The sequence below is a fragment of the Geobacter sp. genome, from assembly GCA_009684525.1.
In the GTDB taxonomy this organism is placed as follows: domain Bacteria; phylum Desulfobacterota; class Desulfuromonadia; order Geobacterales; family DSM-12255; genus Geoanaerobacter.
In genome coordinates this window covers 1,095,755-1,151,935 of the sequence record WKKR01000001.1, presented here as the reverse complement: position 1 = coordinate 1,151,935, position 56,181 = coordinate 1,095,755, and the positions used below count along the sequence as shown (strand labels likewise).

Annotated in this window: 56 protein-coding genes, 2 pseudogenes and 1 riboswitch; of the genes and pseudogenes, 32 read left to right on the top strand and 26 right to left on the bottom strand. The window is 57.6% G+C overall.

Annotated features, from left to right (window positions below; all coding sequences use genetic code 11):
* The first annotated feature begins 35 nt into the window (after positions 1 to 35).
* Positions 36 to 620 carry a methyltransferase domain-containing protein gene (locus GJT30_05085; GenBank protein MSM38982.1) on the top strand — a complete coding sequence of 195 codons (585 nt, stop codon included), beginning with the start codon at positions 36 to 38 and terminating at the stop codon, positions 618 to 620.
* A gap of 31 nt (positions 621 to 651) precedes the next feature.
* On the opposite strand, the gene GJT30_05080 is transcribed toward GJT30_05085, so the two are convergent.
* From GJT30_05080 to GJT30_05055, 6 genes are read right to left on the bottom strand one after another with little or no spacing between them, the layout of a single operon-like run.
* Positions 652 to 1,440 (bottom strand): cytochrome C, encoded by a 789-nt coding sequence (locus GJT30_05080; GenBank protein ID MSM38981.1) that lies wholly within the window; start codon positions 1,438 to 1,440, stop codon positions 652 to 654.
* A complete protein-coding gene (locus GJT30_05075) occupies positions 1,416 to 1,850 on the bottom strand; it encodes a cytochrome B6 (protein MSM38980.1) in 435 nt (144 codons plus the stop codon). Before GJT30_05075 ends, GJT30_05080 begins: the two co-directional genes overlap by 25 nt.
* Positions 1,847 to 2,467 (bottom strand): DUF4405 domain-containing protein, encoded by a 621-nt coding sequence (locus tag GJT30_05070; protein ID MSM38979.1) that lies wholly within the window; start codon positions 2,465 to 2,467, stop codon positions 1,847 to 1,849. Before GJT30_05070 ends, GJT30_05075 begins: the two co-directional genes overlap by 4 nt.
* Before the next feature lie 16 nt (positions 2,468 to 2,483).
* Positions 2,484 to 2,876 (bottom strand): Rieske 2Fe-2S domain-containing protein, encoded by a 393-nt coding sequence (locus GJT30_05065; GenBank protein MSM38978.1) that lies wholly within the window; start codon positions 2,874 to 2,876, stop codon positions 2,484 to 2,486.
* Positions 2,831 to 4,087, bottom strand: coding sequence for a cytochrome C (locus GJT30_05060; GenBank protein MSM38977.1), 1,257 nt, complete (start codon positions 4,085 to 4,087; stop codon positions 2,831 to 2,833). Before GJT30_05060 ends, GJT30_05065 begins: the two co-directional genes overlap by 46 nt.
* Positions 4,041 to 5,858 (bottom strand): cytochrome C, encoded by a 1,818-nt coding sequence (locus GJT30_05055; GenBank protein ID MSM38976.1) that lies wholly within the window; start codon positions 5,856 to 5,858, stop codon positions 4,041 to 4,043. The genes GJT30_05060 and GJT30_05055 overlap by 47 nt, the downstream gene beginning before the upstream one ends.
* Before the next feature lie 239 nt (positions 5,859 to 6,097).
* Between GJT30_05055 and GJT30_05050 the strand changes: the two genes are divergently transcribed.
* On the top strand, positions 6,098 to 7,489 hold the full coding sequence (locus GJT30_05050) for a sulfurtransferase (GenBank protein ID MSM38975.1): 1,392 nt from the start codon (positions 6,098 to 6,100) through the stop codon (positions 7,487 to 7,489).
* Positions 7,490 to 7,590: 101 nt separating this feature from the next.
* On the opposite strand, the gene GJT30_05045 is transcribed toward GJT30_05050, so the two are convergent.
* From GJT30_05045 to GJT30_05030, 4 genes are all read right to left on the bottom strand, one after another.
* Complete coding sequence (locus tag GJT30_05045) at positions 7,591 to 7,791, bottom strand: hypothetical protein (protein MSM38974.1); 201 nt, start codon at positions 7,789 to 7,791, stop codon at positions 7,591 to 7,593.
* A gap of 108 nt (positions 7,792 to 7,899) precedes the next feature.
* Positions 7,900 to 8,625, bottom strand: a complete 726-nt coding sequence (locus GJT30_05040; protein MSM38973.1) for a 4Fe-4S dicluster domain-containing protein — start codon at positions 8,623 to 8,625, stop codon at positions 7,900 to 7,902.
* A 1-nt stretch (position 8,626) separates the two neighbouring features.
* On the bottom strand, positions 8,627 to 9,775 hold the full coding sequence (locus tag GJT30_05035) for a hypothetical protein (GenBank protein ID MSM38972.1): 1,149 nt from the start codon (positions 9,773 to 9,775) through the stop codon (positions 8,627 to 8,629).
* Between the two features lies 1 nt (position 9,776).
* On the bottom strand, positions 9,777 to 12,071 hold the full coding sequence (locus GJT30_05030; protein MSM38971.1) for a molybdopterin-dependent oxidoreductase: 2,295 nt from the start codon (positions 12,069 to 12,071) through the stop codon (positions 9,777 to 9,779).
* Between the two features lie 243 nt (positions 12,072 to 12,314).
* On the opposite strand from GJT30_05030, the gene GJT30_05025 reads away from it, so the two are divergent.
* From GJT30_05025 to coaBC, 14 genes are all read left to right on the top strand, one after another.
* Positions 12,315 to 13,949: a HAMP domain-containing protein gene (locus GJT30_05025; protein MSM38970.1), complete on the top strand. Its 1,635-nt coding sequence runs from the start codon at positions 12,315 to 12,317 to the stop codon at positions 13,947 to 13,949.
* Positions 13,950 to 14,206: 257 nt separating this feature from the next.
* On the top strand, positions 14,207 to 15,070 hold the full coding sequence (mtnP, locus tag GJT30_05020) for an S-methyl-5'-thioadenosine phosphorylase (protein MSM38969.1): 864 nt from the start codon (positions 14,207 to 14,209) through the stop codon (positions 15,068 to 15,070).
* A gap of 25 nt (positions 15,071 to 15,095) precedes the next feature.
* The gene (locus GJT30_05015) at positions 15,096 to 16,016 is read left to right on the top strand and encodes a sugar kinase (GenBank protein ID MSM38968.1); all 921 of its coding nucleotides are present in this window, start codon (positions 15,096 to 15,098) and stop codon (positions 16,014 to 16,016) included.
* A gap of 222 nt (positions 16,017 to 16,238) precedes the next feature.
* Positions 16,239 to 16,883 (top strand): tetratricopeptide repeat protein, encoded by a 645-nt coding sequence (locus tag GJT30_05010; GenBank protein MSM38967.1) that lies wholly within the window; start codon positions 16,239 to 16,241, stop codon positions 16,881 to 16,883.
* An 8-nt stretch (positions 16,884 to 16,891) separates the two neighbouring features.
* A complete protein-coding gene (locus tag GJT30_05005) occupies positions 16,892 to 17,749 on the top strand; it encodes a DUF4115 domain-containing protein (protein ID MSM38966.1) in 858 nt (285 codons plus the stop codon).
* A gap of 67 nt (positions 17,750 to 17,816) precedes the next feature.
* Complete coding sequence (locus GJT30_05000; GenBank protein MSM38965.1) at positions 17,817 to 18,533, top strand: GAF domain-containing protein; 717 nt, start codon at positions 17,817 to 17,819, stop codon at positions 18,531 to 18,533.
* A gap of 72 nt (positions 18,534 to 18,605) precedes the next feature.
* A complete protein-coding gene (locus GJT30_04995; GenBank protein ID MSM38964.1) occupies positions 18,606 to 18,998 on the top strand; it encodes a response regulator in 393 nt (130 codons plus the stop codon).
* A gap of 22 nt (positions 18,999 to 19,020) precedes the next feature.
* Positions 19,021 to 19,464, top strand: coding sequence for a universal stress protein (locus GJT30_04990; protein MSM38963.1), 444 nt, complete (start codon positions 19,021 to 19,023; stop codon positions 19,462 to 19,464).
* 100 nt (positions 19,465 to 19,564) lie between these two features.
* Positions 19,565 to 20,761: a response regulator gene (locus GJT30_04985; GenBank protein MSM38962.1), complete on the top strand. Its 1,197-nt coding sequence runs from the start codon at positions 19,565 to 19,567 to the stop codon at positions 20,759 to 20,761.
* A gap of 28 nt (positions 20,762 to 20,789) precedes the next feature.
* Positions 20,790 to 21,194, top strand: a complete 405-nt coding sequence (locus GJT30_04980) for a response regulator (GenBank protein ID MSM38961.1) — start codon at positions 20,790 to 20,792, stop codon at positions 21,192 to 21,194.
* Between the two features lie 7 nt (positions 21,195 to 21,201).
* A complete protein-coding gene (locus GJT30_04975) occupies positions 21,202 to 22,809 on the top strand; it encodes an FAD-binding protein (protein MSM38960.1) in 1,608 nt (535 codons plus the stop codon).
* A 116-nt stretch (positions 22,810 to 22,925) separates the two neighbouring features.
* Positions 22,926 to 24,029: an HD domain-containing protein gene (locus tag GJT30_04970; GenBank protein MSM38959.1), complete on the top strand. Its 1,104-nt coding sequence runs from the start codon at positions 22,926 to 22,928 to the stop codon at positions 24,027 to 24,029.
* Positions 24,030 to 24,159: 130 nt separating this feature from the next.
* Entirely contained in the window at positions 24,160 to 24,783 is a 624-nt protein-coding gene (locus tag GJT30_04965) for an MBL fold metallo-hydrolase (GenBank protein MSM38958.1), read from the top strand.
* Between the two features lie 71 nt (positions 24,784 to 24,854).
* Complete coding sequence (gene coaBC, locus GJT30_04960) at positions 24,855 to 26,054, top strand: bifunctional phosphopantothenoylcysteine decarboxylase/phosphopantothenate--cysteine ligase CoaBC (GenBank protein ID MSM38957.1); 1,200 nt, start codon at positions 24,855 to 24,857, stop codon at positions 26,052 to 26,054.
* A 4-nt stretch (positions 26,055 to 26,058) separates the two neighbouring features.
* On the opposite strand, the gene GJT30_04955 is transcribed toward coaBC, so the two are convergent.
* Positions 26,059 to 26,967 (bottom strand): hypothetical protein, encoded by a 909-nt coding sequence (locus GJT30_04955; GenBank protein ID MSM38956.1) that lies wholly within the window; start codon positions 26,965 to 26,967, stop codon positions 26,059 to 26,061.
* 46 nt (positions 26,968 to 27,013) lie between these two features.
* On the opposite strand from GJT30_04955, the gene GJT30_04950 reads away from it, so the two are divergent.
* Complete coding sequence (locus tag GJT30_04950) at positions 27,014 to 27,751, top strand: uracil-DNA glycosylase (GenBank protein ID MSM38955.1); 738 nt, start codon at positions 27,014 to 27,016, stop codon at positions 27,749 to 27,751.
* A 22-nt stretch (positions 27,752 to 27,773) separates the two neighbouring features.
* Here GJT30_04950 and GJT30_04945 read toward each other — a convergent pair whose 3' ends face one another.
* Positions 27,774 to 28,283 (bottom strand): hypothetical protein, encoded by a 510-nt coding sequence (locus GJT30_04945; protein ID MSM38954.1) that lies wholly within the window; start codon positions 28,281 to 28,283, stop codon positions 27,774 to 27,776.
* 91 nt (positions 28,284 to 28,374) lie between these two features.
* Positions 28,375 to 28,458, bottom strand: a riboswitch (cyclic di-GMP riboswitch).
* Between the two features lie 109 nt (positions 28,459 to 28,567).
* Between GJT30_04945 and GJT30_04940 the strand changes: the two are divergent.
* The 3 genes and pseudogenes from GJT30_04940 (at position 28,568) to GJT30_04930 (ending at position 32,741) form a co-directional block, all read left to right on the top strand.
* Positions 28,568 to 29,848 (top strand): annotated as a pseudogene (locus GJT30_04940) (DNA helicase II).
* Positions 29,849 to 30,041: 193 nt separating this feature from the next.
* A pseudogene (locus GJT30_04935) lies at positions 30,042 to 32,168 on the top strand (hypothetical protein).
* A 126-nt stretch (positions 32,169 to 32,294) separates the two neighbouring features.
* Positions 32,295 to 32,741 (top strand): hotdog fold thioesterase, encoded by a 447-nt coding sequence (locus GJT30_04930; GenBank protein MSM38953.1) that lies wholly within the window; start codon positions 32,295 to 32,297, stop codon positions 32,739 to 32,741.
* Here the strand turns inward: GJT30_04930 and GJT30_04925 are convergent.
* From GJT30_04925 to GJT30_04875, 11 genes are all read right to left on the bottom strand, one after another.
* Positions 32,725 to 33,147 carry a DoxX family membrane protein gene (locus GJT30_04925; GenBank protein MSM38952.1) on the bottom strand — a complete coding sequence of 141 codons (423 nt, stop codon included), beginning with the start codon at positions 33,145 to 33,147 and terminating at the stop codon, positions 32,725 to 32,727. The two genes, GJT30_04930 and GJT30_04925, sit on opposite strands and share 17 nt — an antisense overlap.
* A gap of 141 nt (positions 33,148 to 33,288) precedes the next feature.
* Complete coding sequence (locus tag GJT30_04920) at positions 33,289 to 33,975, bottom strand: cytochrome c biogenesis protein CcdA (GenBank protein ID MSM38951.1); 687 nt, start codon at positions 33,973 to 33,975, stop codon at positions 33,289 to 33,291.
* Positions 33,972 to 34,349, bottom strand: a complete 378-nt coding sequence (locus tag GJT30_04915; protein ID MSM38950.1) for a thioredoxin fold domain-containing protein — start codon at positions 34,347 to 34,349, stop codon at positions 33,972 to 33,974. Before GJT30_04915 ends, GJT30_04920 begins: the two co-directional genes overlap by 4 nt.
* Positions 34,349 to 34,576, bottom strand: a complete 228-nt coding sequence (locus tag GJT30_04910) for a thioredoxin family protein (protein ID MSM38949.1) — start codon at positions 34,574 to 34,576, stop codon at positions 34,349 to 34,351. The genes GJT30_04915 and GJT30_04910 overlap by 1 nt, the downstream gene beginning before the upstream one ends.
* A gap of 29 nt (positions 34,577 to 34,605) precedes the next feature.
* Positions 34,606 to 35,082, bottom strand: a complete 477-nt coding sequence (locus GJT30_04905) for a rhodanese-like domain-containing protein (GenBank protein MSM38948.1) — start codon at positions 35,080 to 35,082, stop codon at positions 34,606 to 34,608.
* Positions 35,079 to 35,360 (bottom strand): 4Fe-4S dicluster domain-containing protein, encoded by a 282-nt coding sequence (locus GJT30_04900; GenBank protein ID MSM38947.1) that lies wholly within the window; start codon positions 35,358 to 35,360, stop codon positions 35,079 to 35,081. The genes GJT30_04905 and GJT30_04900 overlap by 4 nt, the downstream gene beginning before the upstream one ends.
* A 13-nt stretch (positions 35,361 to 35,373) precedes the next feature.
* Complete coding sequence (locus GJT30_04895; protein ID MSM38946.1) at positions 35,374 to 35,736, bottom strand: heterodisulfide reductase subunit A-like protein; 363 nt, start codon at positions 35,734 to 35,736, stop codon at positions 35,374 to 35,376.
* A gap of 261 nt (positions 35,737 to 35,997) precedes the next feature.
* Positions 35,998 to 37,035, bottom strand: coding sequence for a DUF4405 domain-containing protein (locus GJT30_04890; protein MSM38945.1), 1,038 nt, complete (start codon positions 37,033 to 37,035; stop codon positions 35,998 to 36,000).
* Entirely contained in the window at positions 37,022 to 37,969 is a 948-nt protein-coding gene (locus tag GJT30_04885; GenBank protein ID MSM38944.1) for a permease, read from the bottom strand. The genes GJT30_04890 and GJT30_04885 overlap by 14 nt, the downstream gene beginning before the upstream one ends.
* Before the next feature lie 11 nt (positions 37,970 to 37,980).
* The gene (locus tag GJT30_04880) at positions 37,981 to 38,295 is read right to left on the bottom strand and encodes a metalloregulator ArsR/SmtB family transcription factor (GenBank protein MSM38943.1); all 315 of its coding nucleotides are present in this window, start codon (positions 38,293 to 38,295) and stop codon (positions 37,981 to 37,983) included.
* Positions 38,296 to 38,387: 92 nt separating this feature from the next.
* Positions 38,388 to 39,299: a LysR family transcriptional regulator gene (locus GJT30_04875; protein MSM38942.1), complete on the bottom strand. Its 912-nt coding sequence runs from the start codon at positions 39,297 to 39,299 to the stop codon at positions 38,388 to 38,390.
* A 134-nt stretch (positions 39,300 to 39,433) separates the two neighbouring features.
* On the opposite strand from GJT30_04875, the gene GJT30_04870 reads away from it, so the two are divergent.
* From GJT30_04870 to GJT30_04860, 3 genes are read left to right on the top strand one after another with little or no spacing between them, the layout of a single operon-like run.
* The gene (locus GJT30_04870) at positions 39,434 to 40,837 is read left to right on the top strand and encodes a hypothetical protein (protein MSM38941.1); all 1,404 of its coding nucleotides are present in this window, start codon (positions 39,434 to 39,436) and stop codon (positions 40,835 to 40,837) included.
* A 27-nt stretch (positions 40,838 to 40,864) separates the two neighbouring features.
* Complete coding sequence (locus GJT30_04865; protein ID MSM38940.1) at positions 40,865 to 41,152, top strand: hypothetical protein; 288 nt, start codon at positions 40,865 to 40,867, stop codon at positions 41,150 to 41,152.
* Positions 41,153 to 41,179: 27 nt separating this feature from the next.
* Complete coding sequence (locus GJT30_04860) at positions 41,180 to 41,473, top strand: hypothetical protein (GenBank protein MSM38939.1); 294 nt, start codon at positions 41,180 to 41,182, stop codon at positions 41,471 to 41,473.
* 303 nt (positions 41,474 to 41,776) lie between these two features.
* Here the strand turns inward: GJT30_04860 and arsB are convergent, their stop codons facing one another.
* Both arsB and GJT30_04850 read right to left on the bottom strand, forming a co-directional pair.
* Positions 41,777 to 42,829: an ACR3 family arsenite efflux transporter gene (arsB, locus tag GJT30_04855; protein ID MSM38938.1), complete on the bottom strand. Its 1,053-nt coding sequence runs from the start codon at positions 42,827 to 42,829 to the stop codon at positions 41,777 to 41,779.
* Entirely contained in the window at positions 42,826 to 43,245 is a 420-nt protein-coding gene (locus GJT30_04850) for an arsenate reductase ArsC (protein MSM38937.1), read from the bottom strand. The genes arsB and GJT30_04850 overlap by 4 nt, the downstream gene beginning before the upstream one ends.
* 127 nt (positions 43,246 to 43,372) lie before the next feature.
* On the opposite strand from GJT30_04850, the gene GJT30_04845 reads away from it, so the two are divergent.
* The 9 genes from GJT30_04845 to GJT30_04805 all read left to right on the top strand — a co-directional run bounded on the left by GJT30_04845 (position 43,373) and on the right by GJT30_04805 (position 54,303).
* A complete protein-coding gene (locus tag GJT30_04845; protein MSM38936.1) occupies positions 43,373 to 43,828 on the top strand; it encodes a MarR family transcriptional regulator in 456 nt (151 codons plus the stop codon).
* Positions 43,800 to 43,949, top strand: a complete 150-nt coding sequence (locus tag GJT30_04840) for a hypothetical protein (GenBank protein MSM38935.1) — start codon at positions 43,800 to 43,802, stop codon at positions 43,947 to 43,949. Before GJT30_04845 ends, GJT30_04840 begins: the two co-directional genes overlap by 29 nt.
* Positions 43,950 to 44,033: 84 nt before the next feature.
* A complete protein-coding gene (locus GJT30_04835) occupies positions 44,034 to 45,002 on the top strand; it encodes an acetyl-CoA synthase subunit gamma (protein ID MSM38934.1) in 969 nt (322 codons plus the stop codon).
* A 15-nt stretch (positions 45,003 to 45,017) separates the two neighbouring features.
* On the top strand, positions 45,018 to 45,308 hold the full coding sequence (locus GJT30_04830; GenBank protein MSM38933.1) for a 4Fe-4S dicluster domain-containing protein: 291 nt from the start codon (positions 45,018 to 45,020) through the stop codon (positions 45,306 to 45,308).
* A 172-nt stretch (positions 45,309 to 45,480) separates the two neighbouring features.
* Positions 45,481 to 46,728 carry an AAA family ATPase gene (locus tag GJT30_04825; GenBank protein ID MSM38932.1) on the top strand — a complete coding sequence of 416 codons (1,248 nt, stop codon included), beginning with the start codon at positions 45,481 to 45,483 and terminating at the stop codon, positions 46,726 to 46,728.
* Between the two features lie 481 nt (positions 46,729 to 47,209).
* A complete protein-coding gene (locus GJT30_04820; GenBank protein MSM38931.1) occupies positions 47,210 to 50,200 on the top strand; it encodes an HsdR family type I site-specific deoxyribonuclease in 2,991 nt (996 codons plus the stop codon).
* Positions 50,193 to 51,506: a restriction endonuclease subunit S gene (locus tag GJT30_04815; protein MSM38930.1), complete on the top strand. Its 1,314-nt coding sequence runs from the start codon at positions 50,193 to 50,195 to the stop codon at positions 51,504 to 51,506. The genes GJT30_04820 and GJT30_04815 overlap by 8 nt, the downstream gene beginning before the upstream one ends.
* On the top strand, positions 51,503 to 52,642 hold the full coding sequence (locus tag GJT30_04810; protein MSM38929.1) for an AAA family ATPase: 1,140 nt from the start codon (positions 51,503 to 51,505) through the stop codon (positions 52,640 to 52,642). Before GJT30_04815 ends, GJT30_04810 begins: the two co-directional genes overlap by 4 nt.
* A gap of 23 nt (positions 52,643 to 52,665) precedes the next feature.
* Entirely contained in the window at positions 52,666 to 54,303 is a 1,638-nt protein-coding gene (locus GJT30_04805) for a type I restriction-modification system subunit M (GenBank protein ID MSM38928.1), read from the top strand.
* 206 nt (positions 54,304 to 54,509) lie between these two features.
* Here the strand turns inward: GJT30_04805 and GJT30_04800 are convergent, their stop codons facing one another.
* A complete protein-coding gene (locus GJT30_04800; GenBank protein ID MSM38927.1) occupies positions 54,510 to 55,889 on the bottom strand; it encodes a response regulator in 1,380 nt (459 codons plus the stop codon).
* Positions 55,890 to 56,181: the final 292 nt, after the last annotated feature.

Sequence of the window (56,181 nt, the reverse complement as noted above, 5' to 3'; positions counted from 1 at the left end):
CTGCCTGCATTACTGCTATTTTCCGGAGCATATTCATGTGGAATGAGCGTTACAGCCAGCCGGGCTATATCTACGGCACGAAACCCAACGACTTTCTTGTTTCCATGTCCGGGGCGATACCCCCGGGGAGGGTGCTCTGCCTTGCCGAAGGGGAGGGACGCAATGCAGTCTTCCTTGCATCCTGTGGCTACGAAGTGGTTGCCGTGGATTCTTCCGAGGTGGGGTTGGAGAAGGCGCAGCAGCTTGCCGTCGAGCAGGGAGTTACCATAACCACCGTCCTGGCCGATCTGCGTGACTATCCCATAGAACCTGCTAGCTGGGAGGGGATTGTCTCCATTTTCTGCCATCTGCCGCGGGAGCTGCGCGTGCCGCTTCACAGTGCCGTGGTCAGGGGGCTCAAGCCGGGAGGGGTCTTCATCCTCGAAGGTTTCACACCGCAGCAGCTCGGACGAGGCACCGGCGGCCCGCCAAACGTGGAGCTGCTCATGTCGCTGGCCGATCTGCGTACTGAGCTGGCAGGGCTGAAGATGGTCCATGCCTGCGAGATCGTGCGGGAGGTCGTGGAGGGGACGTACCACACCGGCCTGGCATCGGTGGTGCAGATCGTCGGGGCCAGGTGAGAAAGGCTCTGGCGGTTCTCTCTGGCAGGGCTTACCGTACCGCAAACATCTCCAGCAGGCCCCGAAACTCCTTTTTCTCCAGTTTTACCGGTTGCATCCGCGCCAGGGGCCTGCTCTGCCGCGGATTCGCCAGCCATTTTTCCAGCCGGTCCCGGGTCCAGGGCTCACCCCGTCCATAGTTCGCCGGGTAGAACTTTGTCAGAAGACCCGAGAGATTCGGTCCCACATCCCCTCTGCCCACCCCCCCGAGGCGCGTTGTCAGCATCCGGTGGCAGCCGCCGCACCGTTTGACGAAGATGTTCTCCCGCAGGTCATCCCCTTTACTGAATCGGACCACCAGCGGCGGCTCTGCGGCATTTCCCCTCTGCTTTGCCGCACCTGCCAGGATGGCATTCACCAGATCTGCGGCTGTCGGCTCGTCGAAGCGGAAATCGGGCATGAACGCGACCGGTTCACGGATGGATGCCAGGAGCGTCCGGGGATGGCGGTGCGAGAGGCGGTCCAGGTTGCCGGCCAGGCGATTGCCGGTACCGTTGGTGGTGTGGCAGCGACGGCAGGCCGCTTTTTTCAGCCATTCCGTGCCGCGGGCAACTGCCGGGTCGTTGGGGAGCCGGTGTCGGGCAAGGTTGCCGGGGACCAGGTCCCGGTGGGCTATCTCCATGCGCAGGGAACGGCCGTCGCCGCGGTGGCAGCCGGTGCAGCTGCCCAACTCCACGTGGTGGGGCGGGTGGCAGGTGAGACAGGCCAGGCTCGCGGCAAAGGCGTCTGTGGAGAGGGCCGCCAGTAGAGGAAAAATCAGAATGGCGTGACGAACGACCATTGGGGCCCCCGAAGGTATGCGGCAACGCAGGTGAGGATGATGATCAGGCTAAAGACGGCCAAGGTGATGATGTTGACGGCCAGCTGTCCGCGCGGCAGCCAGGAGGCGCGCCAGGCGTGGCGATGGAGCGGCAGCCAGGGGAGGAGGAGGAAGAGGAGCCCCGTGGCCAGGGCAGGGTAGATGAGAACGGTGCTGTAACTGACCAGTTCCTGGATCCAGAGGAGGAACCAGGCCGACTTGGCCGGGTTGGGCGGGTTGCCCGGATCGGCCGGGCCGAGCAGGGGGGCCGGCAGCAGGACCCCGCCGCAGAGGGCAAGGACGAGGAAAATGAGCAGCGCGCCGTAGATGAGTCGGAAGAAGTGGGGCGAACTCTTGATGAAATCCTGTTTTCCGTAACGATCTGGTGTCATAGGTAGGGGAGAATTCCTTTGTTCTTCCTCACCCGGTAGAAATGGAGGCAGGAGAGGGCAAGGATCGCCACCGGCAGGATGGCGACATGGAGGATGTAGAAGCGGAGCAGCGACAGCGGCGCCCCGACCTGGTCGGGAACGAGGATGCCATGGATGATGCTTCCTAACGGCAGAGCCAGGAGCAGCTCCATGCCGGTCTGGGTGGCCCAGTAGGCAAGCTGGTCCAGCGGCAGGAGGTAGCCGGTATATCCGGTGAAGAGCCCGATGCCGAGGAGGCAGCAGCCGATGACCCAGTTGAGCTGGCGGGGGCGCTGGTAGGCTCCGGTGAGAAGCACTCGCAGGGTGTGCAGGAAGAGGAGGATCAGGAACAGGTGCGAGGCGAGCCGGTGCAGACTCCGGAGGTAGAGCCCTCCCCAGACCTCCCGTTCCAGGACCAGGATGGAGGCATAGGCACGTTCCGGTGCGGGCTGGTAGTGGCAGGCCAGGAGCACCCCCGATGCCATGAGGAGGAGAAAGGCGCTAAAGGCGAGCCCTCCCAGGCAGAAGGTATAGGAGATGGCCAGGTTCCTCTTCAGGACCACTCGGGGAAAGAGATGGCGGATAAAATCTCGGAACACGCGATTACTTCTCCTCTCAGCCGGAAACGACCAGCCGGTCTCCCCTGACCGCTACCGTGAGACGGGGAAGCGGCCTGGTGGCCGGCCCTTTGACGACGCGCCCCTCCCTGTCGAAGACGCTGCCGTGGCAGGGGCAGAAGAGCCCGCTGGCGCCGACCGAGACGGTGCAGCCCAGGTGGGTGCAGACCAGGCTCAGTGCATAGTAGCCGCTTTCGCTGCGGACGACCGCTACCCGCTCCTCGCGGAAGACCAGGGCGCTGTCAGCCGGGATGTCGGCCAGCGGGGCGCTGAGGATCTCCCGTTGCGGGACCTTTCGGGGGCGCAGAAACCGGCCGAGCCCCGCCAGTGCGGCAATGCCGGCGGTCAGCGCGACGAGGAACCGTCGACGCGATTGACGAACGTCTGCCATTTTTCCAGATAGCCTTTCTGAAAAGCGTTTGTCCGGGCGGAAAGCCGGCGATAGCGTGCCTCCGGCAGGAACGCTCCGTTGATCACGGTCTGGCCCCGTTGATCCCAGAACGATCCCAGGGTCATGCCGTCTTCCTCCAGCCGGTAGATACGGTCCTGGCTGCTTTCCAACAGGAAGCGGCGCGGAGAATCGTGGCAGTCGTCGCACATGACGGTGCCGCGCCGGATGGTATGGGGGAAATAGGCCTTCCATTCCGCTGCCAGCAGCTGGTTTTCCCTCCCCTCTGCACGATCCCTCACGATATGGGTGTAATAGACGATGAACTGGGGTCGGATCGGGCTGATCCTGCCGCGTGCGTTCAGGCCGAGCGGCGGCGAGTCCTGCTTGCGCAGATAGGCGCTGCGCAGGTATTCACCTGAGGTTTCATCCCATTTCAGCCAGAAATCCTCCCGCGTCGGGCTGTCGGTAAAGCGGAGGAAGAAGCTGCCGTATTCCTGGGGTGCCCAGGCGCTGTGGCAGGCGTAGCATTCCAGCTTTTCCAGGTGAGCCCTGATCCGGTGCTCCACCGGCCGGCTACTGATGCGGTGGCAGTCCGTGCACTCCTTGGCGCTTTTTTGCCCCTGGGCCAGGCTCTGCATGGAATGGCAGTCGCCGCAGGTCAACCCTTTCTCGGCGTGGATGTCGGGGCGCATGGTGAGGTAGTATTCCCCCTGGAAGCGCTTGCCCCGCTGGTAGCGGAGACTGTCCTCACGGGGGGCGCGACCGAAGTAGTCGTTGCCCACGAAATAACCGCGATGACAGTTGAGGCAGAGGTCGGCGCTCGCCGTGCCGATCCGGTGTCCTCCCCCCTGGTGACAGTCCAGGCATCCCTTGAGATGGCACGAGTTGCAGTTCTTGCGGTAGAAATTCGGATCGACTTTGGTGAAGCTGCGGTCGGCAAAGGCCCGCTCCCGGCTGCGCGTGGCCATGACATGGTCGAAAATGGCAGCAAAGCCGCGGTGGCAGCTGTTGCACGGGGCTGCCTCACCGGTGGCGGCGGCAGGATTGGCAACCGTTGCGGATTCGCTCACATGGCAGGAGAGGCAGGCCAGGGAACGATGCGCGCCGGCCATCTCCACGCGGTGGCAGACGCGGCAGTTTTCCGCTGCATGGCCAAGGCCGATGTTAAGGGCGACCAAGCAGGCGCTTATGTACAGTGTCGTCCAGCGCACGATACTCCAGTTTTTTCGCGTAAATGGCATCCTTGTCCCGCGCCTTGTCGTGACAGGTGATGCAGAGGTTGACCTTGAAGACCCTGCGGACCTCGCCGCTGTTCAGGGGCCGAGAATGCTCCCGGGTGATGGCGGCAAAGGCCCGGACCCGGCCGTCGTCCATGGTGAGAAATCCGTCCAGCGGTTTGTCCGGGCACTTGTCGCACATGAGCGTGCCCATGATATCTGCGCCCTCGATCACATGCTGGCCGAACCCGAGAAATCGGGGGTTGGCGTGGCATTCGCGGCAGCCGACCGCCTTTTTCCCGGTGTTGTGGGAAAAGAATGGCGCGAACCTGAGCTGTCGTTTCCCCTTGAAGTGGGCCACGTCTTCGTTGCGCAGCTTGTTGCCTTCTTCGTCGATCACCGTGATAAAGGTCTGGCAACCGGGTGTGACCGCGGAAATCCGGCCGCGCTGGTTCACTGCCAGTGGGAAAGGGTAGAGCATCCGGTAGTCTTCGGTTTCTGAGAACATCCCGGGGCTCTTTTCCCCGGTGATGAAATCCATGCCGTTTTCCCTCAGGTCATAGGTGGTGTGGCAGCCATAGCACTGGACCACGGTCCGCGAATGGCAGGAGTGGCATTCCAGCCGCTGGTGGCCGACGACGGTATGTTCCGGGGTGCCGGTGACGACCTTGGCGGTGAAGATCTTGCCGCTCCGTTTCCCCAGTACCTGCACCTTGCCATCCTTCACGAACACGTTGGAATAGGTGCGCCCCTTGGCAGTGAGCACCATGGCCATGCCGGGGCGCATCTGCATCTTGTAGCCGCGGGATTCGCGTACCGCTTCGTCGCCATCACCGGTTATCACCCGGTAGGTGGGTGGGGCGGTCCCGCCGTGACAGTCTTCGCAAGCAATCTCCACCTGGTGGTAGAGGTTCTGATAGCTGTAGCCGTCCCCCATGATGTCGCGCGAGGTATGGCAGTCGATGCATTCCATGCCGGCAGCGGCATGGATGTCGGGAGCGATATGCACGGCATTCCGGTTCCCGGAGAGGGGGACGGGACCGGACTGCCCGCTTCTGGTGGGGACATGACCGTTGTTGCCGTCGTAGAGCCCCTGGTAGGAAAGGGCGATTCTGCCGCTCCGGTTGTGGCACCTGCTGCAGACCTGGTTCGGGGGGAGCGGCTCCATCCGGTGAGTTGCAGAGTAGGGTTTCCTGTTCCGCATTTCCCGGTCATTCCCGGTATAGGTCGCGTCGTCGTTGACCGGGAAATGGCAGGCAGCGCATCCTCCCGCATGGCTGGAACCGGTTGAGTCGCCGACTTCCGCTCCGATATGGCAGCGGGAGCAGAATTTACGATAGAGTGCGCCGGAGAGGTTGTCCAGTTCCTCTACCGGCTTGAGTTTCAGCGGTTTTCCCGTGGCGTCGAAGGTGTCCCCGCCGCGTGTGGCGTACAGCTTGCCGTCAGCTCCCTCCCAGGTCAGCTGAATGTTGCGGATCATGCCGGTGTTGGTGTACATGAGGCTTCCCCGCAGACGCCCCAGCTGATAAGGGTGGCAGGGGCCGCACCCCTTTTCCCAGTTCCGATGGTCGGACGGGTTCCTGGGGCCGAGCATGCCCCGGTGTGCCTCTTTGGCGCCAGACTGCTTATCGTTGCCGCCATGGCATCCCGGACACTCGGGATGACTGGGCGAGACCGTCTCAATCCCTTTATGACAGGCGAGGCACGATGTGCGATGCGGTGCGGGGGGCGAACAACCGGCATTTCCCCAGATGACGAGGCCGATGAAAAGTGCGCGGACGAGCCATGCGCTTGTCGAGTGAAGGCGTGCTGACACGGAGGGGATGGTCGCTTTCCGGTGTTCGGTTGTCAAGTGAAATAATTCCGGTATAACTATGACAATTATGCCATTTTTCTGGTAAATATTACAAAAGTAATATAAATTGGTTGATGAATATTGGCATGATCCTCCGACGATAGCAATAGGTAAACAGACAGCCACAACAAATGAAAAGGGGGTAGTACATGGTTCAACGAAACAGGCATTGGCGATTCATCTCCGGTTCGCTGGCATTCAGCGCACTGATGGTATCATGGTCGGTTGCAACTGCAGCCGATCAGACATCGGCACTCCCCTCAGATGCCAAGATATGTCTTAACTGCCACAAGCCGCAGGCCAATAACCTGCGCGGGCATTGGGAAAGCGTTGCCATGAAATCATCGTCGATCCAGTTGAAGGTCGACAACCGTGCAGAGATCCTCAAGTTCGACAAGAGCAAACTGCAGGTGCTGAACACGGGTGAGAAGGGCGACGTGGAGAAGCAGTTGCGGAGTATCAAGAAGGGGCACGAAGTCCGTATCGAGTATACTGAGAAGGATGGCTCCAAGTACGCCCAGGTTGTCTCCTCCAAGCCGCCGGTCAAAATCTCAGACGCCGAGAAAATCTCTAGCGGCGACGTGGAAAAGCTCGTGGCACAGGGGCCGCAGAAGGGAAAATATACCCTGATCGATTCCCGCCCCGGTCCCAAGTTCAAGGAGGGAGCCATCCCCACGGCAATCAGCCTGCCGTTTCCCCAGTTTGACAAGATGGTTGACCGTCTGCCAGCGGACAAGAACAGCTTGGTCATTTTCTACTGCAGCGGCGTCACCTGCAACATGAGCCCCGGTTCGTTGCAGAAGGCAAAAAAACTTGGGTACACCAATGCCAAGGTTTTCGTCGAAGGGATGCCCGAATGGTTCAACAAGCACTACGGGGTAACCCTGGCAAAGGATTTCAAGGATGCCTACAAGGATATGCCGTTCGTCCTGCTTGACACCCGTAAGCCAGCGGCGGCAGAAAAGGGTTTCATCCCCGGAGCGGTGACCTTTACGGAAGTGGACGAGAAGTCGCTCAAATCGCTGCCCGACAAGAAGATGAAGGCACCGATCATCGTATACGATGCGGATGGGACGGAGAATGCTGCGTCTGTGGCTGCAAAGATCGCCGAAGCCGGCTATGCGAACGTGGTTGTGCTGCGTGACGGCATTGCCGGATGGGAGCAGGCGAAACTGCCGGTGGCAACCGGCGCGCTCGCAACGAAGATCGTTTTTGTGCCCAAGCCGAAGCCGGGCGAGATCGACGTCGAGGAGTTCAGGAAATACCTGACTGCCATCCCGGCGGACACCATTCTTGTGGATGTCAGGCTGCCCGAAGAGGTCAAGGAAGGGTCGATCAAGGGGGCAGTGAACATCCCGGCAGCCGATATCGACCAGAACCTGGCAAAGCTCCCCAAGGACAAGAAGATCGTCGCTTACTGCAACACCGGCACCCAGGCAGAGATGGCCTATCATACCCTCAAGGCAAAGGGCTATACCAACATCCATTTCCTGAATGCCAAACTTTTCTTCGATGACGGCAGCGTGGAGATCAGCAAATAGTTCCCTTTGCGGAAACCTGCTGAGGAGAGTTGCACCTGCATGAAAAAACCCCGGATGGCAAGGCCATCCGGGGTTTTATTGTAGCAACGGCCTGGGGCGGCCTAGCAGCCGGCAGCCTCTTTCTTCTTCATCGGTTTTTTTTCGTCTTTTTTTTCTTTTTTGGCGTCTTTCTTGTCCTTCTTGGCGTCTTTCTTTACCTCTTTTGCGGCAGCTTCGTCCTTTTTCGGCTCTTCGGCAAAGGCAAGACCGGAGAGGCTCAGGGTGAGCAGTGCGGCAGCAAGCAGTGCGATGATTCTCTTCATGTGATTCCTCCTTAATGCTGGTTTTATTGCCCGGATTTTACCGGATACGTATCTGACAATCAAGCACCTTCTGTGCCGGAAATGTTAGCGACAACATTTCCGTGGCGATCAGACGATGTAGAAGACAGATGGCTTTGTTCCCAGTTCTTCCTTGTATCTGAAGACATTCAATTTGGAGACCAGTTTGACGATAAGGCTCTGCGGATCGTTGAGGTCGCCGAAATAGGTCGCATGCCCCAGGCAGGTGGTGGTGCAGCGCGTCAGTTCGCCCTTTTCGATGCGGTGGATACAGAAGTGGCACTTTCTGGCATTGCCGATGGGGGAGTGCCAGTGGCTTTTCCGTTTGAAGGTCTTACCGTATTCCCCCGAATTCTCCACTTCATAGGTCTGCCCCTTCATGTCACCGGTGTAAAAGTGTCCGACATCGGTGGAGCGGGCGCCATAAGGGCAAGCCACCAGGCAATAGCGGCAGCCGATGCATTTCTTGTAGTCGATGACAACGATGCCGTCGTCCCTTTTGTACGTGGCCGTGACCGGGCAGACCGAGGTGCAGGTGGGGGCGTCGCACTGCATGCAGGGGCGGGGCAAAAAGCGCATGGAGACGTTGGGAAATTCGCCGATCTCCTCTTCCTTGACCGGCCGGTAATGAATGTCCGGCGGCGTCAGATTTTCCGACATGCAGCCGGTGGTGCAGGCGTGACAACCGATGCACTTCTTCAGGTCGATGGCCATGCCCCATCGACGCTGGTTGCGTGGCTTCTTGAGCGCACGTTGCAGGTCTTCATGCATGATCTCCAGAATGTCCTTATGGTCCTTATGTGCAAAGGTATCCATATCAATGGATCTCCTTTCTCGCGATTTCAAACAACCCGGTCTTCTCACCGATTACATATACCAATACGACAATTGAAACCGAAGCAACAACAACCAGCATCTCGAAAATGGACGGCATGTAATTGATGCGCTCTGGCATGTCATAGACACGGAACACCGGGACGCGGAACCCTTCAACGACCAGGTCGAGCCGTGACATGAACTGTGTCCCCAGTACCAGCAGGCTGGAAAGGATCAGTCCTCCCAGAGTGCGTCTGTACATGAGGATGATGAAGGGAACGACAAGAGCGACTCCGATGCCGAGGACGACATTCTGCAGGAATGTCTCGCGGAACACCTCATACCCGCTCAGGTTGTTCGCGAGTCCGATGATGATACGGCAGAAGGTAAGGACAAATACCGTGGAGATTGCAATTTTCTGCATCCTGAAAAAAGGCCGCACCATGCGATAGCCGCCTGAATTACGGAAATAGAACGCTGCGATTATGGCACAGAGCGCATTGCCGGTCAGAAAACCGGAAAAAAGGAAGTAGATCGGCAACAGGGAGCTGTAATAGTACGGCATGGTTCCGACTGCCCCGAACAGGCTTCCCAGGGAGCAGTAGGTGATGACGGGAATGATGAACGAAGCATACAGCATCGCCTTGGAATGTCTGTGCCGCTGGATGTTGATGTATTCTACCAGCAGGATGGTTATATCGGCGGTATACCAGACAGACATCCAGAACATGGGAGATGTGGGATTCGGTGAAAGTAAGAACATGTACATCCGCTCTACATGCCCGAGTTCGGATGCCAGTGATGCAAATCCGGCAATCGCGGTTATCAGGCCCATGAAGATAACCCGCGAAGCCAGTGGCGCATATTTTTCATGAAAAAACATATTACCGAAAAAGTTGGTAAATATGCAGCCGCCGCTCACAAGGGCAAAATAGACGTAGGTGGATATCTGGAGCCCCCACGGTACGATGCTCGATGTATTGGTCGTATGCCCGTGCCCCAGGACGAAGATGCAACCGATGCCGAAACCGCCCAGCAATAATCCCATGAGCGACAGGTAGACGATTATCCCCCCTTTGCCTTGCATGAACTGTCTGAAATAGTCTGACAATAACTGTTTTTCCGGTAGAAGGACTCCGAATATCTGCATGTCATATCCCCTTTACGATCTTGACAAAGTTGGATCTCATGCTAGTTCCACCCATGAGGGGGTCGATGGTGTACTTGTCGAGCATTTCCTCGTCACCGATCCCCTTGTTGTCTGCACGGGTCATCCCTTTGGAGTGGACGCCGAACCCATGGGCCATGTAGACGCAGTCTTCACGCAGGCGCTGTGAAAAATGGACTTTGACCTTTCCCGGCGATTTGAAGCCGGCCTGGTTTTCCAGGCGAACCTCTTGCCCATTGGCCAGACCGAGCATGAGAGCGGTCTTCTTGTTGATTAGGAGCGAGTTTGCCGGCACCAAGTCAGTGAGCATGAAGTTGTTGGTGGTACGGGAAAATGTATGGAGCGGTGATCTGCCGTAGAGCAGGCGGAGAAAACCGGTCGGCGGTTGCGGATGTTTTGTGTATTTGGGCACGGGATCGAACCCTTTTTCAGCCAACTGCGCCGAGTAGAGTTCAATCTTGCCCGATGGCGTGGGAAACTCGGGCTGGTTTGTCTCGGTGATGTACGGGTTGGATTTATCGCTAAAGGAGAGAATTCCCTTTTTTTTCAGTTCATCGTAATTCAAATTCCCGGTCTGACAGCGGGTCCGCAGGTAATCTTCGCCATCCTTCCAGGGGAAATATGCTTCCAGCCCCATGATCTTTGCCAGTTCCTTGGTGATCCACCAGGAGGGTTTGCTTTCCCACATCGGTTCCATAGCCGGCTGGCGGATCGAAACTTCGAAAGTGTCCCGGAATTTGCCGGTTGAGAGCATGTCGAAGCGCTCAAGGTAGGTGCATTCGGGAAGGACCACATCGGCCCAATTGATGATGTCGTTTGGCAGGATGTCGATGGCAACCATCAGATCGAGGTTTTGGATCGCTTTGATGGTCTCGTTCCGGTCGGGCATGGTTTTCAGCAGGTTGCAGCCGTATACCAGCCATCCGTGCATCTGGTGGGGGGCACCCGCTGCGGTGGCTTCCCGAATGGAGGTCGTTGTCTGTTTCGAAGCATTGGGTCCCGTGGCGCATCCCTCGGAGATGGTCACTTCGCGGATGGTGGTTGTGGTTTGGGAGAACGCGAAGGGATAGGGCGCATCCAGAGTGGGGAGGCCTTCCCGATGTTCCGGATAGGCGGGAATGCCCGGATATTCGGGTACTGAGCCTTTTGATGGGAAGTAAATGCCGCCGGGTCGGCCCCAGGTGCCGAGCAGGGCATTGATGATGGCGATGGCCCGGCTCCGTTGGGCATCATCGCCGTACCAGGCGCTGAAGCGGCCGCCGGAAACGATCACGTTCGGCTTGTTGGCTGCCAGTTCACGGGCTACCGTGTAGATGGTGGCGGCCGGGATGTCGGTCTCTTTTTCCGCCCATTCAGGAGTATATTCCTGAACTGCGGTCTTCAGTTCCGGCAGACCGGTGGCGTAGGATTGCAGGTAATCGGCGTCGTAGAGCCCTTCGTTGACAATGACATTGATCCAGGCCAGCAGCAGGGCCATGTCGGTTGCCGGGCGGATGGGAAGCCAGTAATCTGCCTTGGCGGCAGCGTTGGACAACCGCGGATCGACCACGCAGAGCTTGGCGCCTCGTTCCAGACCGAGGACAAAATCCTGGACCTGGCTGTTGTGGGCGTTTTCTCCCAGGTGCGAACCGATCAGGACGATAAAGCGGCTTTCCCTGAAATCATAGTACTCGGGAGAGCCTACTTCGTCGCCGAAGGTGAGCGAGAAGCCGACATCACGGGGGCCCCTGCACTGTGCAAAGGAGGGAGCGGTGTAGTTGCCGCTGCCGTATGCTTTGAGTAGATGTTTCCAGAATGCTCCGCCTGTGCCGTGAGAAAAAAGGGCAACCGCTTCGGGGCCGCATTTTTCTTTGATGGCCTGCAGCTTCTGGGCGATCAGGCCGAGTGCCTCGTCCCAACTTGCCCTTTTCCACTTCGGTTCCCCTCGTTTGCCGGTGTTGATCATCGGGTATTTCAACCGGTCAGGGTCGTAGAGTGACCCCAGCGCAGCATTACCTCGGCCGCAGAGACGCCCTCGTCCCCGTTCACTGAGGGGGTTGCCGTCCACCTTGACGACCTTGCCGTTCTGTACCTTGGCGATCAGACCGCAGTTCCAGAAGCAGAGTTCGCAGAAGGTCGGGATTTGTTGCAGCTCTTCCTGCCCTGTTTCGGCCCAGGACAGAAATTTTTCGGGCATGGCGGCTGCAACGGAGAGTCCTGCCGTCGCAGTGCCAGAAACCTTGAGGAAAGATCTGCGTGATAGCTTGACGCTCAAAATCGGCACCTCCCATACAGACATATCGAATTATTGGAATTATACAATATTGTCGGCATAATTCAAGAAAACTTTAAGTGTATACATTATGATGGGTTAACTAATTTGCATTATTATATTTTTTGAATAGATACATGACGGGGTGGTGGTAAGGTGAATTTTATGTATACGTTCATGAAAAAATTTCATCTCAAGTTAATAATAGAAATCTCCGAATATGAAAATTAGAGTGCTGCAGTCGGACTACCAATATCGGGGAGCAAGCAAATGAACTGGTACAGAAACCTCAAAATCGCAACGAAGATGCTGGTAAGCTACGTGCTCGTCGCTTCAATCGCTGGCGTGATCGGTTTTGTGGGTATCCGGATGATTGTCCAGATCAATAATGAGTCCAAGGCATTGTATGAACTGAGTACGAAGCCGCTCGGTACCCTGGTGCAATTGGCTATGGCTTCGCAAAAGGCCCGGGTCAACCTGCGGGGGATGATGCTCGATACGGACCGCGACAGGATGGAAGCTAACGCGGCCGGGGTGAAGAAACGGTATGAGGACGTCAACAACCTGCTCAAGGAGTTCGAGCCGAGCGTCGAGCAGGGTGAGGGACGCAAGGATTTCGATGCGGTCAAGGGGCTGATCGATTCGTACATGCCCATCTGGCAAGAGGTGGTCCGCCTGCAGCTGGCAGATAAAAAGGAAGAAGCCCTGGAGCTGGTGCGCAGCCAGGCGCTGGAAACTGAGGTTGCCATAGAGGCGTCGATCAGGAGGCTCATCGAGACCAAGATTCAGGAAGCCACGGTGCGCAAGCAACGCAATGACCATACCGCCCAGAGTGCAATCATTCAGACGGTTATCTTTTCCATTGCCGGGGTGGCGTTGGCGCTGGTCCTCGGGATTTTCAGCGCTCGTATGATAACCAGGCCGATCAGGCAGGTGGTCGATATGGCGGAACAGATCGCCGAGGGGGACCTGACCGATCAACTGGAGTTGCAGTCGCGGGATGAGACCGGCCAACTGGCGCAGGCCATGAATACCATGACTGCCAACCTGAACGAAATCATGACGACGGTGACCCGCAACAGCAATCAGGTGGCCATGGCTGCCAACGCCCTTACCTCCAGTGCCGAGCAGATCGCCACCGGTACGGAAGAGATGGCTGCGCAGGTTTCCACAGTCGCCACTGCCAGCGAGGAGATGGCCGCCACTTCCATGGAAATCGCCTTCAACTGCACCAATGCCGCGCAGGGGTCCCAGGGAGCGAGCAGCAGTGCTGTCAACGGAGCGGCGGTGGTCCAGGAAACCGTTGCCGGTATGACCCGGATTGCCGAACGGGTACGGGAGTCGGCACAGACCATCAAGAGCCTGGGGAAACGCTCCGACGAGATCGGCACCATCATCGGTACCATTGAGGAGATCGCCGAGCAGACCAATCTGCTGGCTCTCAATGCCGCCATCGAATCGGCTCGCGCCGGTGAACAGGGGCGTGGATTCGCCGTGGTGGCCGACGAGGTTCGTGCGCTGGCAGAGCGCACAACCAAGGCCACCAAGGAAATAGGGGCGATGATCAAGGCCATCCAGCAGGATACCCGCACTGCCGTTGCATCCATGGAGAGCGGGGTCAAGGAGGTGGAGGTCGGCATGGCGGATGCTTCCCGCTCCGGCGCTGCGCTGGAAGAAATCATCACCCAGATCAACGAAGTTACCATGCAGGTGAACCAGATCGCCACTGCTGCCGAGGAACAGACCGCCACGACCAGCGAGATCAGCAACAACATCCACCAGGTTACCGAGGTCGTCCATGGTTCGGCCAGAAATGCTTCCGAATCGTCCGAGGCGGCCCACAAGCTATCCAGTCTGGCAGATGAACTGCAGCGCCTGGTGGGGAGGTTCAAGCTCAGGGCATAGACGGTTGTTTTCGTGGCTGTTACGGGACCGGCGAGCGCATACCGGCTTCCCGTGAAGGGGTTCGAACGGCTGGGAGGGGTAGAACGAAGCAGGTCGGGGCGTAGCGCCAGAGCGTTACGCCTTCTTTTTTGCCGCGAAGCGGCTGAAATCCTGTTGACATGCCGCTGCCCCGAAAGGTATTAGTGATGGATTGCAGAGCAGCCAGCTGTGGCTATGAATGATTTCCCGGTCTTTGCTGACGGGGTAAGGGAGGAACTGTGGGCGTACCAGTCATCGGAGTTATCGGCGGGAGCGGATTGTACGAGATGGAAGGAATGACCGACATCCGGACGGTCACGGTCGATACCCCGTTCGGAAACCCATCCGACGAGTATGTTACCGGCACATTGGACGGACTCAGGATGGTCTTTCTCCCCCGGCATGGCCGAGGGCATCGCCTGCTCCCCACGGAAGTGAATTATCGTGCCAACATTTACGGTATGAAGAGCCTGGGGGTTGAAAGGATCATCTCGGTTTCGGCGGTGGGGAGCATGAAGGAGGAGATCGTTCCGGGTCACATCGTCATCCCCGACCAGTTCATCGACCGGACCAAGGGTATCCGCAAAGACACCTTCTTCGGTAACGGCATCGTGGCCCATACCCAGTTCGCCGATCCGGTTTGCCTCGACCTCTCGCAGGTTCTCTACGATGCCTCGCTGCAGGCTGGCGCCACAGTGCACAAGGGTGGGACCTATGTCTGCATGGAAGGGCCTGCCTTTTCCACCCGGGCTGAATCGTACATGTACCGCAGCTTTGGTGCGGCAGTGATCGGCATGACCAATCTCACTGAGGCAAAGCTGGCACGTGAGGCCGAACTCTGCTACGGTATCATCGCCCTTTCCACCGATTACGACTGCTGGCATGGAGGGCATGAGGATGTCTCCATCGAGGCGGTTCTGGCGATCATCAAGAGCAACGTGACTATGGCTAAGAATATCATCCGGCATGCTGTGGGGAAAATCGCGTCGGAACGCGGTTGCCCCTGTGCCACTGCCCTGCAGTACGCGATCATCAGCGACAAGGCGATGATCCCTGCGGAAACGAGGGAAAACCTCTCGCTCCTGATCGGCAAATACCTTTGATCTTTCAATCTCCGGGAGAGCATGCATGAGTATTCTGGTTGTCGGTTCGGTTGCCTTCGATTCGGTGGAAACCCCGTTCGGCAGGGTCGAGGATGTCCTCGGCGGGTCTGCCACCTATTTTTCCACTTCGGCCAGTTTTTTTACCGATGTGAACCTGGTGGCCGTGGTTGGAGAAGATTTCCCCCGTGAACATGTGGAATTCCTTCGAACGCGCAATATCGATCTCACCGGCCTCACCAGGGTCCCCGGCCAGACCTTTCACTGGAAGGGACGTTACGGCTATGATTTGAATGAAGCCCAGACCCTTGAGACCCATCTCAATGTCTTTGCCGACTTCAAGCCGGTGGTCCCCGACGCCTATGCCGATGCCGACTATCTGATCCTCGCCAACATCGATCCTGAGTTGCAGCTGGAGGTTTTGAACCAGGTGCAAAGCCCCCGCCTTGTTGCCTGTGACACCATGAACTTCTGGATATCCTCGAAACCTGATGCCCTTTGGAAGGTCCTGGAGAGGGCAGATTTCATCATCATCAATGAGGGCGAGGCACGTCAGCTTTCAGGAGAGGCGAATCTCGTCAAGGCAGCCCGGAAGATACTCGCCAGAGGGGCAAAGAACCTGATCGTCAAGCGGGGGGAATACGGGGTGCTGATGTTCACTGGGACCACGGTTTTTGCTGCCCCGGCCTATCCGCTGGAAGAGGTCTTCGACCCCACTGGTGCCGGTGATACCTTTGCCGGCGGCTTCATGGGGTATCTTGCCAATACCGGCAACCTGTCTGAAGAGGGGATCAGGCAGGCGATTATCTTCGGCAGTGTCATGGCGTCGTTCACCGTCGAGGATTTCAGCCTGAATCGGCTCAAATCGCTTACCTACGGGGAGATCGAGGCCCGCTACAGAAGCATGAAGGCAATGACTCACTTCCAGGGGCTGCCAGAGGGCGTCTGATGGGGTCGGGCGGGTACCCCGCATTGACAATCCCCTGGGACTCTGGTAATTTTTGCCATCATACTGTCTACAATCGTGACTGAAGAGGGTTCCGGCCGGAGTTCGGGCCATTACGGAGGAAGCGTGCGGCGGTTACTGTTGTTTTTCTTGCTGGTGGTTCTCTGTTGCTCTGCCTGCGCACTGAGCGAGGCTAACCGGAAAAAGGCTTCCTATCACTTCCAGATGGGAGAGTCGTACCTTCGCGAACAGAACGTGACCTCTGCGCTGGTCGAATTTACCGAGGCCGAGAAACTCACACCGGATGATCCTGCCCTGATGAACTTTCTGGGTATGACCTACTTCCGCAAAGGTAAGCTGGATATCGCCGCACAGAAATACCAGCAGGCCATAGCCCTGAAACCGGACTTTTCCGATGCCCGGAATAATCTGGGTGTGACATACATGGAGTTGCAGCGCTGGGACGATGCCATCAACCAGCTTCGTCAGGCAAAGAACGATCTCTTCTACCACAATCAGGAAGCTGCCCAGATCAACCTGGGGCTTGCCTATCTAGGCAAAGGTGACGAGGAGGAGGCGTTACGGGTTTCCCGTTCGGCGGTCATCAACTTTCCCCGGAGCCCCCAGTGCCGTCTTACCCTGGGGAGGGTCTATTTTGCCCTCGGTAAGACCGAATTGGCCATCGAGGAGTATCGCAAGGCCATTGAGCTGTCCAAGGGGTATGCCAACGCCCATTACCATCTGGGGTTGGCGCTCTTGAAATTGAAAGAGAACGAAGCTGCCCGGAATGCATTCCGCGAAGTGGTTAACCTGGTGCCGGATACCGACATCGGCCGATTGGCGCGGGAGCATATAGATCTCCTCAAGTGAGGTTGCCCCTGACCGAATCATCAGTTGATACAAGGGAGGAACGAGCCGGAATTGGCGGCTACCTGCGTTCCTGCCGCGAGGCACGTGGCATTTCCCTGGACGATGCGGCACAGGTGACCCGGATAGCCAAGAGTTATCTGGATGCCCTGGAAAGGGAGGACTTCGACCGCCTGCCGAATTCCGCCTACTGCAAGGGATTCATCAGGATTTATGCCGGGTATCTTGGTGTTTCCGGTGACGACGCCGTTGCTCGTTACGAACGGGCGACTGCCCCTCCCATTACCCAGACCGCATCCCCGAGCAGGCGAAAGGTAGCTAAGGCAGATCTCGGGCGCGCACGTGGGGACCGGCGCCGCTGGCTGTTTCCCCTGGGGCTTCTGGCCGTAGTTGTGGTTCTGGCATTCTTTTTCTATGATGATCAGGACCAGCCAGTACGGCCAGTACCGCAGCAGCTGTCACTCCCGGCACCGCCGCAATCACCGGTGCAGCCGGCGTGGTCTTCCGCGGTTCAGACACCTTCCGTGCCCCCCACTGTTTTGCCTGCGGCAGCAACCGTGCCGCCTGCCGCAGCTCCTCTCCCTACTCCCCAGACCGGAGATATACCACGGGGAGGGGTGATCCTCAAACTCAAGGTCAATCAGGACAGCTGGGTCAACATTGATATAGACGGCCGACTGTCGCAGCCGTACGACCTGAAGGCAGGCGATCTCATCGAGTGGAAAGCGGAGAAGGTCATTACCCTTGATATCGGGAATGCCGGGGGGGTCGAGGCGGAACTGAACGGAAAGCCCCTCGCTCCGCTCGGCCCGCCGGGCAGGAACATCCATATTGTCCTGCACCCCGAAGGGGTCGTTGCCAATCCGTGAGATGCCGCCCAACTGATCCGACGAAATGCGGTCCCAATCATCAGTGAATCGATCGAAGGAGAGAGAGATGCAATTAGTCTCGCGCTGCAGAAAGTGCGGAAGAGTCATGAAGACCCAGCGGATCGACAACTACCGCGTAAAATTGACCTGTAGCTGTGGTTTTTCAGATTTCCGCACGGTTTCGGAAAAGGTCAAGACGGTCAATCCCTTTATCCATAAGGCAAGCTTCACCCCCTTTCTGGAGAGCGAAAAAGGGAAGATGGTGCTCACCATGCAGCGCGCCAACCGCGAGCATCTCGAGATCATCTCCCTCGAAGAGATCAGCATGCTGGTCTCCTCCGACTATGATCTTGCCCAGGTTCTGCAGATGGTGACCGACAAGGTTGCTACGCAGCTGAAGATAAGCGTTTGCAGCATCTATCTCATGGAGGATGAGGAACTGGTGCTGGCCGCAACCCATGGGTTCGACCATTCCTTCATCGGCAAGATCCGCATCAAGATCGGCGAAGGGGTCACCGGCACGGTAGCTCGCGACCGCCAGCATATCTCCCTCAACCGGGCGTCCCAGGACCCCCGCTACAAGTATTTTCCGGAACTGCAGGAGGAAAAGTACAACTCCATGCTTTCCTATCCCATAGCCGACAAGAGCGCCGTCTATGGGGTCATAAACCTGAACTCGACTTCCATGAAAACCTTCAGCGAGGACGAGATCTATTTCATCTCCATAATCGCCAACCTGATCCTGACCGCAGTGAAACTGAGAAAGCGGGTGGCAGCGCAGTGAGACGCACGCGCACCCTGTCTTGACAGCACCGGTTGCCATGTTAGACTTTGATGGTCTATGATTTACGTCAACATGGAGCAGTCAGTGCCGAAACAGCCAAAACGCATCCTGGTGGTGGATGACGAGGAAAACGCCCGGTTGGGGCTTTCCAAACTCTTAAGTAACGAGGGTTTTCTCGTAGACAGCGTGTCGAACGGGTTCGAGGCATTGAACTTCCTCCGCCAGCAGGAGGTGAACCTGATCGTCACCGACATCAACATGCCGGAGATGAACGGCATAACGTTTCTCAAGGAACTCAACAAGAGCTTTCCCAACAGCAATGTCATCATGATTACTGCCTATGGCGGTGTGGAGTCCTACATCGAGGCAATGAACCTGGGGGCTTTCGAATACATCAACAAACCGGTCAAGATTGAGGAGTTGAAATCGATCCTCAAGAAGATATTCAAGGAACAGACCCACTGATCGATACCAGGAGAACTCAACCATGCTGACCATCGACAAGATCCTTCTCGCGTGTGATTTTTCCGAAAACTCCCGGCAGGCCTGCGACTATGCCCTGGAGTTGGCCAAAAAATTCGATGCCAAACTGATCCTTCTGCATGTCATCAACGAACCGGTCGACCTGCGTGGATTCTATGTCCCCCATATCTCCTTTGAAAAACTGGAAAAGGAGATCGAAGAAGGGGCACAGGTCATGATGGAGAAGTTCTGCAAAACCGCGCTGCAGGGATACGGCAATTATGAGACCCTGATCCTCTCCGGGGTTCCCTACGAAGAGATCCTGAAAAAGGCCGATGAAGAAAAGGTCGGAATGATCGTTCTCGGTACCCATGGCCGGACCGGCATCGACCACCTGCTGTTCGGCAGTACGGCGGAACGGGTGGTGCGAACCTCCACCTGCCCCGTGCTGACGGTACGCATGGTCTGAAAGTACTTTCCCTGAAACGATACCTTACAACGAAAGGTTGCGGGGCAGCGAATGCTGCCCCTTTCTTTGTCCCTTCGGCTCGCCCGCCGCACATCATCCCATGAAGAACATCACGCACAACGGCAAAAAGCACAGCGTTCTGATCATCGATGATGAAAAGGTCATCCTTGACCTCACCTCGATCATCCTCAAGAACCGGGGATATACCGTCTTCACCGCCGGCGATGCGGCGGACGGCTTCGATATCATCGAGAACAAGAACCCCGAACTGGTGCTGCTCGATTACATGATGCCCGGCATCGACGGCCTGACGGCGCTCAAGATCATCCGCGAACGCTTCCCGGAAACCTATGTCATCATGTTCACCGGCAAGGGGAGCGAGGAGATCGCCGTCGAGCTGATGAAGGCCGGCGCCTACGACTATATCCTCAAGCCGTTCAACAACCAGGACCTTGCTGACCGGATCGACAACGTGCTCCGTATCCGCGAGGTGGAGATCAGCAACCGGGAGCTGATGGGGGAGCGCGAACGCCTTCTGGCCGAGATCGAGGCCTGGAACATGGAGCTGGAAGCCAGGGTCCAGGAGAAGACCGAAGCGTTGCAGCGGATGCAGGCCGAGAATGTGCAGGCCGAGAAACTGGCATCCCTTGGCTACTTGTCGGCAGGGGTTGCCCACGAGATCCGGAATCCCCTCAATTCCATCACTCTCTTCGTGCAGTTGATCAAGAGCGGCCTGGAAGACCCGGAGCAGCTGGAATACGTGGAAAAGATCCTCAAGGAGGTGGACCGGATCGACACCATCGTCCGCAAGCTCCTGGATGCCTCCAAGCGCCCCCGGTTCGAGCTGAAGGAGATGCGGATCGACCGGATCATCGAACATACCCTGGAGGCGTTCCGCCCCCAGATCGAGCAGCAGCAGATCCGCGTGGAGCGTGATTTCCGCAATATCCCCCCGGCAATCCAGGCCGATCCCACGGAGATCGAGCAGATATTCGTCAACCTGTTCCTCAACTCCATTCATGAAATGCCCCGCGAAGGGCGCCTGAAGATCCAGCTGGACCATGACGGCAAGGAGATCGTCATCCGGGTCAGCGACAGCGGTGGCGGCATCCCCAAGGCCCACCTGGCAAACATCTTCGACCCATTCTTCACCACCAAGAGCAAGGGCAGCGGACTCGGCCTGTCGGTGGTCCTGCGGATCGTCAAGACCTATGGCGGCAAGATCGGTGTTGAAAAGAGCGACAAGAACGGTACAACATTCTGTATAGTCCTCCCCCTGACCACCCCGTCCGCCTGAACCTCTACTGCCGGCAGAGAAGCGAACCATGGAGCAGTACCGCGGAACAGTCCTGTTGATCGATGACGACCCCTTCTACCTGAAGGTGCTCGGCGAGGCCTTTCGCGAAGGCGGCTTCAGGGTCGTCACCGCTGCGGATGGCGTGGAGGGGGTGAAGGCCTACCTTGACCATTTCCCCGACGTTGTGATCTCGGATCTGGTCATGCCCCGGATGGGAGGGGTAAGCACCTGTATGGAGATCGCCCGCCGCTCGGGCGACCGGAAACCGCTCATCCTCCTCCTGACCTCCATGTTCAAGGAGGCTCCCCATGAGCATCCATCCCCCGAGATGGGGGCAAGGTTCCATATCCCCAAGTCCACCCCGCCCCTGAACGTGGTCATCATCGTCGAACAGCTCCTGTCACGTGACAGGGGCTGCACGTCGTCGTGCTGAAGAGCCCATGCCGCTTCTGTACCGTAACCTTCTCCTACCGCTGGGTATCGACGAATCGAACCTGCCCGCCCGGCTTGCCCGCCAGCTCGGGCTTGCCACGGAGGAGATCCTCGATTTCAGCGTGATCCGCAAGGGGATCGACGCCCGTCGCAAGGGGCAGATCCTGTTCGTCTACACCGTCCAGTTTGCTGTCGCCGATGAGGATGCCCTGCTAAATCGCTCAGGTGATAACCGAGATCTGGTGGCGGTTCCCGCGGAGACACCACGCCAGTTCCCTTGCCTGACCGCTTCACAACGGATCGTCATCGTCGGTACCGGCCCTGCCGGGCTGTTCGCAGCGCTGCGGCTTGCCGAATACGGGCTCACCGCCACCCTGATCGAGCGGGGGAAGCCGGTTGCGGACCGGGTCCGGGATGTGCAGTCCTTCTGGAACCGCGGCCAGCTCGATCCCGAGAGCAATGTCCAGTTCGGGGAGGGTGGAGCGGGAACCTTTTCCGACGGTAAACTGACCACCCGGGTGCGGGACGAGAACATCGGCTATGTCCTCGATCGCCTGGTGGCGTTCGGTGCCCCCCCGGAGATCCGCTACCTGGCCAAACCGCATATCGGCACCGATCGCCTGCGGGCCGTGGTCGGTTCGCTCCGGCGGTACCTGGAAGATCGGGGCATGCGCGTGCTCTTCGGACAACGCTTGACCGACCTGGTGACCGATTCCGGCCGGTTGCGGGGAGTGATCGTCAACGACGCCACGGAATTTCGCTGTGACGCCCTGATCCTGGCGCCCGGCCACAGTGCCCGCGACACCTACGAGATGCTGGAGCGCCGCGGCGTCATGCTGGAATCGAAACCGTTTGCCGTCGGGGTAAGGGTCGAGCACCCCCAGGAGCTGATTAACCGGATCCAGTACGGGCTTTCCTCCCATACCCAGCTGCCGGCTGCCGATTATGCCCTTGCCTACAATGACCGGCAGAGCGGGCGTTCGGCCTATTCCTTCTGCATGTGCCCGGGCGGGGTGGTAGTCGCGGGTGCCTCGGAGGCCGGAGGGGTGGTGACCAACGGCATGAGCAGCCAGCTTCGCAATTCTCCCTTTGCCAACAGCGCGCTGGTGGTCACGGTGGGGCGCAACGATTTCCCCGACGGCTCGCCGCTGGCCGGCATCCGTTTCCAGCAAGAGCTGGAGCGGTCGGCTTTCAAAGCCGGCGGCAGTGACTACCGGGCGCCGGCCCAGAACCTCCTCGCGTTTCTAGGCGAACCGGGTGGCGGTCCGGTCAGGACCACCTACCTGCCGGGGATACGCAGTGCCAGCCTGGAGGAACTGCTGCCCCCCTATGTCACGGCGACGCTACGTGACGGCATTCGTTCCTTCAACCGCAAGATGCGCGGATTCATCACTGCGGAAGCCACCCTGATCGGCGTGGAGAGCCGTACGTCGGCGCCGGTGCGGATCGTGCGGGGGAGCGACCTACAGTCGGCAAGCCTTGGCGGCCTCTATCCCGCCGGTGAGGGTGCCGGATACGCGGGAGGGATCATGAGCGCGGCGCTCGACGGGATCAAGGTCGCAGACGCCATTGCCGCCGGCCTCCTTGATGGGGCACCTCCGCATACTCTCCCCTGATCCGCTCCGCGACAATGTTTTGAGTTTCTCCGTGAGGTGTGCTATTACTGGGCAGCCTCCCCCGGTGCGGCAGCCCGTTTGTACCGGGCATGGGGGATACGGGCAAAGGAGTCGACGTGAGCAAGATCTATATTGCGGATATTAAGGACCGCGACCAGGTGGACACGGTCTTTCTGGTGAAGGAAAAGACCACGGCCATGGCCAAGAACGGCAAGCCGTACCTGACGCTCAGGCTGATGGACAAGACTGGCGAGCTGGATGCCAAGGTCTGGGATAATGTGGATGTGGTGGGTGCCGCTTTTGACAAGGATGATTTCCTTGCCGTCAGGGGAAAGGCCACCATCTATCTCGGCAAGATGCAGCTGGTGATCGCCGAGCTGTCCAAGGTGCCGGAGCAGCGGGTCGAACTGGCAGATTTCCTTCCCAAGACCGCGCGGGATATCGCCGAGATGGAGCAGGAGCTAGCCGGGCTCGTTGCCTCCCTGGAGGACCGGCACCTGCGGAGCCTCATGGAGTCGTTTCTCGGCGATGCCGAATTCATGGCCGGCTACCGGACAGCTCCTGCGGCCAAGGGGATGCATCACGTCTTCCTGGGAGGGCTCCTGGAGCATTCACTGGCCGTAGCCCGCCTGGTGGATGCGATCCTTCCCCTCTACGCACCGCTCAACCGGGATCTCCTGGTGGTGGGGGCGCTTCTCCACGATGTGGGGAAGGTGCGGGAGATGACCTATTATCGCTCCTTCGACTATACCGACGAGGGGAAGCTGATCGGTCACATCACCATCGGTGTCGAGATGCTCCACGAGAGGATTGCCGGCATTCCGGGGTTCCCGGACGGGTATGCCATGCTGCTCAAGCATATGCTCCTTTCCCACCACGGTCAGTACGAGTATGGTTCGCCCAAGCGCCCCAAGACCCTGGAGGCGACCATCCTCAACTATCTCGACGACCTCGATTCCAAGATCAATGGGATCAGGACCCATATCAACCGCGAACCGGAGAGCCAGTCGCGCTGGACCGCCTATCATCGGCTCTATGACCGCTATTTCTTCAAGGATGTCCCTCCGGATGAGGAAGAGGAGCAGATCCTGCCGCCGCTTCCGGTGGCAGAGCCCCCGGCGAAACCGGAGAGTGCTGCGGCCGGTACGGGCCGGGAGCGGGCGGGATTCCAGAACAACCCCTTCACCAGGCTCAAGGACGAAAACCTCGACCTGTTCTGAGCCGGGGGTAACCGGGCGAGTCATGGTCAGGATACGAATCATCGTTGCGATTGTCCTGCTGCTGACGGGAATGGCGGTTAGCGCCTGCGTCGGTCGGGAACAGCCGCAACAGAATGCGAAAGGGAACAGGATGCACGTGGAAACGATCGTTGTCGGCCCGCTCGGGGTCAACTGCCTGCTGATAGACTGCGGAAACGGCGAAGGGGTGATTGTCGACCCCGGAGCAGAACCGGGAAGGATTCTACATCTGGCCGCGGGCCGCAAGCTGAAGATCGTCCATGTCATCAACACCCATGGTCATTTCGACCATGTGGGGGGGAACAAGGTGGTTCTTGACGCCACCGGGGCCAGTCTGCTCATCCATCCGGCCGATGTTGCGCAGCTCAAGCGGGCAGCGGAGATCGCCACCATGTACGGACTCTCCACCGAGAACTCGCCGCCGCCGGACCGGGAGCTTTCGGACGGCATGCGCATCACCGTGGGGAATACCACCATTGCGGTGTTGCACACCCCCGGACATACCCCTGGCGGCTGTTCGCTCTATTTTGCTGATCGTGGGCTGGTGATTACCGGCGATACCCTCTTTGCCGACTCCATCGGCCGGACCGACCTGCCGGGAGGTTCCCTCGAAACCCTGGTCGATTCCATCAAGACCAAGCTCTATACGCTCCCCGACGAGACGGTGGTCATTCCGGGTCATGGCCCGAGTACTACCATCGGCGAGGAGAAACGAAACAATCCGTACGTCAGATAGCTGACTGCCGGCAGCCGCTGCATGACCCGAAAATCATGTCCAGCGTACTGTCAGCCGACTCCGGAGGTGCCATGCTGCAGGGCAAAACGATCGTGTTGGGGGTAAGCGGCGGGATTGCGGCCTACAAGGCGGTGGAACTGGTACGGCTCTTCACCAAGGCCGGTGCGACCGTCCAGGTGATCATGACCAAGGCTGCCACCGAGTTTGTCGGCCCGCTCACCTTTCAGACCCTGTCGGGCAACCCGGTGCACCAGCAGCTCTTCAACCTGATCGAAGAGCAGGAGATCGGCCATATCTCGCTGGCCGAGCGGGCCGACCTCTTTGTCATCGCCCCGGCAACGGCCAACGTGATCGGCAAGATCGCAAGCGGGATCGCCGACGATCTGCTGACTACCGCGGTGATGGCCACCAGGGCACCGGTCCTCATCGTCCCTGCCATGAACGTCAATATGTTCCAGAATCCCCTGTACAAGGCCAATGAAGAACGGCTCAGGAACCTTGGCTATCGCTTCGTGGCTCCGGTTACCGGCATGCTCGCCTGCGGCTGGCAAGGGGAGGGGAAGATGCAGGACCCTGCCGTGATCCTGGAGGAGGCGGTCGCGCTCCTCGCGCCGGATGACCTGGCCGGCGAGACCGTCCTGGTCACCGCCGGGCCGACCCGCGAGGAGATCGATCCGGTCCGCTTCATCAGCAACCACTCTTCGGGAAAGATGGGCTATGCCATTGCCCGCGCGGCATGGCGGCGGGGGGCACGGGTGATCCTGGTAAGCGGCCCGACCTGTTTGCCCGACCCATGGGGACCGGAAACGGTCAGGGTATCGACTGCAGCGCAGATGCTGGAGGCCGTGCAGGCAAGGCTCAAGGAGAGTTCCATTGTGATAAAGGCTGCTGCGGTGGCCGATTATCGGCCAAAGGAGCGGTCGGAAGCCAAGGTGAAGAAGCATGCGGGGCAGATGACGCTGGAGATGGAGCGGAATCCGGATATCCTGGCCGAGGTGGGGCGCCAAAAGGATGGCCGCCTGGTGATCGGTTTTGCCGCCGAAACCGAGGACCTCTTGGTCAACGCCCGCAGGAAGCTGCAGGAGAAAAACCTCGACCTGATCGTTGCCAACGATGTCGGCCAGCCGGGTGCCGGATTCGACGTGGAAACCAACATCGTGCGGCTGCTCTTCCCCGACGGCCGGGTGGAAGAACCGGGTATCATGGCGAAGGAAGAGCTGGCAGACCTGATCCTTGACCGGATCGTTGCCCTGCGGGCCACGCCGGTCTGATCGGTCAAACCCCTGCCAGGATCTGCTGCAAGGTGTCGCTGTCGCAGATGGACTCGGCAAGCTTGAGCTTCAACCCCACCAGCAGCTCCTCAGCCTGTTTTTTGCTGACCTTGCCGCTCTGATAGAGGAGGCGGAGATTTTTCCGCACCGCTTCCGATGCTTCCAGGGCGCGCTCGCCGGTGGGATCGGCCCGGAAATAGCGCGACTGTTCCATGTTCACCAGCACGTCGCAGATCGCTTCCCTGGAGAGTTCCAGGTATTCGTCGCGGTCGATTTCTTCCAGGGTGAAACGGGACGACTCGTTGAGCGTCCTGATCGCCTGCTGCCACTTCTCCAGCCGGGTCAGGAGCATGATGGAGTTGAAGATCCGCTTGTTGGTGCCGAAGGAGAAGATGGTCTCGGCGATGACCTTCCTGAGCAGCTCGTCGTTTTCCTGGAAATGCTCCCGCGCCACCTTCACGCCGGTCTCCCAGATCTCCCGCTCCACATAGCTGTCGAAACGGACCTCCCAGTAAGCGTGCTTCAGGGTCAGGGTGGAAAAGCTCCCCATGGTCATGAGCGGGACGTAATAGTTGTGGGCGATGCAGTCGGCTGCCAAGTGGGCGAGATAGCCATAGGCGCAGGAACGTTGCGGGTCCGTGGAGGCATGGACCAGAACGGTCCGTCCGACGTGCCAGCGATGGCAGTTGAGGAGGAAATGGGTGAATTTCTTGCCTACGGTGATGTCAGCCGCAATGCAGCCGTAGAGGAAATCGTAGGGGTAGGTGCCGATGACGGCAGCGACGGCAGTGGGAAGAAGCTGCAGGTTGTTGAGGATATAAGTGCCGAGCTGCAGATGCGTACCTCCCCCCCAGGCAAAAGCGGATGCCGGCAGGGCAATGACGATCAGTAGCGCGATCAAGGCCACATGCATGGGAATCACAGTAATCGAAATGGATGGAAATGTAAAGGGAGGTGTCATGGACAGCGGTGATGAAAGGGATAGCCTGCTCGGTTCCTTGCGGGCCTGTCTGGTCGACCTGCAGGAGAGCGGCGTCGATGAACTGCCGCTCGCCATGGATGCCGGGGTCTCCCCCACCGAGCGGGACCTGCTTTTGCAGCCTGCACCCGCCGTGGCTGCAGCATCTCCGGGAGAGCGGGAGACACTGACCTTGATTCGCGAGGAACTGGGAGATTGTCAGCGGTGCCAGCTCGCCTCGGGACGGACCAGGCTGGTGTTCGGCGTCGGCAATCCTCAGGCGCGCATCGTCTTTGTCGGAGAGGCGCCGGGGCGGGAGGAAGACCTCCAGGGGGAGCCGTTCGTCGGCGAGGCAGGGCAGCTTTTGACCAAGATCATCCAGGCAATGGGGTTCCAGCGGAGTGACGTCTATATCTGCAATGTCCTCAAGTGCCGGCCTCCCAACAACAGGAACCCGTTGCCGTCGGAGATCGAGCAATGCCATCCGTTCATGCTCCGCCAGGTACAGTCTATCGCACCCGACGTGGTGGTTGCGCTGGGGACCTTTGCCGTGCAGACCCTGCTCAGGAGCAAAGAGCCGATCTCCCGGCTCCGTGGCCGCTTCCACGACTATCATGGCATCCCGCTCATGCCCACCTTTCATCCGGCCTTTCTGCTCAGGAACCCTGCCATGAAACGCGAGGTCTGGGCGGACATGAAGCAGGTGATGAAAAAGCTGGGGATAGAGCTTCCAGCCTAGACTGGGGGGAACCCCTCGAAGCTTACTGCTGGATATATGTCTTCAGGTTCTCGTAGGCCAGCTTGGTCGATATCTCATTTCCATTTGCGTCGAAGAGCTTGTACGACAGGAGCTTCGGACTCAGGTTGACGAGTTTGGAGTATCTGCTGAGGCTTACGCCCGGTTTTACATCGAGCATAAGCGCTACCAGGCTGCCGAACTTGATCCCATTGACACTGGTCACTGCAAGGGAGACGGTGTCGTAATCGGTGGTTGTCGGTGCGGGTGACAGGGCGGAAGTGACGATGGTCTGGTCGGCTGGGATGCTGGTGTTCACCAGGACGATGCTGCCGGGATCGATCTCGTTCGGATCGACAGCCGCAGTGGCGAGTTTCACCGAGGCACCACGGGGGACCTGGATGGTGAGTTGCGTGCCGTAATATGCTGCCAGTGACGACGACTTCGAGGTGGCAGATACGACAACCTTGACCTGCGATGCATCTGCTACTACGGATGAAACGAGTACGACGAGTGCGGCGAGGATCAGCTTCATGTCCAACGACTCCTTTCCTTGTCCCGCCAAGAGCGGGTGATAATGTAAAAAAAAAGAAACAGACCACGTGAATGCGCGTGGAAACTGTTTCTTCGTTGGCCCGGCCGTCCCCGGCTGCTGCAGGGGACCCGCGGCTTTGTGCCCCCCGGTTACCCGAGGTTTACCTGTTCGAAAACAGCGTGTACTGCTTTAATCTATAGGTATTTGATCAGGAAAGTTTGTGATGTGACGCACCGGGAGCACATTTCCGGAACCAACCCCCTGCATCGAGGAAGCGATACCCCATGAACTATGTTGCCGATCTCCATATCCATTCTCCCTATTCCCGGGCAACGAGCCGGGAGAGCACCCTGACCGGCCTGGCCGCCTGGGCCGGGATCAAGGGTATCCAGGTGGTGGGAACCGGCGACTTCACCCACCCGGCCTGGTTCTGCCAGCTCAGAGAGGATCTGGTGGAGGCCGAGCCTGGCCTGTTCCGCCTGAAAAATGAGGATGCCATTCCTTCCCCGCTTCCGGGGGTGAACCCGTCGGCAGCTTCTGTCCGCTTCCTTCTGACCGCCGAGATCAGCAGCATCTACAAGCGCCACGGTGCGGTCCGCAAGATCCACAACCTCCTCTACGTCCCCGATTTCGCCTCTGCCGAACGGCTGAACCGCGTCCTTTCGGGCATTGGCAACATCATATCGGATGGCCGCCCCATCCTCGGGCTCGACAGCCGCAACCTGCTGGAAATACTCCTTGAACAGGCTCCCGAAGGGTTTATGGTGCCGGCTCACATCTGGACCCCCTGGTTTTCCCTGTTCGGCTCTAGATCGGGATTCGACGCCGTGGAGGAGTGCTTCGGCGATCTCACCCCCCATATCTTTGCCCTGGAGACCGGTCTCTCCTCAGATCCCGCAATGAACCGGCTCGTCTCTTCCCTGGACCGTTTTGCCCTTATCTCCAATTCCGACTGCCATTCCCCCCAGAAGCTCGGCCGCGAGGCGAACCTCTTTGCCACCGGGTTCGACTATTTCTCGCTACGTGCGGCCCTGAGGGAAAATCGTCGCGAGACCTTCCCCGGCACCATCGAATTCTTTCCCGAGGAGGGGAAATACCATTTCGATGGCCACCGGAACTGCCGGGTTTGCCTCGATCCCCATGAGACGCGCAGACTGGGTCTTCGCTGCCCGGTATGCGGCAAGCCGCTCACGGTCGGGGTGCATCACCGGGTCATGGATCTGGCGGACCGTGAAGAGCCGCTGTATCCACCGGAAGCACCACGATTTCACAGCCTGATCCCGCTTCCGGAGATTCTCGGCGAACTGCTCGGGGTGGGGCCTGCCGGCAAGGAAGTGCTGCGACAGTATGGCCAGATCATTAACCGCTTCGGTTCCGAATTCGGCCTGCTCCTTCATGCCGATCCGTCCGAGATCAACGACTATGCACCGCTTCTGGGTGAGGCTATTGCCAGGATGCGGGAGGGCAGGGTGATCCGCAGGTCCGGATACGACGGCGAGTTCGGGACGATCCGGCTCTTCGGGGAGGGGGAACTCATCCAACTCGCCGGCCAGGGCATGGTATTTGGCAGCGGCAAGCCCGGCAGGGGCGCGGGCAGAGCGAAGGCGCGCCGATCCTGATCTGCCGGAGCCGAAGTAGCGGGTTGACCCTGGCGGTTACACTCCGATGTGGTACCCTTTGAGTGTCGTCGGGACGGTACGGGGGAGAGGTCTCTCCAGCGACGACGTGGAGCCATTCCGTGGAGAAGGGAGAAATGCCGTGGCCGTTTCCTCCGTACAGAATGACAAGACCCATGTGTGGCGCTTCTTTCGCGCCGGAGGGTTCGACCAGGTCCAGCTTGATTCCGGCCGGGACCTGCTCGCCCTGGAGACGCTGGATCAGAAACTGTGGGTGGCGCTCAGTTGTCCCGTTGCCGGCGTCGTGTTCGACAGGCGGACGCTGGAGCTGATCGACACGGATCAGGACGGGCACATCCGGGTTCCGGAGATCCTTGCCGCCTTTGCCTGGATCGCTCCACGCCTGCGGGACCCCGACCGTCTCCTGAAGGGGGATGGCTGCGTTCCCCTCGACGCCATCAACCCGGAGACTGGGGAAGGGGAGAGCCTGCTGGTTTCGGCACGGACCATCCTTGAGAACCTGGGGAGGGCAGGGGCTACCGAGGTCTCCATCGAGGATGCCTGCGATACGGAGCAGATCTTTGCCCAGACCCGCTTCAACGGAGACGGGATCGTCACCCCCGCCTCGACGGACGAAGAGTCGCTCAAGACTTGGATCAGCCAGGTCATCGATACCCTGGGGGGAGAGCAGGACCGGAGCGGCGAGCCCGGCATCGGCGTAGCGCAGGTGGATCAGTTTGCGACCGCTGCTGCAGCATGGCTTGCCTGGCAGAGCCGGCAGGTCGGCGACCGGGCGGGCGGTCTCGCCCCGGAAAGCCGTGAAGAGGCAGTGGGGCTCTGGGCCGGGTTGAAGCCAAAGATAGAGGATTATTTCATCCGCTGCCGCATGGCGGCCTATGACGGCCGGGCGGCCCAGTCCATGAACGCCGCCGAGGAAGCCCTTCTGACCCTTGCCCCCCGGAACCTGGCAGAGGCGGGTGAGGATATCGCGGTCCTCCCCTTGTCGGCTGTTACGGCAGAGCAGAGCCTGGATCTCGTGCAGGGGATCAACCCGGCCTGGGTCGGGCGGATCGGGCGCTTTTGCGAGTTGATAGTGCAGCCGCTCCTGGGGGGGACGCAACAGCTGACCGCCGGCCAGTGGGAAGAGTTGAAGAGCCTGTGTGCACCCTACGAGGCCTGGTGGGCCGACAGGGTGGAGACCCCGGTGGCGGTCCTGGGAAGCGAACGTCTGAGCGCCTGGAACGATGAGGCTGTGGCGACGGCGCTTCAAGCCCTGATCGATAAGGATCTGGCACTTAAGGCTGCATTCGAGGCGATCGTGGACGTGGAGCGGTTCACCCGCTACTGCCGCGATCTTGCCACCCTGGCGAACAACTTCGTCTCCTTTCGCGACTTCTATACCGGCCGGGGCAAGGCGATCTTCCAGGCAGGAACCCTCTACATGGACGGCAGGAGCTGCGAACTCTGCGTCGCGGTGACGGATGTTGCCAAGCATGCGCAGCTGGCCGCCTTGAGCCGGGTGTTCCTGGTCTACTGCGACTGCGTGCGGGATGGCGGGAAGGAGAAGATGACCATTGCCGCCGCCTTTACCAACGGCGATTCAGACCAGTTGATGGTTGGACGCAACGGAGTCTTCTACGACCGCCAGGGGCGTGACTGGGATGCCACGGTGGTCCGGATCCTGGAACACCCCATCAGCATCAGGCAGGCATTCTGGTCTCCTTACAAGCGCGTCGGCAAGATGGTCGGCGAGCAGATCCAGAAGATGGCCGCTGCCAGGTCCAAGGCTGCCGAAGACCGGGCAGCCGTATCGCTCATGCAGGCCGGGATGCCGGCAAAAGAGGGGGCAAAGCCGGCACCGCAGCAGCAGTTGTTCGACGTGGGGAAGTTCGCCGGGATCTTTGCCGCCATCGGGCTTGCCGTCGGCGCCATCGGCACAGCCCTGGTCTCCCTGGTGACCGGATTCATCCGACTTTCCTGGTGGCAGATGCCGCTGGCGCTGGCCGCCATCTTGCTGGTGATCTCGGGACCGGCAGTGCTCATTGCCTGGTTCAAGCTCCACCAGCGCAATCTGGGGCCGATCCTCGACGCCAATGGCTGGGCCGTCAATGCCAGGGCCAGGCTGAACATCCCGTTCGGCGCCTCGCTCACCGGTATCCCGCGGCTGCCCGCAGGCTCGCAGCAGACCCTCAGGGACCCCTATGCGGAGAAAAAGGCTCCCTGGAAGGTCTGGCTGTTCTTGGTCATCGTTGCGATCCTGCTCTTCATGGGATGGAAGTGGAAGCTGCTCGACACTTTCTCCAGCTGCCAGTTGCCACCGTCTGCAAAGCAGCCGCTCAAATAGCTTTAGATCCGGGCGAGGGGTTCCTCGCCCTTTTCATGCCAGGAGGGAACGATGTACGAAGAAAAGTATGCAGTGCCGATGACTGCCGGGGAGCCACTACCTTTCGAGCTTCCCCGCTGGATCGCCTGCGCGCCGTTTGAAGAGTACCTGGAGATGACCATTATCGAGGCCAAAGGGGGAAAGGCATTCCTTACCATGCCCTTCAAGGTGAAACATGCCCAGGGGATGGGGCTGATGCATGGCGGTGCCGTGACGGCCCTGGCCGATACTGCCGTGGCCATGGCCATCAAGAGCATGCTCCCCGAAGGAAGCCATTTCGTCACTATCGAACTGGGGCTCTCGTTTCATGCGCCTATCCACGGCGGCATGGTGAGGGCTGAGGCAGAGGCGGAGATCCAGGACGAGCGGACCATCAAGGGGGTGGCCCGGGTCTTTGACGAGAACGGTGTCAAGGCCGCGACCTATACCTCGATCTTCCGGATCAAGCGTCCGAGATAGCTCCCGCCGACTTTTTGCAGAGGCAGGCAACGGTCGCGGCGATGGCAATCAGGATCAGATTGAAAGTGACCGTTGACCAGGAAAGGGGGCGGGTCACCAGGGAGCCAAAGCAGCCGCAGCTGATGATCGGCTTGCCGCGAAGCAGCATGTATGAGCCCCAGATTGCGTAGGTCGCATGGAGAAAGGCAGCAGTGAGGGCCGCATACAAGAGCTGACGTCCCCAGAGCAGCCAGATGCCGAGTAGCAGTTCGGCCGCTGTCACGGCAACCGCTGCCGGCCAGAGGAGTTCTTCGGGAAAGAATCGGTATGTGCGGAGGATCAGGACAAAGGCCGGCAGATCTATCAGCTTGCCGCTTCCGGCAACCAGCATCACCAGGCCGAGCAGGATTCTGAGAAAGATTTTCATGGGGCACCATCCCTGCGCCAGGAATTGCTGTCGATGTTGTTGGTATAAGTATAGCAGAATCCTGGGTTTTTACGCGGTAGGCGGAAAGGGGAGGGGGGCACCAGATTCGGGCGGTCGCCGCATGGGCGGGGGGGCTGTCCGTCAGAGCGCCTGCCAGACAAACCACCCGCCCACCAGTGCAACGATCCCTCCGCTGACCCGTTTGGACCAGAGAGAGAAATTCACCACGCCCCTCGCCTTGACAAAACCCTCCACAAAGCCGGTGAAGGTGCCGGCGAAGAGCATCAGCAGGCAATGACCGACGGCGTAGGTGAAGAGGAGGGCAATGCCGTAGAGCACCTGTCCTTTTCCCGCCACCAGGGTCAGGATGACCACCAGTACCGGGGTGGCGCAGGGGGAGGAAACGACCCCGAAGAAGAGCCCCAGCAGGAACGAGCCGGCAATTCCGCCCCGCTTGGGCTTGAAGTCGCGCCTGATCGGCAGGCGGATCTCGTACAGCCCCATCATCTGGCCACCCATGACCAGGGCGATCCCCCCGGCAATCAGGTACCACGGACCGCCAAGGGTGCCGAACATGGTGCCCAAAAGCCCGGCTGCCGCGCCAAAGGCGGTAAAGGTGAGCGACAGGCCGAGGATGAAGGCGAGCGAGTAGCGGAACGCCCTGGCCCGGTCGCCGTCGCTGTAGCCGCCGACGAAGCCGACCACCAGCGGTATGGTGGCGAGTACGCAGGGAGACGCCGAGGAGAGCACTCCGGCGAAAAAGACCGCGCCAAAGGCCATAAGCGGCCAGGCAGCAACGATCTGCTCGATGTTGTCGAGAAAACTCACCGGGCGCCCGCTACCTTCAGCTCCTTGACGATTGCCTCCCTGTCCATGAACCCCATGTGCCTCTTGATCTCTTTTCCCTGGGCGTCGAAGAAGATCTGGGTCGGAATCATCTGCACCCGGAACTTCTGCGCGGCGGCCTGATCTTCATGGACGTCGATGAACAATATGCTGGCGCGTCCCCGGTATTCGCCGGCCAGGGATTCGAGGATCGGCGCCATCTTCTTGCACGGGATGCAGGTCCGCGCACCCAGGTCGATGACGGTTGGCTTGCCGGATTGCAGCGCCTTGCTGATGACAGCGGGAGATGCCGAAGGGAGTTCGGCGTGGGCAACGGTGGCGACCAATAGGAGACCCAGAGCAAAGAGACCGCGCATCAGAGTACCCCCTTCAGTTCTGCCACGCCCGGTGCTTTGCCGGAAAACTTCACCGTGCCATCCACCACCAGCGCCGGGGTGCTCATGACCCCGTACTTCATGATGGAAGGGATGTCCTGCACCTTCACCACCTCCGCCTCCTTGCCCAGCTCTGCCAGTGCCGCCTTCACATTGTCGTAGAGTGTCGTGCACTTGGCACAGCCGGTTCCCAATACTTCGATCTTCATTGCCGTTTTCTCCTTTTGTCCGTTGTATTTCAGCGCTGTTGCGCTCCTGCCTTTTCCAGTTCTTCCATGAACTCCCTGGCATTGTCGCCGCGCAGGTTTTCAGCCAGCCCTGTCAGCCCGTCAACCAGGTAGCGGGCGTTGTACCCCTTGCTCCGCAGATAGGCCATGGCAATGGCCGAACGGTCCTTGTGCGGGCAGGCCACGACGATGATTTTGTCCTTGGGGAGCTCATTCAACCGCTTGGGGAGTTCATTCAGGGGGATGAACAGGCCGAATCCCATGCGCCATGCCGCTGTCTCTTCCTTGAAACGGATATCCATCAGGATGGCCTTTTTCTCGCTCAAAAGCTGCAGTAGCCGCTTGCTGTCAATCTTCATGTCGGCCCTGGTATCGTAGTCGAAGCGTCTGAGAAAGGTCTCGAATTCGGATTCCGCTGCACTGGCTGCTGCGGGGGTGAGTTGCATCGTCATCAGAACACAGTAGAAGGCCAGCGCAAATCGTCTCATGGTTTTTCCCCGGTTGCCAGTTTCTGTTTGATAAATTCACTGAACGCCGCCTGATCCGGAAAACTGATCGCCTCGGTTGGGCAGAGACGGGCGCAGGTACTGCATTCGACGACACAGTTGTATGGGTTAGTTACCTGTGCTGTCCTGCTCGACTCATCAAACCCCAGAACGCCATTCCTGCAGATGGAGAGGCATTCCCCGCAGCCCGTGCATTTGCTGTCGTCGATGGTCGGGAACCAGGGGATCTCCTCTCGCGGGATTCCTCGCCACATGTCCATATCCGCTCTCCTTTCAGGGGTTGTCGGCGATCAGTTCCTTGATTGCGGCACCTGCCTCTTCAGTCGTCCTGTTGCGGATGTCCAGGGCCAGATGGTGGGTCTTGTCGAAACCGACCGCCTCGAAGGCATCGCGGTACATCTTGGACTGCATCTGCGGGTCGCAGGCGGCGATGTAGAGCTTCTCCGTCTCGCCTCCGGAGAGCAGCGTCTTGAGAAACTCCTCGCCGTCCCCCACACAGAGTTGCGGATGGAGGCAGACATAATCGACCAGCTTCTCCCGCCGCAGATCGGACAATACTCCGAAGATATCCATCTTGGAAAAACTTGGGCACGTGCCCTGGCAAACACACAGGATGAAACCTTTTTTACCCGCCATGATTCTCCCCTTTTCCCTTTGTCTGTTCCGCCAGGCTCTCCAGTCGTTCCCTGACAGAAACGGTGAATCTGTCGTGAGTGTCGATTACTGTTTGACGAACCTTGAGGGCCATTCTGATGGCTGCTCTCAGCTCTCTTGCAGTGGCACCCGCCTCACGGGCGGCCGTGGCATGCCACTCCAGTCAATCTCCGCACTCGGTGCCGATGGCTGCGGCCATGCCGATCAGTTCCAGATATTTGCGGTCCATGCAGGTTCTCCTCCTTACTCTGCCGAGGTTATCGGTTCGCCAACCACCATGGCCTTGAGCAGTTCGATCGGGACCACGCCCAGACGGCTTGCCGCGTCCTTGAGGGTTTCGTCATCCTTGACGGCCATCTGTTGAGCCGCCAGTTTCTGCTTGATTCTGGCAGGGTCCAGGTTGAGCTCCAGGCAGATCGCCTCCAGGGTCTTCCTGCCGATCCCTTTCCCCTCGAACCGTTCGACCACCAGGTCGTTGGTGTAACGGGGGACCATGGTGTCCGCTTTTGCTGCGCCACTTGGCTTGCCGGGCGTTACCGTCGCTTTCTTACGGGGCGATTCGGGGGTAGCAGGCTTGGTTGCCGCAGGCAAAGGCACGGCAGCGGGTAACAAAACCGATGAATCCGGCCGTTCCAGCTTCCTGATCACCTGGTAAACCTTGGCCGGGGTAACGCCGTTTGCACTGGCTATCCGCTCCAGGGTGACATTTTCGTCGACAACGTGCAAACCGGCACGTTGCAGCTCCCGCAGCGCCTCATCCGGGTCGATGTACATCTTCTTGCAGAACCCCTTGAGCGACAGCAGCTCGGCGTGGCCGAACGGCGGGTCGTCGGCAGGGGTCCGCACCCAGGCGTCCTTGATCCAGCTGTTGAAATCGAGGACGTAGTTGAGCGGCGGGGTCCTGGTGACGGCGCCGATGGTGAAGAAGAGGGTGATCAGGATGGAAATGGCCAGATCGCGCCAGCCAGCCGCCATCCGGCCGGGAATGCCGCGCAGATACTGCATGAGCGGCGTCCAGTTATAGCAGGTATGCCAGATGCCGGCGACCAGGAACAAGACACTGGTGGTGATGTGGATGTTGCCCCACTGGGTCTTGGAGAGGCCGAGAAACGTCCAGTTGGTCCAGTAGGCGACCTTCCCCTGGGGGACGATGAAGGCGGCGATGCCCGATAGGGACATGGCCACGAAACTGAAGGCCGTGACCAGCGAGATCAGCACGCGGTTGAAAAAGGGGTTTCGCTCCATCGTTACTCCTTGAGCCTCTCCATTATAGAATGGCATTGAACAGATAGCCGACGATGACGATCGCCGTGGCCACGATGCCGAAGAAGGTCGCCAGCAGCGGTTTCTTCAGCACGTTGCTGAGGATGACCGCCTCCGGCAGCGACAGGGCCGTGACCGCCATCATGAAAGCCAGCACCGTGCCGATGGCCATCCCCTTGGCGGTGAGCGCCTGGACGATCGGGATCACCCCGGCGGCGTTGCTGTAGAGCGGCACACCGAGGGCCACCGCAACCGGGACGGCAAACGGGTTGTCGCGGCCGGCCCAGCGGGCAAGGAAATCCTGCGGCACATAGCCATGGATGAAGGCGCCGACCCCGACCCCGGCCACCACGTAGGGCCAGATCTTTTTCAGGAGGCTCGTGGTATATTCGCGGGCATAGGCAAACCGCTCCGGCCACGCCTGTTCCACAATCTCACCGTTTCCGACCTGCATCTCCCAGACGTAATCCTGGACATAACGCTCCATCTTCAACCGGCCGATGACCATGCCGGCTACAATGGCCACCAGCAGTCCGGTAGCGATGTAGATCAGGGCGATCCGCCAGCCGAACATCCCCCAGAGCATGATCAGCGCCACCTCGTTGACCATGGGGGACGAGATCAGAAAGGAAAAGGTCACGCCCAGCGGCACCCCCGACTCCACGAAGCCGATGAAGAGCGGCACTGCCGAGCAGGAGCAGAAGGGGGTGACGATCCCGAGCAGCGCCGCCATGACGTTGCCGACGTATTCGCGGTTGTGGGAGAGGATCCGCTTGGTCCGCTCCGGCGGGAACCAGGAACGGATGATGGCGACCACGTAGATGATGGTGGCGAGAAGGAGGAAGATCTTGACGGTGTCGTAGATAAAGAAATCTGCCGCTTCACCGGCCCCGGAGCCGGGTTGGAGCCCCATGAGGTCGAAAACGAGGTAGTCGGCGAACTGTTTCAGCATAGGATGGTATCTCAGACTGCTTGCAGCAGCAGGTTTTTGCCGGTGATCTCCTGGACCATGATCTGTCTGGCCAGGTCCACGATGACCAATACTTCCGGGTGCTTGATGGCGTAGTAGATCTTCAGCCCATCCTTGCGCCGGGAGAGGATGCCGCTGGCCTGCAGCGTGTTCAGGTGGCGGGAGGTATTGGACTGCTCCTCGCCGATGGCGGGGAAGATCTCGCAGACGCAACGCTCTCCCTCGCGCAGGAACTCGACGATCTTCAGACGGGTCGCCTGTCCAAGGGCCTTCAGGATATCGGCCTGGTATTCGGTAGGATTGTTCATTCGCTGCTCCTTGTTTATATGACTATACAATCATATAGGCAAGAAACAATGTCAAGCGGGATTTTTTTGCCGGGTGATTATCTGCGGGTGGGTCAGAGTGGTGAGTCCAGATCGAAGTGGCGGAAAATGGTGTCAATAAACTCTCTGAGCGGTTTGGTGGTTTCCGGGCGCTTGTCGCGCATCAGCAGGGTCCGGTTGCGGTGATGTACGAATCCGGGCAAGGTGTGCTGGTGGAGCAGTCCCTTCTGCAGATGGTCGATGAACAGGTCTTGAGGGATAAAGGCGATGCCGTCGCCGTCGAGGACGGACCTGATGATGACATGGAGATCGTCATAGACGATGACCTTTTTGAATTCACGCAACTCCCTGCCGATCCTGCGCAGGTTTTCCTCCATGAGAATCCGCGAACAGCACCCTTCCTTGCGGACAAACAGTGGTACGTCGAGCAGGTCGTCAAGAGCCAGTTCAGGGGTCGGAAGGCCGAGCGCTGGCGCGCTGGCAAAGACCATGGCATCGCCCGGCAACGGATAGGTGCAGAATTCCGTCAGGTCAATGGCGTTGCAATGCTCGATCAACGCCAGATCGAAGAGGCCTTCCTGCGTCCCCTGGACAATTTCCTCCGGCTTGCTGAAGATAAACTGCAGCTCTGCAGTTTCTGCGTGATCCAGCATGAACTCCTTGAGAATGCAGGGGAGATGGGCGATGCCGAACGCCGGCGAGCAGCAGAAGGAGATATGAATCTTTTTTGAGAGCGAGCGAAGGCCGACCAGCAGTTCCGATTCGATCTCCAGGAGTTTTTCCGCTTTTTCCAGGACAATCTGCCCGGCCTCGGTCAGTTTCAGGTGTTGGGCGGTGCGATCGAGCAGGGGAAACCCGTACTGATCCTCCATGAACTTGATGCGTCGGGAAACAGCCGGTTGGGTCACGCAGAGTATGTCAGCCGCCCGTGAGATGCTCCCGGCGCGTACGACTTCAAGGAATGTTTTCAGGTATAACGACTCCATATTTTACCTCTCATGAGAGATGTATCACAATCTGTTATGCACCCCATACCAAAGATTCACTTTAGTTTTAGCGGATTTCGGAGATAAATTGCAATGAAAGAATATTCTCATTATTTCATTGAAGGGGGTAAATCATGCAGTGGACCACCATGGCGAAAACGTACGGGATTACCGCTGCCCTCCTGGCGAGCTTCTGTCTTGCGACAGAGGCCCAGGCAGGTCCAAGGATCGAGTTCGGCGAAGAAGGAGGCTATCTCCAGGTCGATCTGAAAGGGCAGGTATACGTCGAAAACACGGATTACGGTTCCGGAAGCACCAATGACACCTCCCGCACCGACATCCATTTCCAGCGCAACCGTCTGACCGTCACCGGTATGCTCGATGAGGTCTATGGGATCAAGTTCCAGACCTGCGGTGCCACCGGCACGACAAAATCGGCAGTCGGTTATAACCTGAGCGCCCAGGATGTGGATTGGAACGACCGGGATATCAGGATCATCGATGCCTACGGCATCGCCAACTACGACAAGGCCTTCAACCTGAAAATCGGCCTCACCAAAATCCCCCTCACCCGCGCCAATCTCGACGACTGCTTCGCACCACTCTCTCAGGATCGCTCCATGTTTGTCTACAGCGCCTATGGCAGCTCCCCGGCAAAATTCAGCCGGGATCTCGGGGGGGTAGCCTGGGGCGGCTTTTTCGATGACAGGCTGAAGTATTACATCGGGGTCTTCCAGGGGCGCGAAGGTTCATCGACAGTCCAGATCCCTGTCGGTGCGCTCAAAGGCGTCAACGCGACATCGAGCAATGCGCCCAAGACAAATCTCGAGTACGTTGGCCGGTTGCATTATTCTTTCCTGGATACCGAACCGGGCTCCGGGTACCTGGGAAGCTATCTCGGCGAGAAGAAGATCCTGACCATCGGCGGCGGCATGGCCTACCAACCTGACGCTGCCTACAAGAATGTGACCAATACCCTGATCCGTGCCGTTCCCACCGACAGCACCTCTGCGGTCCTGCAAGCCGTTTCCAGGCCGTCCAATGGTGAAACCGTCGATTACACGGCATATGCGGCCGACATCATGTTCGAGTATCCCCTTGAGGATCTCGGTGTGATCACTGCCACGGCCCAGTACCTGAAGGTCGATTTCGAAGATGCCTACAAGACGAACTTCGGTTCCGGCGACCGTCTGGCGGTCATTGGCGGGCTCAATGGGCAGAAAGAGGGCTATTACGTCAAAGCGGCATATATCCTGCCCATCACCATCGGCAGCGAAGGGAAGCTCCAGCCCTACATGCTGTATGAAGACTGGAAGTTTGCCCACCTGCTCGGGATCGACGACCAGAAGGTCGAGCAGATCGGGGGCGGGATCAACTACTATATCAAGGGGCAGAATGTGCGCCTTACCTTCGAGTACCTGCGCACGAATTTCGACAAGGACACTCCGTTGATAAATGGCCCCACAACAGTGGCCGGTGCTGCCATTAACGTTGACGGTTACGACACGTTCCGTGGTATGATCCAGTACATTTTCTAGCCGTTGATCAATAAGGAGGACTTCTTCATGCAGCAGATCCGGTGGGCAGTAGTGTTACTTTTCGTGATGATTTCGACGGCATGGGCAGACCAGGCGGTCATCACCTATCGCTCCGGCAAGACCCAGACGATTCAACTGGAGGAGTCAGTCGAGAATGTGCAAGGGGTTACGTATCTCAAGGAGGTCATTCCCGAGGCATTGAAATCCACAACGACACCTGCCAAACAGGTGCAGCCCGCCCCTGCGCCCGCAGCGGAAAAGAAGAAAGATTCAGGCCCCCGGCTCAAATGGGGAGAACCAATAATCGGTGAATAATGCCGTAGCCGAAGAGGAGAAGAATCTATGAAAAAATATATTTCCGGTCTCGTACTCTCCGTCTTTCTCGCAGGAACAGCCCTTGCCGCAGGGGTATCAGGCTCCGTAGCCACTGTGGATGGCGACACGGTAACCGTAGAGGTAAAGGAAAAGGCCGGCTGGCTGAAAAAAGGGGCCAAGGTCAAGGTTCAGGGGAGTCCTGCCATGGTTACTGCGGCCGGGGAAGGGAAATACACGGTGAAATGCACGAAAGCGAGCGGACTGAAGGCTGGCGATGCGGTTACCATCATCAAGGGTGCCGACAACATGCAGGGTTGCTAGTTGTTTCCATCCGGAAACGGTTCTTTTTCGCCCTGGCGGTGTCAATCTTCGGGATTCCTTGTGCGGCGTAGCGCTGCTACGCTTCCGCGCAATCCCTTGACTTCCTTGCCAGGACAAAAAATCCCTCGTTTCCGATCTGGAAACCAGGGTTACTGAAGTACTGCTCGGAATAGTCTCACGATAATACACAGAATCTGTTACCGTTCATGGTTGATATGGCTACCTTCCTCACAGAGGGTAGCCGCTTTTTTCGCGCTGTAACATCCTCCCACGACACACCTTTGCCGCAATCTCTCCACGGATTCAAGGAAGGGAGCTGAAATAGCGACGCTGGAACCAGAACGCCACGTTGACCAGGCCGATCATCACCGGCACCTCCACCAGCGGGCCGATGACCGCTGCAAAGGCGGCGCCTGAGTTGAGGCCGAAGACCGCTACCGCCACGGCGATGGCCAGCTCGAAGTTGTTGCTGGCAGCGGTGAAGGCCAGCGTCGTGGTCTTCGAGTAGTCGGCCCCGAGCCGTTTCCCCATCCAGAACGAGACCAGGAACATCACGGTAAAGTAGACCAGGAGCGGGATGGCGATCCGCACCACATCCAGCGGCAGCTGCACGATCAGATTCCCCTTCAGGCTGAACATCACCACGATGGTGAAGAGAAGGGCGATCAGGGTGAGGGGGCCGATCCGCGGCACCACCTCCCGGTGGTAGCGCTCCTTTCCCATGGTCTTTACGCCGACGAGCCGTGTCAGCGCCCCGGCAATGAAGGGGATGCCGAGATAGATGAAAACGCTTTCGGCGATCTGGCCGATCCCCACATCCACCACCATTCCTGTAAGCCCCAACAGCGGCGGCAGCACTGTGATGAAAAACCAGGCATAGACGCTGAAGAAAAGCACCTGGAAGATGCTGTTGAATGCCACCAGGCCGGCGGCGTACTCGGTGTTCCCCTTGGCAAGTTCGTTCCAGACGATGACCATGGCGATGCAGCGGGCCAGGCCGATCATGATCAGCCCGACCATGTATTCCGGCTTGTCCTGCAGAAAGACAATGGCCAGCACGAACATCAAAAACGGTCCGATCAGCCAGTTCTGCACCAAGGAGAGGGCGAGAATCCGCTTGTTGCGGAAAACCTCCGGCATCTCCTCGTAACGGACCTTGGCAAAGGGGGGGTACATCATCAGGATCAGTCCGGCGGCAATGGGGATATTGGTGGTTCCTACCTGGAAGCGGTTGATGAACCCTTCCACGCCGGGCACGAACCAGCCGAGCCCCACCCCCAGCGCCATGGCGGCAAAGATCCAGAGGGTCAGCCACCGGTCGAGAAAGGAGAGTCTTTTGCCCACGTGTTCGCTCATACGTGAGCTCCTGTCAGATACGCGGCCAGTCTAGTCCGGATTTCGTCCCTGACGCGGCGGAATGCGGGCAGCACCTCTTCTTCGGGGCCGGGCAGCCGCGATGGGTCGTCGAAGCCGATGTGCAGGCGCCGAACCCCGCCGAAAAAGAGCGGGCACTGCTCGTTGGCGCTGTCGCAGAGGGTGATGACGTAGTCGAACTGCTGGCCGGCGAATTCGTCGAGGGTTTTGGAACGATGGCCGGAGATGTCGATGCCGATTTCGGTCATGACCCGGACAGCCAGAGGGTTGACCCGTGTCGCCTCGGTCCCGGCGGAGAATGCCAGGAACCGGTCCCCCAGGTCATGGTTGATGAGCCCTTCGGCCATCTGCGAGCGGCAGGAGTTATGGGTGCAGAGGAAAAGAACGCGTTGTTTCATGGGAGTTCCCGGTTGACTGGATTCCGGACCAATGGCGACGGTGCCTTTTCTTTGTCCGGCAGGTTGAGTATAGAGAAATATTTGCATAATGCAACCAAAAATGCTATCTAGTCTTTGGGAGGAGCACATGAGGAATATCCGCGAAGAATTGCAGTTGTTTGTCAGGAGATTCGGCTTACTGAATGCCTCCTGCTGCGAGGAGTGCTGCGGCGAGCAGGTCTCTCTGGTGCACAGCCACATCCTGTTCGAGATCCGGCGCATGGGCGCCCCGTCTATGCAGCAGGTTGCCGAGGAGTTGGGGATGGATGTGACGACGTTCAGCCGTCAGGTCAAGTCTCTGGAAGCGAAGGGCCTGATTGCGCGCCGCACCTCGCCGGAAGACCGCCGGGTGAATCTTTTGGGGCTTACCGAAGAAGGCAGTCGTGTCCTTGTCCAGATCGACCGTTACATGACGGCACGGATCGAGCGGATATTTTCCACGATGACCGGGTTCGAGAAGGATTCGGTGGCCAAGGCGCTAGTGCTGCTCAATGAGGCCCTGGCGCAGGCCGGGGATGGAGAAAAGATTGCATGCTGCAACTAAATTGCTTGAGGGGTGCGGAGTGAAGATCAAGGAGATCAAGCCAGGAAAGGCATTAGCCGGCAGATCGCTGGCAACGTGCAGCATCGGTCCCCAGAACCAGCTCGACAAGCCCCCTTGCTGAGGCCCGCCGACCTCCGCCGGCGGCGGAGCTATCGACGAAAACGTGCCCGGCTTCCTGGGGTGGCTGGAGACTGGCGTGGGCAGGGTGCCGCAGGTCTCCACTGAGCTTTTACTTGCCGACCGTACCGGCGCCTGGAAGGTCCGCTGGGGAATCGGCCGGATGGACTACCTGGTCCCCCCGGGCCTCTATGCCATCGGTACGCCGTCACCGGATACGCCGGTGGTGGTCACGGCCAACTACAAGATGAGCTACGACATCGTTCGCAGCTCTTTGGCAGGCCGCAATGTCTGGCTGCTGGTGCTCGAAACTTATGGCATCAATGTCTGGTGTGCCGCCGGCAAGGGGACCTTCGGCACGGACGAGATCGTGCGCCGCGTGAAGGCGACCCGTCTGGCAGAGATCGTCGGCCACCGCCGCCTGCTCCTGCCGATCCTGGGCGCTCCCGGCGTGGCGGCCCATGAGGTGGCGAAGCGCTCCGGGTTCACGGTCCGGTACGCGACCCTCCGGGCGGCCGACCTGCCGCGGTACCTCGATACCGGGGGGGTGACGACGCCGCAGATGCGCGAGCTGACCTTTACCCTCCGGGAACGGCTGGTCCTGGTCCCGGTGGAGCTGGTGGGCGCGCTCAAGCCGACCGCTGTCGTGGCAACAGCGCTCTTCCTGGTTTCGCTGCTGCTCGGAGGCGGCGCGGCTGGCGGCATGGCCCTCGTTGCCGCTTACGTGGGCGCCATGCTGGCCGGGGTGGTGGCGGCGCCGCTGCTCCTTCCCTGGCTTCCCGGCCGGGGATTTGCCCTGAAAGGCGTGTTTGCAGGGCTTGCCTGGTGTCTGGCGTGGTACCTGGCAGCCGGCGGCAGCCACTGGGGCGTGCCGACCACGCTGGCTGCCTTTCTGGCGCTCCCGGCGGTCAGTGCCTTTCATGCCCTGAACTTTACCGGCTGTTCCACCTATACCTCCCGTTCGGGGGTGAAGAAGGAGATGCGGCTCTCCCTCCCGCTCATGGGGAGTGCCGTTGCCGCAGGCCTGCTGCTCCTGGCGGCAGGGAGCTTTTTCTAGGGAGATCGGTCCATCATGAAAGGATTTCGTTATCTGGAGGGGGTGGCGACCCTGGAGCTTTCGCCGGAAGCCTGCATCGGCTGCGGCCGTTGCGTGGAGGTCTGCCCGCACCAGGTGTTCGTTCTCGAAGGGAAGCTCTCGCGCATCGTCGACCTGGATGTCTGCATGGAGTGCGGCGCCTGCGCGAAGAACTGCCCGACCGCGGCGATCCGGGTCGATGCCGGGGTCGGCTGTGCCACGGGGCTGATCAACGAATGGCTGCGGGAGCGAAAGATCCGGCAGGTGGGCAAAGGGTGCTGTTCCTGATGATCCCCAGCAGCTCGGCCGCACCTTCGGGACCCACAATCTTCCCCTTGGCCAATTCAGGAACCTCGGTGATCAGTCAGAAATTGTGAAATCCAGCCTTTTCCAGGAAACCGTTTCAAACTCCAAACAATCCGCATTATTGAACTTGTACTGCTAAATATATGATGTTATTTTGCAGTTCATGATAGTGACTGCCATACAACAACACAAAATCGAGCGTGACCGCACCCTGGCTGCAACGACTATTCCCCGTGAATTACTGAACAAGACGCTGCCGCAGATGGAGAGTAGCCTGATCAAGGTCATTACCGGGCCGCGCCGCGCCGGTAAGTCGGTTTTCGCATTTCAACTGCTGCGAGGGCGTGACTTTGGCTACATCAACTTTGACGATGAGCGGTTGACCGGGCTGGTCGATTTTGACGAACTGATGCGTTCCGTGGTTGCCGTCTACGGGGGAGTGACCACACTGCTGTTTGACGAAATCCAGAATGTCCCGTCATGGGAGCTGATCGTCAACCGCTTGCAGCGGCAGGGATACAATCTGGTCATCACCGGTTCCAACGCGCACCTGCTCAGCCGTGAGCTTGGCACTCATCTGACCGGTCGTTACCTTGAGTCCCGCCTGCTCCCCTTCTCTTTTCGCGAGTACTTGACAGCCAAGGATGCCGACCCGGCAGATGAGCCGATGGTTCAGCATCACTTTGCCGCCTGGCTCCATACCGGCGGCTATCCCGAAGTAGTGGTCAACAACACCCCCCTGGAAACCTATCTTCCGACCCTGTTCGACAGCATCCTGTTCAAGGACATCGTTCGGCGTTACCGGGTTAAATATCCGCAAAAAATTCATGAGCTGGCCCATTATCTCACCACCAACCATTCGTGCGAGTACACCTGCAACGCCCTCAAGGGGGCGCTCGGCTTCCGCAGTGTCCATACCGTAGAAAATTATGTCGCCTATCTGGCGGAATCGTTTCTCTTCTTTCCGGTGGAACGGTATTCCACCAAGCTGAAGGAACTTCTGAAAGCTCCGCGCAAGGGGTACGCCATTGACCTGGGGCTGATCGAAGCGATCAAATTCAAGCAGCAGCCCGACACCGGCCGTTTGCTGGAAAATGCCGTGGCGATTGAGCTGTTCCGCCAAGGTGCGGATTTCTTCACCTACAAGAGTGCTGGTGGCAAAGAGACCGATTTCGTCATCCGCACCGGTATCACCACCAGCGAACTGATCCAGGTGACCCTCGAAACTACATCACCAAAAACCCTGAAACGGGAGATGAGCGGCATACTGGCCGCGGCACGTGAGTTGTCATGTTCACAGCTCACGGTACTGACCGGCAATGAAACCTGGGAGAAGAGCGATGACGGCCTGACGGTCAGGGCGTTGCCGGTCTGGAAGTGGTTGTTGATGCGGGAAATGTAATTCAGAGAGTCCTGGCATGCCCATCCCTGAACAATTTATTGAAGAGTACAGGTCATTATCTCCGGCGAACAGCATATCCTGGCGTGAGTATCCAGCCGGTTGAAACTGGAAGGTGCGATTCGTCGTATTGGGCTGGACAAGGGCGGACATTGGAATTGTTGGTCAGATGGGGGCATGTACCGAGTGTTGAAGTAACACGATGGGTTAGGCAGCCATGTCTGGTTAAGGCATTAGTTCTCGGAGCGGATATAGCTCGGAAGATCGGGAGAAAGTAAACGGTTTCCAGAATTCCGTCCTTGACAAAACTTATCATGGATGGCCCTTGTTCCTATAACACCGGTGGCTATTCAGGTTAAATTTTGGTATGAAATAGGCACTCCGCCGGGTAGGGGCAGCTATTGCAAAATAATATCGGTAGCAAAGCGACTGCAATAGCGAGCTTTTCTCCTGACGCGATATAGGGCAAGACGGGGTCACACTTATGGCAACTGAAAACCAGATCGAACAAAGCTTGATCACAAAGCTACAAGATCTCAAATACACCTACCGCTCGGACATCCGCGACAAGGCAGCGCTTGAGCAGAATTTCCTCCAGAAGTTCCAGGTACTAAACCGTGTAAACCTGACAGCCGCGGAATTCGCCCGCCTGCGCGATGAGATCATTACCGCAGATGTTTTCACCGCCGCACAGGCCTTGCGCGAGAAGGGCAAATTTACCCGCGAAGACGGCACACCACTGGAATACATGCTGGTCAACATCCGGGACTGGTGTAAGAACGAGTTCGAGGTCATCAACCAGCTTCGCATCAATACCGACAACAGCCATCACCGCTACGACGTTATCCTCCTGATCAACGGCCTGCCGCTGGTGCAGATCGAGCTAAAAACTCTGCAAATCAGCCCGCGCCGCGCCATGGAGCAGATCGTCGACTACAAAAACGACCCCGGCAACGGCTACACCAACTCACTGCTCTGTTTCATGCAGTTGTTTATCGTCAGTAACGAAACCGACACCCGCTACTTTGCCAACAACCGTAACCAGCACTTCAGTTTTAACGCCGAAGAGCGCTTTTTGCCGATCTACCAGCACGCCGACGAGAAAAACGACAAAATCGCTCACCTGCACGACTTTGCCGACGACTTCCTCGAAAAGTGCAGCCTCGGTCGCTTGATCAGCCGCTACATGGTTCTGGTGCAAAGCGAGCAAAAAATCCTCATCATGCGCCCTTACCAAATCTACGCGGTCAAGGCCATTGTTGAATGTATCCACCAGAATCGCGGCAACGGTTATATCTGGCACACCACCGGTAGTGGCAAGACGCTCACCTCGTTCAAGGCATCTACCCTGCTGAAAGACAACCCAGACATCGAAAAATGCCTATTCGTGGTGGATCGTAAAGATCTCGACCGCCAGACCCGCGAGGAATTCAACAAATTCCAGGAAGGCTGTGTCGAGCACAACACCAACACTGAAGCCATGGTACGCCGCATGTTGTCGGACGACTATGCCGACAAGGTGATCGTTACCACCATCCAGAAGCTGGGCCTGGCGCTGGACGAAAACAGCAAGCGCAATAAGGCAAAGCAAAAAGAGGGCAAACAGACCTACAAGGAACGCCTCGAACCCCTGCGCGACAAGCGCGTGGTTTTCATCTTTGACGAATGCCACCGCTCCCAGTTTGGCGAGAACCACAAGGCCATCAAAGAGTTCTTCCCCAAGGCGCAACTGTTCGGCTTTACCGGCACACCGATCTTTGACGAAAACGCCACCTATCAGCAGATCGATGGCAATGTCGGCTCATTCAAAACCACCAAAGACATTTTCGAAAAAGAGCTGCACGCCTACACCATCACCCACGCCATCGATGACAAAAACGTGTTGAGTTTCCACATCGACTACTTTGGCAAGGAAGGGGACAAAAAGCCAAAGAAGGGGCAAACACCGCCGCCGGATGCAGTCATCAACGCCATACTGCAAAAGCACGACAGCGCCACCGACCATCGCCGTTTCAACGCGATACTGGCCACGGCTTCCATCAACAACGCCATTGAATACTACGAGCTATTCAAAACGATGCAGGCAAAAAAACAGGCCGAAGATGAAACCTTCGAGTCACTCAACATCGCCTGCGTTTTCTCGCCACCGGCAGAAGGCAACAAAGACGTGCAGCAGCTACAGGAAGACCTGGCACAGGAAAAGGAAGACAACCAGCAAGAGCCGGAGAAAAAGAAGGCCGCGCTCAAGGCCATTATTGACGACTACAACCGCCAATATGGCACCAATCACACCATCAACGAATTCGACCTCTACTATCAGGACGTGCAGCAGCGCATCAAGGATCAGAAGTACAGCAACGCCGACTACCCGCGCAAAAACAAGATCGACATCACCATCGTGGTGGACATGCTGCTCACCGGGTTCGACTCCAAATACCTCAACACCCTGTACGTGGATAAAAACCTCAAACACCACGGTCTGATCCAGGCCTTGTCACGCACCAATCGCGTGCTCAACGACAGCAAGCCCTGGGGCAATATCCTCGATTTCCGCTACCAGGAAGAAGAAGTAGACGACGCCATCAAACTTTTTTCCGGCGCAGCCATAGACCGGGCGCGGGAAATCTGGCTGGTCGACCCCGCCCCGGTGGTGGTGCAAAAGTTCAAAGAAGAGGTGGGCAAGCTGGAATCCTTTATGAAGTCCTATGGGCTGGCCTGCGAGCCTTCGCAAGTGGTCAACCTCAAGGGCGACGACGCTAAGGTGAAATTCATCAACCATTTCAAGGAAGTGCAAAAGCTCAAGACCCAACTAGAGCAATACACCGACCTCGACGACCAGAGCAAACAGACCATCGAGCAGAAACTGCCCACCGATACCCTGCGTAGCTTCAAGGCCGCCTATCTCGACACCGCGCTGGAACTCAAGCGAAAACAGGGCAAAGGTGATGAGGTGGGGCCAGAAGTGCAGCAACTGGAATTCGACCTGGTGCTGTTCGCCTCCAGCCTCATCGACTACGACTACATTATGGGGCTGATTGCTAAATCCACCCAGAAATCCGGCAAGCAAAAGATGACCCGTGCGCAATTGATCGAGATGATAAGGAGTCATTCGAATCTTGAGAGTGAACGAGAAGATATCGTCGACTATATCAATAGCCTAACAATAGGCGAAGTCCTGAGTACAAAAGAGATCAATGAAGGTTTCCAGGCCTTCAAGGTGCAAAAGGCCGCCGCCGACCTAGCCAACATCGCCAACAAGCACGGCCTGCAAACCGCAGCGCTGCAAGCCTTCGTCGACGCCATCATGGGCCGCATGATTTTCGACGGCGAGCAGCTCACCGACCTGCTTGCGCCGCTAGGGCTGGGTTGGAAAGCGCGGCGTGAAGCCGAGCTGGCACTGATGGCAGACCTGCTGCCCTATCTGCAAAAACTCGCGGGCGGGCGCGAGATATCGGGGTTGAATGCGTATGAGTAAGCACGAGAAAAAGGGCTTGGTGCCGGAACGACGCTTTCCTGAGTTTAAGGATGCGGGGGAGTGGAAAAACGAGCTCTTTGAAAAGATCTATTCGTTTAAAACTACGAATTCACTTTCTAGAGACAAGCTCAACTACAAACAAGGTACTGTAAAAAATATTCATTATGGTGATATTCACACCAAGTTTTCTACCTTGTTTGATATTGAAAAAGAAAATGTGCCATATATAAACCATTCCGAATCCTTAGAAAAGATAAAACCCGATTCATATTGCGTTGAAGGCGATATGATTTTTGCTGATGCATCTGAGGACATGGATGATATAGGCAAGTGCATAGAAATTGTTTTTCTAAATAATGAGAAACTCGTTTCGGGATTACATACTCTTTTAGCAAGGCAAATAAAGAAGAAACTCGTCACTGGTTTTGGTGGTTATTTATTTAAGTCAAACCGGATTCGTGAGCAAATCAAGAAAGAATCGCAAGGTACCAAAGTATTAGGATTATCGGGCGGGCGTCTTTCGTCAATTAGTGTGGTTTATCCTGCTGATGAAAAAGAACAACAAAAAGTCTCCGATTGCCTCGCATCCGTCGACGAGCTGATCACCGCCCAATCCCAAAAACTCGACGCCCTCAAGACCCATAAAAAAGGCCTGATGCAGCAGCTTTTCCCAGCCGAAGGCGAAACCGTGCCCAAACGCCGCTTTCCTGAGTTTCGGGATAAGGGGGAGTGGGAGGAGAAGTTCATCCGCGACTTTGGTGAGATAATTACAGGGAGCACACCTAGCACTACCAAGCCTGAATATTATGGTGGCGATCGGCTTTTTGTTTCTCCGGCAGATGTTTCAAATCAAAGATTCATTAAAAAAACAAAAACCACTCTGACAGATCTTGGCTTCTGCGAAACACGGCCTGTGAAGCCAGAAAGCATTTTGTTTGTATGTATTGGCTCAACCATAGGTAAGGTTGCACAGAACCGCCATGAGTGTGCAACTAATCAGCAAATAAATGCTGTAGTTCCTAACGCAAATTACTCAAATGCTTTTGTCTATTACTGTCTTGAAAACAATTCTGAGAAAATATCAGGGCTTGCTGGTAACCACGCCGTTCCGATTATTAACAAAACCGCTTTTGGTGCTGTTGAAATCAGATCCCCAAAACTTCCTGAGCAACAAAGAATCGCTGATTGCCTCTCTTCCGTCGACGAGCTGATCACCGCCCAAACTCAAAAACTCGACGCCCTCAAGGCCCATAAAAAAGGCCTGATGCAACTACTTTTTCCGGCTATGGATGAGGTGAAATCATGAGCAACAAACCAAAAATCTATAAATATAAAAATCTGCGTAATGTAGTAACTCGTTTAAGAGATGACCTGCGTGAGCAGGGTAACGGTGGCGTTAATTTTGTTTTGCTTTACGCTTTCAATGGAACAGGCAAAACTCGCTTATCAATGGAATTCAAGGAAGTAGGCAAGCGGAAGCGAGGTATTGATCGAGATACCTTGTATTTCAACGCCTATACAGAAGATTTGTTCCATTGGGACAATGACTTGGAAAATGATTCCGAAAGAGCCTTAAAAATTAATTCAGACTCTCGCTTTTTTGATGGATTCAAAACGCTCGCCCTTGAAGAAAGAATTTTTGCTTATCTTGAGCGCTATGCAAAGTTTAATTTTAGGATCGATTACGACAGCTGGCATATTGTTTTCAGTAAAGAAGTGGAGAATCCAAGATTCAGACCAGGATCGGACGAACCCGAGAAGATAATTGAGAATCATATTAAAATTTCGCGTGGCGAGGAAAATATATTCATTTGGTGTATTTATCTCGCTATTTGTGAATTGGCCTTGGACGAAGATTCAAATACCTATGGCTGGGTTAGGTATTTCTACATAGACGACCCCATTTCTTCACTGGATGATAATAACGCCATAGCAGTTTCATCTGATTTGGCTAAGTTGCTTCGGCGCAGCTCCGGAAGAAATATTAAGTCTGTTATTTCGTCACATCACAGCCTGTTCTTTAATGTGATGTGTAATGAGCTAAAAAAGGAACCTCATAAGTTGTACTTCATTCACGAAAACAGTGGAGGCGGCTATAGCCTTCAATCAACAACCGATACTCCTTTTTTCCACCATGTAGCGATGCTTAGCGAATTAAAGAAAGCATCTGAATCGGGGCGTCTCTATGCCAATCACTTCAACGTGCTGCGGGGTGTTTTAGAGAAAACTTCCTCGTTTTTTGGCTTTAGCGATTTTTCTGGCTGTATTCATGGCATAGAGGACGAGGTTCTCTTTAGCCGTGCTTTGAATCTATTAAGCCACGGTGATTATTCGCTTTTCGAGCCAAATGAGCTAACGGAAGACAACAAGCAGCTATTTCGGAATATCTTGAATGGGTTTTTGGGGCGTTATGCCTTTGATTTACCAGCACTGCACCCATAACGATATAAATTGGAGCCTATAGAATGACTCAACAAGAGCTCAATCAACTCGGCAAAACCCTCTGGGATATTGCCGACCAGTTGCGCGGCGCAATGAATGCCGACGACTTTCGCGACTATATGCTGTCGTTCCTTTTTTTGCGTTACCTCTCGGACAATTACGAGATGGCGGCGAAGAAGGAGCTAGGTAAAGACTATCCCACACCTAAAGAAGGCGACAAGCGCGCACCGCTGGCAATCTGGTACGAAGAGAACGCCGAAGATGCCGAAGACTTTGAAAAACAGATGCGCCTCAAGGTGCATTATGTAATCGAGCCGCAGCACCTCTGGAGCAGCGTTGCCGAAATGGCGCGCACTCAACATGACGACCTGCTGGATACCCTGTGGAAGGCCTTCAAGTACATTGAAGAGAAATCATTCGAGAGTACGTTCCAGGGGCTTTTTTCGGAAATCAACCTGCACTCCGAAAAGCTGGGCAAGAAACCGGCAGATCGCAATGCCAAGCTCTGCACCATAATCCAGAAGATCGACGCGGGTATTTCGAAATTCAGTACCAACACCGATATCCTGGGTGATGCCTATGAGTACCTGATCGGCGAATTTGCTGCCGGTTCCGGCAAAAAGGCGGGCGAGTTCTATACCCCGCAACAGATTTCCACCATTCTTTCCGAAATCGTCACGCTAGACAGTCAGGAGCCAAAAAACGGCAAAAAGAAAAAACTGAGCAAGGTGCTGGACTTTGCCTGCGGCTCCGGCTCACTGCTGTTGAATGTGCGCAAGCAGCTTCATGAAGAGGGCGGGACAATCGGAAAGATTTATGGTCAGGAAAAGAACATCACCACCTACAACTTGGCGCGAATGAACATGCTGCTGCACGGGGTGAAGGATACCGAGTTCGAGATTCACCACGGTGACTCGCTGCTCAACGACTGGGATATTCTCAACGAGATGAACCCAGCCAAGAAGCAGCAATTTGACGCGGTGGTGGCCAACCCGCCCTTCAGCTATCGCTGGGAGCCGACCGAAGCACTGGGCGAGGATTTTCGTTTCAAAAACTATGGTCTCGCGCCGAAATCCGCCGCCGACTTTGCCTTTCTCTTGCACGGTTTCCACTTCCTGAGCGACAGCGGTGTGATGGCGATTATTCTTCCCCACGGCGTGCTGTTCCGTGGCGGCGTTGAAGAGCGTATCCGCACCAAGCTGCTGAAAGATGGCCATATCGACACCGTGATTGGCCTGCCTGCCAACCTGTTTTTCTCAACCGGCATCCCGGTCTGCATTTTGGTGCTGAAACGGTGCAAGAAGCCGGATGACGTGCTCTTTATCAATGCCAGCGAACACTTCGAGAAGGGCAAACGGCAAAACCGCCTGTTGCCGGAGCACATCGAAAAGATCGTCAGCACCTACCAATACCGCGAAGAAGAGGAGCGCTACTCACGACGTGTATCGATGGAGGAGATCGAGAAGAACGACTACAACCTGAATATTTCTCGCTATGTCAGTACTTCCACAGCGGAGAATAAGATTGACTTGCAGGCGGTTAATGGTGAGTTGGTCAGCTTGGAGGCGCAAATTGTTGCAGCAACAAATAAGCACAACAAGTTCCTCAAGGAGCTTGAGTTGCCGCTTTTGCCGTTAGCCAAAAGTGTCGATCAAAGTTAGGTGCCCTCAAGGCAATTGACTAAAATAATATGCGCAAGCAGGTCTAATGGCCAATATATTGGCCATGGGCGCAATTCTAATTCCGGAGACGAAAAGGGGGCAGGCGGCTTTATAACAAGTCACCTGCCCCCCTTCTTGCTGAAACCATCGTTTCTTGTGTTTGACCTAATTGTCGATGTAAGGATTTGTCGGCACCCGGCTGAAAACTAGCGCTGCATTCCCAGGCGGCGCATCTTCTCCACCAGGGTGGTGCGGTTCAGGTTGAGCAGGGCCGCTGCCTGGGCCTTGACCCCTCCGGCCAGGTTCAGGGCCTCGTCGATCATCTTCATCTCGATCCGGTTGACCGTCTTCATCAGGTCGACGCCGGAGTTGGTGACCCGGATGGAGTATTCGTCCGGTTCGTGGAAGGCGCCGCTGATGTTGGGGGGAAGATCGGCCGGGGTGATCTGGTTGGACTCGGTGAGTGCCGCAACCCGTTCGACGACGTTTTCCAGCTCGCGTACGTTGCCGGGCCAGTGATAGGCCTCCAGGGCTTCCAGGGCATCCTTGCCCAGGTTCATCATCGGCCGGTTCATCTCTTCGCAGCACTTGACCAGGAAGTGACGGGCCAGGGGGAGGATATCTTCCATCCGCTCGCGCAAAGGCGGCAGTTGGATGGGGATGACGTTGAGCCGCCAGTAGAGGTCTTCCCGGAAGTTCCCTTTCCTGACTTCCTCTTCCAACTGGTTGTTGGTGGCGGAGATGACCCGCACGTCCAGCTTGATGGTCCTGGTGGAGCCGACCCGTTCCACTTCGTGTTCCTGGAGGATACGGAGCAACTTGGTCTGCAGCTGGAGGGGCATGGTGCCGATTTCGTCCAGGAAGACGGTGCCGCCGTTGGCAGCCTCGAACTTGCCGATCTTGTCGCGATTGGCGCCGGTGAACGCCCCCCGCACGTAGCCGAACAGTTCGCTTTCCAGGAGGTTTTCCGGAATTGCGCCGCAGTGCACGGCCATGAACGGCTGGTTGCGCCGGGCGCTGTTGAAGTGGATCGCCTTAGCCACCACCTCCTTGCCGGTGCCAGACTCACCCATGATCAGCACGGTGGAGTCGGTCTTGACCACCCGTTTCATCAGGTTGAAGACCTGCTGCATGGCCGGCGAATTGCCGATGATGTTGGGGAATTCGTATTTGTCGCGGAGCTGTTTCTTGAGGTAGACGTTTTCGTTGACCAGCTGGTGTTTTTCGATCGCCTTGGCCAGGATGATCTTCAGCTCTTCCAGGTTGAGCGGCTTGGTGATGTAGTCGAAGGCCCCTTCCTTCATTGCCTGCACCGCAGTTTCCGCCGAGGCGAAGCCGGTGATGAGGATGACCTCCATGGTCGCGGAGAGGCGCTTCACTTCTTTCAGGATGTCGATGCCGTTGGAGTCGGGGAGAAAAAGGTCGGTAATGACGATATTGAACGGTTCCGATGCCAGCAGTTGCAGGGCTTCGTGCCCCGTGCTCGCACCGATGACGTGATAGCCGTTCTTCCTCAAGAGGAGCGCGAGAGGTTCCCGACTTGCTTGCTCGTCGTCGACAAGGAGTATCTTGACCTGTTCTTTCATGGGGACACCGCCGATATCGATACATAGCATGTTCGCGGATTCTTGGCAAGCCTCTCTGCGGGCCGTTGCGCATAAATGGTTTCCATCCGGAAACGGTCCTTTTTCTCCCTGGCTGTGTCAATCTTCAGGATTCCTTGTGCGGCGTAGCGCAACTATGCCTCCGCGCAATCCCTTGATCGGAAACCAGTAGTGTCTCATCCGGTATTTCCGGATGGACACTAAATGGTGGAGCTTCGGGGCAAATCATGATATGAAAAACCGACTGTTGTCGAGAGATGGATAGAGGGGATGC

Excerpts from the sequence above, each read along its gene's own strand:
- GJT30_05085 (MSM38982.1), top strand. The coding sequence starts at position 36 with ATGTGGAATGAGCGTTACAGCCAGCCGGGCTATATCTACGGCACGAAA.
- GJT30_05080 (MSM38981.1), bottom strand. The coding sequence starts at position 1,440 with ATGGTCGTTCGTCACGCCATTCTGATTTTTCCTCTACTGGCGGCCCTC.
- GJT30_05075 (MSM38980.1), bottom strand. The coding sequence starts at position 1,850 with ATGACACCAGATCGTTACGGAAAACAGGATTTCATCAAGAGTTCGCCC.
- GJT30_05065 (MSM38978.1), bottom strand. The coding sequence starts at position 2,876 with ATGGCAGACGTTCGTCAATCGCGTCGACGGTTCCTCGTCGCGCTGACC.
- GJT30_05050 (MSM38975.1), top strand. The coding sequence starts at position 6,098 with ATGGTTCAACGAAACAGGCATTGGCGATTCATCTCCGGTTCGCTGGCA.
- GJT30_05045 (MSM38974.1), bottom strand. The coding sequence starts at position 7,791 with ATGAAGAGAATCATCGCACTGCTTGCTGCCGCACTGCTCACCCTGAGC.
- GJT30_05040 (MSM38973.1), bottom strand. The coding sequence starts at position 8,625 with ATGGATACCTTTGCACATAAGGACCATAAGGACATTCTGGAGATCATG.
- GJT30_05035 (MSM38972.1), bottom strand. The coding sequence starts at position 9,775 with ATGCAGATATTCGGAGTCCTTCTACCGGAAAAACAGTTATTGTCAGAC.
- GJT30_05030 (MSM38971.1), bottom strand. The coding sequence starts at position 12,071 with ATGTCTGTATGGGAGGTGCCGATTTTGAGCGTCAAGCTATCACGCAGA.
- GJT30_05025 (MSM38970.1), top strand. The coding sequence starts at position 12,315 with ATGAACTGGTACAGAAACCTCAAAATCGCAACGAAGATGCTGGTAAGC.
- GJT30_05015 (MSM38968.1), top strand. The coding sequence starts at position 15,096 with ATGAGTATTCTGGTTGTCGGTTCGGTTGCCTTCGATTCGGTGGAAACC.
- GJT30_05010 (MSM38967.1), top strand. The coding sequence starts at position 16,239 with ATGGGAGAGTCGTACCTTCGCGAACAGAACGTGACCTCTGCGCTGGTC.
- GJT30_05000 (MSM38965.1), top strand. The coding sequence starts at position 17,817 with ATGCAATTAGTCTCGCGCTGCAGAAAGTGCGGAAGAGTCATGAAGACC.
- GJT30_04995 (MSM38964.1), top strand. The coding sequence starts at position 18,606 with ATGGAGCAGTCAGTGCCGAAACAGCCAAAACGCATCCTGGTGGTGGAT.
- GJT30_04990 (MSM38963.1), top strand. The coding sequence starts at position 19,021 with ATGCTGACCATCGACAAGATCCTTCTCGCGTGTGATTTTTCCGAAAAC.
- GJT30_04985 (MSM38962.1), top strand. The coding sequence starts at position 19,565 with ATGAAGAACATCACGCACAACGGCAAAAAGCACAGCGTTCTGATCATC.
- GJT30_04980 (MSM38961.1), top strand. The coding sequence starts at position 20,790 with ATGGAGCAGTACCGCGGAACAGTCCTGTTGATCGATGACGACCCCTTC.
- GJT30_04975 (MSM38960.1), top strand. The coding sequence starts at position 21,202 with ATGCCGCTTCTGTACCGTAACCTTCTCCTACCGCTGGGTATCGACGAA.
- GJT30_04965 (MSM38958.1), top strand. The coding sequence starts at position 24,160 with ATGCACGTGGAAACGATCGTTGTCGGCCCGCTCGGGGTCAACTGCCTG.
- coaBC (MSM38957.1), top strand. The coding sequence starts at position 24,855 with ATGCTGCAGGGCAAAACGATCGTGTTGGGGGTAAGCGGCGGGATTGCG.
- GJT30_04955 (MSM38956.1), bottom strand. The coding sequence starts at position 26,967 with ATGCATGTGGCCTTGATCGCGCTACTGATCGTCATTGCCCTGCCGGCA.
- GJT30_04950 (MSM38955.1), top strand. The coding sequence starts at position 27,014 with ATGGACAGCGGTGATGAAAGGGATAGCCTGCTCGGTTCCTTGCGGGCC.
- GJT30_04945 (MSM38954.1), bottom strand. The coding sequence starts at position 28,283 with ATGAAGCTGATCCTCGCCGCACTCGTCGTACTCGTTTCATCCGTAGTA.
- GJT30_04930 (MSM38953.1), top strand. The coding sequence starts at position 32,295 with ATGTACGAAGAAAAGTATGCAGTGCCGATGACTGCCGGGGAGCCACTA.
- GJT30_04925 (MSM38952.1), bottom strand. The coding sequence starts at position 33,147 with ATGAAAATCTTTCTCAGAATCCTGCTCGGCCTGGTGATGCTGGTTGCC.
- GJT30_04915 (MSM38950.1), bottom strand. The coding sequence starts at position 34,349 with ATGCGCGGTCTCTTTGCTCTGGGTCTCCTATTGGTCGCCACCGTTGCC.
- GJT30_04910 (MSM38949.1), bottom strand. The coding sequence starts at position 34,576 with ATGAAGATCGAAGTATTGGGAACCGGCTGTGCCAAGTGCACGACACTC.
- GJT30_04905 (MSM38948.1), bottom strand. The coding sequence starts at position 35,082 with ATGAGACGATTTGCGCTGGCCTTCTACTGTGTTCTGATGACGATGCAA.
- GJT30_04900 (MSM38947.1), bottom strand. The coding sequence starts at position 35,360 with ATGGACATGTGGCGAGGAATCCCGCGAGAGGAGATCCCCTGGTTCCCG.
- GJT30_04895 (MSM38946.1), bottom strand. The coding sequence starts at position 35,736 with ATGGCGGGTAAAAAAGGTTTCATCCTGTGTGTTTGCCAGGGCACGTGC.
- GJT30_04890 (MSM38945.1), bottom strand. The coding sequence starts at position 37,035 with ATGCCATTCTATAATGGAGAGGCTCAAGGAGTAACGATGGAGCGAAAC.
- GJT30_04885 (MSM38944.1), bottom strand. The coding sequence starts at position 37,969 with ATGCTGAAACAGTTCGCCGACTACCTCGTTTTCGACCTCATGGGGCTC.
- GJT30_04880 (MSM38943.1), bottom strand. The coding sequence starts at position 38,295 with ATGAACAATCCTACCGAATACCAGGCCGATATCCTGAAGGCCCTTGGA.
- GJT30_04875 (MSM38942.1), bottom strand. The coding sequence starts at position 39,299 with ATGGAGTCGTTATACCTGAAAACATTCCTTGAAGTCGTACGCGCCGGG.
- GJT30_04870 (MSM38941.1), top strand. The coding sequence starts at position 39,434 with ATGCAGTGGACCACCATGGCGAAAACGTACGGGATTACCGCTGCCCTC.
- GJT30_04865 (MSM38940.1), top strand. The coding sequence starts at position 40,865 with ATGCAGCAGATCCGGTGGGCAGTAGTGTTACTTTTCGTGATGATTTCG.
- GJT30_04860 (MSM38939.1), top strand. The coding sequence starts at position 41,180 with ATGAAAAAATATATTTCCGGTCTCGTACTCTCCGTCTTTCTCGCAGGA.
- arsB (MSM38938.1), bottom strand. The coding sequence starts at position 42,829 with ATGAGCGAACACGTGGGCAAAAGACTCTCCTTTCTCGACCGGTGGCTG.
- GJT30_04850 (MSM38937.1), bottom strand. The coding sequence starts at position 43,245 with ATGAAACAACGCGTTCTTTTCCTCTGCACCCATAACTCCTGCCGCTCG.
- GJT30_04845 (MSM38936.1), top strand. The coding sequence starts at position 43,373 with ATGAGGAATATCCGCGAAGAATTGCAGTTGTTTGTCAGGAGATTCGGC.
- GJT30_04840 (MSM38935.1), top strand. The coding sequence starts at position 43,800 with ATGGAGAAAAGATTGCATGCTGCAACTAAATTGCTTGAGGGGTGCGGA.
- GJT30_04830 (MSM38933.1), top strand. The coding sequence starts at position 45,018 with ATGAAAGGATTTCGTTATCTGGAGGGGGTGGCGACCCTGGAGCTTTCG.
- GJT30_04820 (MSM38931.1), top strand. The coding sequence starts at position 47,210 with ATGGCAACTGAAAACCAGATCGAACAAAGCTTGATCACAAAGCTACAA.
- GJT30_04815 (MSM38930.1), top strand. The coding sequence starts at position 50,193 with ATGAGTAAGCACGAGAAAAAGGGCTTGGTGCCGGAACGACGCTTTCCT.
- GJT30_04810 (MSM38929.1), top strand. The coding sequence starts at position 51,503 with ATGAGCAACAAACCAAAAATCTATAAATATAAAAATCTGCGTAATGTA.
- GJT30_04805 (MSM38928.1), top strand. The coding sequence starts at position 52,666 with ATGACTCAACAAGAGCTCAATCAACTCGGCAAAACCCTCTGGGATATT.
- GJT30_04800 (MSM38927.1), bottom strand. The coding sequence starts at position 55,889 with ATGAAAGAACAGGTCAAGATACTCCTTGTCGACGACGAGCAAGCAAGT.